The organism is Variovorax sp. VaC1 (assembly GCF_043658315.1).
Taxonomy (GTDB): Bacteria; Pseudomonadota; Gammaproteobacteria; order Burkholderiales; family Burkholderiaceae_C; genus Variovorax.
On record NZ_JBIGLT010000005.1, the window covers coordinates 547,404 to 602,060 of the forward strand.

General features: G+C 67.7%; 55 protein-coding genes (1 of these 55 cut by a window edge). 20 read left to right on the top strand and 35 right to left on the bottom strand.

What is annotated here, in order from left to right; genetic code table 11:
• On the bottom strand, nucleotides 1-576 hold the 5' portion of the coding sequence (locus ACGLHS_RS22615; protein WP_394483389.1) for a 2OG-Fe(II) oxygenase. The gene continues 135 nt to the left of window position 1, outside the view; 576 of the gene's 711 nt are visible here — the first part of the coding sequence; the start codon lies at nucleotides 574-576; its stop codon lies beyond the left edge, outside the window.
• A gap of 149 nt (nucleotides 577-725) precedes the next feature.
• Between ACGLHS_RS22615 and ACGLHS_RS22620 the strand changes: the two genes are divergently transcribed.
• From ACGLHS_RS22620 to ACGLHS_RS22630, 3 genes are read left to right on the top strand one after another with little or no spacing between them, the layout of a single operon-like run.
• On the top strand, nucleotides 726-1,073 hold the full coding sequence (locus ACGLHS_RS22620; RefSeq protein WP_394483391.1) for a hypothetical protein: 348 nt from the start codon (nucleotides 726-728) through the stop codon (nucleotides 1,071-1,073).
• Nucleotides 1,070-1,888 carry a zeta toxin family protein gene (locus ACGLHS_RS22625; protein WP_394483393.1) on the top strand — a complete coding sequence of 273 codons (819 nt, stop codon included), beginning with the start codon at nucleotides 1,070-1,072 and terminating at the stop codon, nucleotides 1,886-1,888. The genes ACGLHS_RS22620 and ACGLHS_RS22625 overlap by 4 nt, the downstream gene beginning before the upstream one ends.
• A complete protein-coding gene (locus tag ACGLHS_RS22630; RefSeq protein ID WP_394483395.1) occupies nucleotides 1,885-2,385 on the top strand; it encodes a GFA family protein in 501 nt (166 codons plus the stop codon). The genes ACGLHS_RS22625 and ACGLHS_RS22630 overlap by 4 nt, the downstream gene beginning before the upstream one ends.
• 59 nt (nucleotides 2,386-2,444) lie before the next feature.
• Here the strand turns inward: ACGLHS_RS22630 and ACGLHS_RS22635 are convergent, their stop codons facing one another.
• Nucleotides 2,445-3,347, bottom strand: a complete 903-nt coding sequence (locus tag ACGLHS_RS22635) for a LysR substrate-binding domain-containing protein (RefSeq protein WP_394483397.1) — start codon at nucleotides 3,345-3,347, stop codon at nucleotides 2,445-2,447.
• A 185-nt stretch (nucleotides 3,348-3,532) separates the two neighbouring features.
• Between ACGLHS_RS22635 and ACGLHS_RS22640 the strand changes: the two genes are divergently transcribed.
• The 4 genes from ACGLHS_RS22640 to ACGLHS_RS22655 all read left to right on the top strand — a co-directional run bounded on the left by ACGLHS_RS22640 (nucleotide 3,533) and on the right by ACGLHS_RS22655 (nucleotide 7,045).
• Nucleotides 3,533-4,732, top strand: a complete 1,200-nt coding sequence (locus tag ACGLHS_RS22640) for an acyl-CoA dehydrogenase (RefSeq protein WP_093241960.1) — start codon at nucleotides 3,533-3,535, stop codon at nucleotides 4,730-4,732.
• 8 nt (nucleotides 4,733-4,740) lie between these two features.
• A complete protein-coding gene (locus tag ACGLHS_RS22645) occupies nucleotides 4,741-5,979 on the top strand; it encodes a CaiB/BaiF CoA transferase family protein (protein ID WP_394483399.1) in 1,239 nt (412 codons plus the stop codon).
• 16 nt (nucleotides 5,980-5,995) lie between these two features.
• Nucleotides 5,996-6,424, top strand: a complete 429-nt coding sequence (locus ACGLHS_RS22650; protein ID WP_394483401.1) for a VOC family protein — start codon at nucleotides 5,996-5,998, stop codon at nucleotides 6,422-6,424.
• Nucleotides 6,425-6,628: 204 nt separating this feature from the next.
• The gene (locus ACGLHS_RS22655; protein ID WP_394483404.1) at nucleotides 6,629-7,045 is read left to right on the top strand and encodes an organic hydroperoxide resistance protein; all 417 of its coding nucleotides are present in this window, start codon (nucleotides 6,629-6,631) and stop codon (nucleotides 7,043-7,045) included.
• A 73-nt stretch (nucleotides 7,046-7,118) separates the two neighbouring features.
• Here ACGLHS_RS22655 and ACGLHS_RS22660 read toward each other — a convergent pair whose 3' ends face one another.
• Nucleotides 7,119-7,577 carry a CopD family protein gene (locus ACGLHS_RS22660; protein WP_394483406.1) on the bottom strand — a complete coding sequence of 153 codons (459 nt, stop codon included), beginning with the start codon at nucleotides 7,575-7,577 and terminating at the stop codon, nucleotides 7,119-7,121.
• 41 nt (nucleotides 7,578-7,618) lie between these two features.
• Nucleotides 7,619-8,587 carry a LysR family transcriptional regulator gene (locus tag ACGLHS_RS22665; protein WP_394483408.1) on the bottom strand — a complete coding sequence of 323 codons (969 nt, stop codon included), beginning with the start codon at nucleotides 8,585-8,587 and terminating at the stop codon, nucleotides 7,619-7,621.
• 115 nt (nucleotides 8,588-8,702) lie between these two features.
• Between ACGLHS_RS22665 and ACGLHS_RS22670 the strand changes: the two genes are divergently transcribed.
• From ACGLHS_RS22670 to ACGLHS_RS22690, 5 genes are all read left to right on the top strand, one after another.
• Nucleotides 8,703-10,043, top strand: coding sequence for a DUF3100 domain-containing protein (locus tag ACGLHS_RS22670; RefSeq protein ID WP_394483410.1), 1,341 nt, complete (start codon nucleotides 8,703-8,705; stop codon nucleotides 10,041-10,043).
• A gap of 25 nt (nucleotides 10,044-10,068) precedes the next feature.
• On the top strand, nucleotides 10,069-11,238 hold the full coding sequence (locus ACGLHS_RS22675; RefSeq protein WP_394483412.1) for a M20 aminoacylase family protein: 1,170 nt from the start codon (nucleotides 10,069-10,071) through the stop codon (nucleotides 11,236-11,238).
• Between the two features lie 4 nt (nucleotides 11,239-11,242).
• A complete protein-coding gene (locus tag ACGLHS_RS22680) occupies nucleotides 11,243-12,628 on the top strand; it encodes an L-serine ammonia-lyase (RefSeq protein WP_394483543.1) in 1,386 nt (461 codons plus the stop codon).
• 89 nt (nucleotides 12,629-12,717) lie between these two features.
• Nucleotides 12,718-13,548: an oxaloacetate decarboxylase gene (locus tag ACGLHS_RS22685; RefSeq protein ID WP_394483415.1), complete on the top strand. Its 831-nt coding sequence runs from the start codon at nucleotides 12,718-12,720 to the stop codon at nucleotides 13,546-13,548.
• A 23-nt stretch (nucleotides 13,549-13,571) separates the two neighbouring features.
• Nucleotides 13,572-14,171: a uracil-DNA glycosylase family protein gene (locus ACGLHS_RS22690; RefSeq protein WP_394483417.1), complete on the top strand. Its 600-nt coding sequence runs from the start codon at nucleotides 13,572-13,574 to the stop codon at nucleotides 14,169-14,171.
• Here the strand turns inward: ACGLHS_RS22690 and ACGLHS_RS22695 are convergent.
• From ACGLHS_RS22695 to ACGLHS_RS22720, 6 genes are all read right to left on the bottom strand, one after another.
• On the bottom strand, nucleotides 14,158-15,150 hold the full coding sequence (locus ACGLHS_RS22695; RefSeq protein WP_394483419.1) for a tripartite tricarboxylate transporter substrate binding protein: 993 nt from the start codon (nucleotides 15,148-15,150) through the stop codon (nucleotides 14,158-14,160). The two genes, ACGLHS_RS22690 and ACGLHS_RS22695, sit on opposite strands and share 14 nt — an antisense overlap.
• A 65-nt stretch (nucleotides 15,151-15,215) precedes the next feature.
• Nucleotides 15,216-15,572 carry a cupin domain-containing protein gene (locus tag ACGLHS_RS22700; RefSeq protein WP_394483421.1) on the bottom strand — a complete coding sequence of 119 codons (357 nt, stop codon included), beginning with the start codon at nucleotides 15,570-15,572 and terminating at the stop codon, nucleotides 15,216-15,218.
• 20 nt (nucleotides 15,573-15,592) lie between these two features.
• A complete protein-coding gene (locus ACGLHS_RS22705) occupies nucleotides 15,593-16,600 on the bottom strand; it encodes a zinc-binding alcohol dehydrogenase family protein (protein WP_394483423.1) in 1,008 nt (335 codons plus the stop codon).
• Nucleotides 16,597-17,505: a 3-keto-5-aminohexanoate cleavage protein gene (locus ACGLHS_RS22710; protein ID WP_394483425.1), complete on the bottom strand. Its 909-nt coding sequence runs from the start codon at nucleotides 17,503-17,505 to the stop codon at nucleotides 16,597-16,599. The genes ACGLHS_RS22705 and ACGLHS_RS22710 overlap by 4 nt, the downstream gene beginning before the upstream one ends.
• Nucleotides 17,502-18,266, bottom strand: a complete 765-nt coding sequence (locus ACGLHS_RS22715; protein WP_394483427.1) for an SDR family NAD(P)-dependent oxidoreductase — start codon at nucleotides 18,264-18,266, stop codon at nucleotides 17,502-17,504. The genes ACGLHS_RS22710 and ACGLHS_RS22715 overlap by 4 nt, the downstream gene beginning before the upstream one ends.
• A 136-nt stretch (nucleotides 18,267-18,402) precedes the next feature.
• The gene (locus tag ACGLHS_RS22720) at nucleotides 18,403-19,269 is read right to left on the bottom strand and encodes a dioxygenase (RefSeq protein WP_394483429.1); all 867 of its coding nucleotides are present in this window, start codon (nucleotides 19,267-19,269) and stop codon (nucleotides 18,403-18,405) included.
• A gap of 130 nt (nucleotides 19,270-19,399) precedes the next feature.
• Between ACGLHS_RS22720 and ACGLHS_RS22725 the strand changes: the two genes are divergently transcribed.
• Nucleotides 19,400-20,443, top strand: a complete 1,044-nt coding sequence (locus ACGLHS_RS22725) for a LacI family DNA-binding transcriptional regulator (RefSeq protein ID WP_394483431.1) — start codon at nucleotides 19,400-19,402, stop codon at nucleotides 20,441-20,443.
• On the opposite strand, the gene ACGLHS_RS22730 is transcribed toward ACGLHS_RS22725, so the two are convergent.
• From ACGLHS_RS22730 to ACGLHS_RS22740, 3 genes are read right to left on the bottom strand one after another with little or no spacing between them, the layout of a single operon-like run.
• On the bottom strand, nucleotides 20,444-20,818 hold the full coding sequence (locus tag ACGLHS_RS22730) for a hypothetical protein (protein WP_394483433.1): 375 nt from the start codon (nucleotides 20,816-20,818) through the stop codon (nucleotides 20,444-20,446).
• 16 nt (nucleotides 20,819-20,834) lie between these two features.
• Nucleotides 20,835-22,517: a hypothetical protein gene (locus tag ACGLHS_RS22735; protein ID WP_394483435.1), complete on the bottom strand. Its 1,683-nt coding sequence runs from the start codon at nucleotides 22,515-22,517 to the stop codon at nucleotides 20,835-20,837.
• A 56-nt stretch (nucleotides 22,518-22,573) separates the two neighbouring features.
• On the bottom strand, nucleotides 22,574-22,765 hold the full coding sequence (locus ACGLHS_RS22740; RefSeq protein WP_093241913.1) for a hypothetical protein: 192 nt from the start codon (nucleotides 22,763-22,765) through the stop codon (nucleotides 22,574-22,576).
• A 90-nt stretch (nucleotides 22,766-22,855) separates the two neighbouring features.
• Between ACGLHS_RS22740 and ACGLHS_RS22745 the strand changes: the two genes are divergently transcribed.
• Nucleotides 22,856-23,746, top strand: coding sequence for a LysR family transcriptional regulator (locus ACGLHS_RS22745; protein WP_394483438.1), 891 nt, complete (start codon nucleotides 22,856-22,858; stop codon nucleotides 23,744-23,746).
• 18 nt (nucleotides 23,747-23,764) lie between these two features.
• Here ACGLHS_RS22745 and ACGLHS_RS22750 read toward each other — a convergent pair whose 3' ends face one another.
• The 13 genes from ACGLHS_RS22750 to ACGLHS_RS22810 all read right to left on the bottom strand — a co-directional run bounded on the left by ACGLHS_RS22750 (nucleotide 23,765) and on the right by ACGLHS_RS22810 (nucleotide 37,144).
• A complete protein-coding gene (locus ACGLHS_RS22750; protein WP_394483439.1) occupies nucleotides 23,765-24,412 on the bottom strand; it encodes an ANTAR domain-containing response regulator in 648 nt (215 codons plus the stop codon).
• 372 nt (nucleotides 24,413-24,784) lie between these two features.
• Nucleotides 24,785-25,939: a transporter substrate-binding domain-containing protein gene (locus ACGLHS_RS22755; protein WP_093241906.1), complete on the bottom strand. Its 1,155-nt coding sequence runs from the start codon at nucleotides 25,937-25,939 to the stop codon at nucleotides 24,785-24,787.
• Between the two features lie 36 nt (nucleotides 25,940-25,975).
• Nucleotides 25,976-27,679 (bottom strand): nitric oxide reductase activation protein NorD, encoded by a 1,704-nt coding sequence (locus tag ACGLHS_RS22760; protein ID WP_394483441.1) that lies wholly within the window; start codon nucleotides 27,677-27,679, stop codon nucleotides 25,976-25,978.
• A complete protein-coding gene (locus ACGLHS_RS22765) occupies nucleotides 27,676-28,503 on the bottom strand; it encodes a CbbQ/NirQ/NorQ/GpvN family protein (RefSeq protein WP_394483443.1) in 828 nt (275 codons plus the stop codon). Before ACGLHS_RS22765 ends, ACGLHS_RS22760 begins: the two co-directional genes overlap by 4 nt.
• Nucleotides 28,500-29,510 (bottom strand): alpha/beta fold hydrolase, encoded by a 1,011-nt coding sequence (locus tag ACGLHS_RS22770; RefSeq protein WP_394483445.1) that lies wholly within the window; start codon nucleotides 29,508-29,510, stop codon nucleotides 28,500-28,502. Before ACGLHS_RS22770 ends, ACGLHS_RS22765 begins: the two co-directional genes overlap by 4 nt.
• 20 nt (nucleotides 29,511-29,530) lie before the next feature.
• Nucleotides 29,531-30,568, bottom strand: coding sequence for an aliphatic amidase (locus ACGLHS_RS22775; protein WP_093241896.1), 1,038 nt, complete (start codon nucleotides 30,566-30,568; stop codon nucleotides 29,531-29,533).
• A gap of 41 nt (nucleotides 30,569-30,609) precedes the next feature.
• Nucleotides 30,610-31,299: an urea ABC transporter ATP-binding subunit UrtE gene (gene urtE, locus ACGLHS_RS22780; RefSeq protein WP_394483447.1), complete on the bottom strand. Its 690-nt coding sequence runs from the start codon at nucleotides 31,297-31,299 to the stop codon at nucleotides 30,610-30,612.
• Between the two features lie 17 nt (nucleotides 31,300-31,316).
• The gene (gene urtD, locus ACGLHS_RS22785; RefSeq protein WP_394483545.1) at nucleotides 31,317-32,084 is read right to left on the bottom strand and encodes an urea ABC transporter ATP-binding protein UrtD; all 768 of its coding nucleotides are present in this window, start codon (nucleotides 32,082-32,084) and stop codon (nucleotides 31,317-31,319) included.
• A 29-nt stretch (nucleotides 32,085-32,113) separates the two neighbouring features.
• Nucleotides 32,114-33,181, bottom strand: a complete 1,068-nt coding sequence (gene urtC / locus ACGLHS_RS22790; protein ID WP_394483449.1) for an urea ABC transporter permease subunit UrtC — start codon at nucleotides 33,179-33,181, stop codon at nucleotides 32,114-32,116.
• A gap of 4 nt (nucleotides 33,182-33,185) precedes the next feature.
• Nucleotides 33,186-34,088, bottom strand: coding sequence for an urea ABC transporter permease subunit UrtB (urtB, locus tag ACGLHS_RS22795; protein ID WP_394483451.1), 903 nt, complete (start codon nucleotides 34,086-34,088; stop codon nucleotides 33,186-33,188).
• Nucleotides 34,089-34,101: 13 nt separating this feature from the next.
• A complete protein-coding gene (urtA, locus tag ACGLHS_RS22800) occupies nucleotides 34,102-35,295 on the bottom strand; it encodes an urea ABC transporter substrate-binding protein (RefSeq protein WP_394483453.1) in 1,194 nt (397 codons plus the stop codon).
• Nucleotides 35,296-35,711: 416 nt separating this feature from the next.
• Nucleotides 35,712-36,200, bottom strand: a complete 489-nt coding sequence (locus ACGLHS_RS22805) for a hypothetical protein (protein WP_394483456.1) — start codon at nucleotides 36,198-36,200, stop codon at nucleotides 35,712-35,714.
• Nucleotides 36,197-37,144 (bottom strand): LysR family transcriptional regulator, encoded by a 948-nt coding sequence (locus ACGLHS_RS22810; protein WP_394483458.1) that lies wholly within the window; start codon nucleotides 37,142-37,144, stop codon nucleotides 36,197-36,199. Before ACGLHS_RS22810 ends, ACGLHS_RS22805 begins: the two co-directional genes overlap by 4 nt.
• Nucleotides 37,145-37,239: 95 nt before the next feature.
• On the opposite strand from ACGLHS_RS22810, the gene ACGLHS_RS22815 reads away from it, so the two are divergent.
• Nucleotides 37,240-38,232, top strand: coding sequence for an NAD-dependent epimerase/dehydratase family protein (locus ACGLHS_RS22815; protein ID WP_394483460.1), 993 nt, complete (start codon nucleotides 37,240-37,242; stop codon nucleotides 38,230-38,232).
• Between the two features lie 4 nt (nucleotides 38,233-38,236).
• Here ACGLHS_RS22815 and ACGLHS_RS22820 read toward each other — a convergent pair whose 3' ends face one another.
• The 5 genes from ACGLHS_RS22820 to ACGLHS_RS22840 are packed head-to-tail and all read right to left on the bottom strand — an operon-like array spanning nucleotide 38,237 to nucleotide 42,068.
• Complete coding sequence (locus ACGLHS_RS22820) at nucleotides 38,237-39,166, bottom strand: glutaminase (RefSeq protein WP_394483462.1); 930 nt, start codon at nucleotides 39,164-39,166, stop codon at nucleotides 38,237-38,239.
• Nucleotides 39,167-39,174: 8 nt separating this feature from the next.
• Nucleotides 39,175-40,083 (bottom strand): DMT family transporter, encoded by a 909-nt coding sequence (locus tag ACGLHS_RS22825; RefSeq protein WP_394483464.1) that lies wholly within the window; start codon nucleotides 40,081-40,083, stop codon nucleotides 39,175-39,177.
• A gap of 28 nt (nucleotides 40,084-40,111) precedes the next feature.
• Nucleotides 40,112-40,591, bottom strand: a complete 480-nt coding sequence (locus ACGLHS_RS22830; RefSeq protein ID WP_394483466.1) for a BON domain-containing protein — start codon at nucleotides 40,589-40,591, stop codon at nucleotides 40,112-40,114.
• A gap of 14 nt (nucleotides 40,592-40,605) precedes the next feature.
• A complete protein-coding gene (locus ACGLHS_RS22835) occupies nucleotides 40,606-41,115 on the bottom strand; it encodes a flavin reductase family protein (RefSeq protein ID WP_394483468.1) in 510 nt (169 codons plus the stop codon).
• A gap of 41 nt (nucleotides 41,116-41,156) precedes the next feature.
• Entirely contained in the window at nucleotides 41,157-42,068 is a 912-nt protein-coding gene (locus ACGLHS_RS22840) for a LysR substrate-binding domain-containing protein (RefSeq protein WP_394483470.1), read from the bottom strand.
• Between the two features lie 108 nt (nucleotides 42,069-42,176).
• On the opposite strand from ACGLHS_RS22840, the gene ACGLHS_RS22845 reads away from it, so the two are divergent.
• Nucleotides 42,177-44,186 carry an alkyl/aryl-sulfatase gene (locus ACGLHS_RS22845; protein WP_394483472.1) on the top strand — a complete coding sequence of 670 codons (2,010 nt, stop codon included), beginning with the start codon at nucleotides 42,177-42,179 and terminating at the stop codon, nucleotides 44,184-44,186.
• 325 nt (nucleotides 44,187-44,511) lie between these two features.
• On the opposite strand, the gene ACGLHS_RS22850 is transcribed toward ACGLHS_RS22845, so the two are convergent.
• The 4 genes from ACGLHS_RS22850 to ACGLHS_RS22865 all read right to left on the bottom strand — a co-directional run bounded on the left by ACGLHS_RS22850 (nucleotide 44,512) and on the right by ACGLHS_RS22865 (nucleotide 48,545).
• Nucleotides 44,512-44,916, bottom strand: coding sequence for a hypothetical protein (locus ACGLHS_RS22850; RefSeq protein ID WP_394483474.1), 405 nt, complete (start codon nucleotides 44,914-44,916; stop codon nucleotides 44,512-44,514).
• A gap of 260 nt (nucleotides 44,917-45,176) precedes the next feature.
• Nucleotides 45,177-45,818, bottom strand: coding sequence for a HEAT repeat domain-containing protein (locus tag ACGLHS_RS22855; RefSeq protein ID WP_394483476.1), 642 nt, complete (start codon nucleotides 45,816-45,818; stop codon nucleotides 45,177-45,179).
• A gap of 758 nt (nucleotides 45,819-46,576) precedes the next feature.
• Nucleotides 46,577-46,846 (bottom strand): hypothetical protein, encoded by a 270-nt coding sequence (locus tag ACGLHS_RS22860; RefSeq protein WP_394483478.1) that lies wholly within the window; start codon nucleotides 46,844-46,846, stop codon nucleotides 46,577-46,579.
• 469 nt (nucleotides 46,847-47,315) lie between these two features.
• The gene (locus ACGLHS_RS22865; protein ID WP_093241859.1) at nucleotides 47,316-48,545 is read right to left on the bottom strand and encodes a nucleoside recognition domain-containing protein; all 1,230 of its coding nucleotides are present in this window, start codon (nucleotides 48,543-48,545) and stop codon (nucleotides 47,316-47,318) included.
• 76 nt (nucleotides 48,546-48,621) lie between these two features.
• On the opposite strand from ACGLHS_RS22865, the gene ACGLHS_RS22870 reads away from it, so the two are divergent.
• The 4 genes from ACGLHS_RS22870 to ACGLHS_RS22885 all read left to right on the top strand — a co-directional run bounded on the left by ACGLHS_RS22870 (nucleotide 48,622) and on the right by ACGLHS_RS22885 (nucleotide 54,584).
• On the top strand, nucleotides 48,622-50,208 hold the full coding sequence (locus ACGLHS_RS22870; RefSeq protein ID WP_394483481.1) for a phospholipase D family protein: 1,587 nt from the start codon (nucleotides 48,622-48,624) through the stop codon (nucleotides 50,206-50,208).
• Between the two features lie 146 nt (nucleotides 50,209-50,354).
• Nucleotides 50,355-51,938, top strand: coding sequence for a metallophosphoesterase (locus tag ACGLHS_RS22875; protein WP_394483483.1), 1,584 nt, complete (start codon nucleotides 50,355-50,357; stop codon nucleotides 51,936-51,938).
• Nucleotides 51,938-53,299: a cytochrome-c peroxidase gene (locus tag ACGLHS_RS22880; protein WP_394483547.1), complete on the top strand. Its 1,362-nt coding sequence runs from the start codon at nucleotides 51,938-51,940 to the stop codon at nucleotides 53,297-53,299. The genes ACGLHS_RS22875 and ACGLHS_RS22880 overlap by 1 nt, the downstream gene beginning before the upstream one ends.
• Before the next feature lie 124 nt (nucleotides 53,300-53,423).
• On the top strand, nucleotides 53,424-54,584 hold the full coding sequence (locus tag ACGLHS_RS22885) for an ABC transporter substrate-binding protein (RefSeq protein WP_394483485.1): 1,161 nt from the start codon (nucleotides 53,424-53,426) through the stop codon (nucleotides 54,582-54,584).
• The last annotated feature ends 73 nt before the right edge of the window (nucleotides 54,585-54,657 follow it).

The following is a 54,657-nucleotide window of genomic DNA, read 5'->3' on the forward strand; positions in this document are numbered from 1 at the left end:
CGCCTCGCCCTGCGCGAGCGACACCACTTCCGCGCGCGACTGCATGCGCGGGCGCTGCTCGGTCAGCACGAACTCGCCGCCCGTGAAGTCTTCGCGCGGATCGCTCAGCAGCACGGTGAGCTGCAGCGGAAACTGCAGGTCGCCGTACAGGTCCTGGTGCAGGCAGTTGTAGTCGCCCTCGTCGTAGCGCAGCAGCAGCGGGGTGGGGCGCAACTGGCCCGCCGCGTGGCAGCGCGCGAGGTAGGTGGCGTGGTCCGCCGGGTAGTCGGCGGGCTGGCCCATCGCCGCGGCCCATGCGTTGGCCAGTGGTGCAAGGCGCTCGTACAGCGCGCTGCGCCACGCGGCGAGCGATGCCGGCAGCGGGTTCGCGAAGTACTGGTACTCGCCCTGGCCGAAGCCGTGGCGTTGCATGACCACGCGGCTGCGAAAGCGCGCGGGCTGGTCGTACATCGCGGCGAGCGCGACGCATTCCTTCGGCGTGAACAGCGGGCCGGTGGTGGCGCAACCGCGCGTGGCAAGCGCGGTCTCGATCTCGGGCCAGTCGAGGGCCTCGATGTGGGAAGCGGGGGTTGTCATGGCCGAAGTGTCTTGCCTCCGGCCGCGCGCCGCTCGCCGTTTTCGGACAAGGGTTTCCGAAGGACGCAGGGGGCGCCGCTCTTTTCCGCCGGGCGAAACGGCCATGTCCACACGAGTCGCCAACAGCCGTTTTGAGCGATCATTCACGCATGACACGCGAAAAAACTACCGCACGCGACAGCGCGAAAGGGCAACTGGTCCAGGGCCGGTCGGTCGCGACGCTGGGGCGGGGTATGGAACTGGTCAAGGTCGGCAAGGCGCCTCGCCCGGTCGTTCGCCCCGAGGACAACACGACGGTGCTGCTGAAGAAGGCGGCCCGCGCGCTCAACAAGCCCGGCATCGACAGGGCGGACGTCTTTCGCGGGCCCAACGCGGCCAAGATATTCGCCTACTACGCCTACCCGCAAGACCCGACCCGGGTCGTTCGCGAGGCCGCCGATGGCACGAAGGTCATCGGCCGGCTGGTCGAAGGCAGGTTCCGCGCGAGCAAGGCGTGAGCCGCCGCCCTCCGAAGCTCGACAAGCTGCTGGAGCAGACGCGCGGCCCGCGTCCGGTGGCCTTCGTGCTGGCCGGCCACAACGGGTCGGGCAAGTCCACCCTCTGGTACTCGCGGCTGGCGGCGTCGCTGCAGATGCCGCTGATCAATGCGGACCGGATGATGATGTCCATCCTGCCCGACGCCGACCATCGCACCGGCCACATCCCCGCATGGGCCCAGCGCCTGCGCGATGACGACGAGAAATGGCAGGTCCTGTCGCAGGAAGGCGTGCGCGCCTTCAAGAGCCTCGTCATGGACCAGCGCATGCCGTTCGCATTCGAGACGGTCTTTTCCCACTGGAAGCCATTGCCCGGCGGCGGCCATGCGTCGAAGGCCGACGACATCCGCGCGATGCAGGCGGCGGGCTACTTCGTCGTCCTGCTGTTCGTGGGGCTCGTCTCGGTCGACATGTCCGTCTTTCGCGTGAGCACGCGCAAGCAGCAGGGCGGCCACGGCGTGGAGCACAAGAAGCTCATCGAGCGGTTTCCGCGCACGCAGGCCGCGGTCGGGCACGCGACGCAGATCGCGAACATGACGCTCATGTTCGACAACAGCCGCTCCGAAAAGAACGCGTTCGCGCTGGTGCGGGCGCAGGCGAAAAGGTCGGTTCTTTTCGACGCGCGAGACCCCCAGTTCGATGTGGACCCGGAACTGCGGGCCGTGTGCGACCCCTGGCTCGAAAAAGTCGCCGGCCCCTTCAAGCCACCACGCGCCTCGCGGCCGAAGAAGGCCACGCCGCCGCCGCAACAACCACAGGGTCAGAGCACCCCATGAGCACCTCGAATCCATCCCCCGATCAATCCAGCGACTGGCAACTCCCCTGGTCCGGCGGCTGCCGCTGCGGCCAGGTGCGCCTGCGCATCACCGCGCCGCCGCTGCTGTCGATGGCGTGCCACTGCACCGGCTGCCAGACCATGAGCGCGAGCGCCTTCTCGCTCTCGCTCGCCATTCCCGCGCAGGGCTTCGAGGTGGTGTCGGGCGAGCCCGTCATCGGCGGCCTGCACGGTGACTCGCACCATTTCTTCTGCCCGCATTGCAAGAGCTGGATGTTCACGCGCACCGAGGGCATGGACTACTTCGTCAATCTCCGGCCGTCGATGCTCGACCGGCACGCATGGGTCGAGCCCTTCGTCGAAACCTGGACCGACGAGAAGCTGCCCTGGGCCACGACGCCCGCAAAGCACAGCTTCGGCGCCTTGCCCGCGATGGATGCCTTTCCTGCGCTGATCGAGGCCTATGCCCGGGAAGGTGCCCGGCCCGCAAAGGGCTGAGGCGCATGGCGTCCTGAATCGTTCTCGGCCACCAGGCATTCAGAGGGCAGGGCAGCGCGTCAGCCCTGCCGCGCCTGCGCCAGCAGCCAGTCGCTGAAGAACTTCAGCAGCGGCCGCTGGTCGGCGCGCTCCGGTGTCACGAGGTAGTAGTTGCGCTCGCCCGAGAGCGGCCGTGGGCACGCCACCACCAGTTCGCCGCGCGCCAGTTCGTCGGCCACCAGCATCGTCGGCATCAGCGCCACGCCCAGGCCGTGCGAGGCGGCGGCGGCCAATATCGAGAACAGCTCATAGCGCGGCCCGCCGCGCGCATTGGGGGCATCTACCTGCTGCGCATCGAACCACTGACGCCAGCCGTCGGGCCGCGTGCTTTGCTGCAGCAGCGGCATCTTCGCGATGGCCGCGGGCGCCACGGCCTTGCCGCGCGGCAGCAGCGACGGGCTGCACACCGGCACCACGTCTTCATGCATCAGCAGCAACGCATGCGTGCCTGCCCAGTTCTCGACCTGCGCGGGCGTGCCGGCGTACAAGGCCGCATCGAATTCCGCATCGGCAAAGAGAAAGGGGCGCGTGCGCGTCTCGATGTGCACCACCACGTCGGGCTGCAGCGCGGCGAATCCCTTCAGGCGCGGCATCAGCCAGCGCGTGGCGAAGGTCGGCACGGCCGCCAGCGACAGCGAACCGCCTTCGCCCTGGTGCGCCATCGCGTCGAGCGTGTCGCGTTCCATGGCTTCGAGCCGCTTGGTGATCTGCCGTGCATAGGCCGCGCCGCTCGCGGTCAGCGCCACGCCGTGCCGCGTGCGGCGAAAGAGGGCGACGCCCAGGAAAGCTTCGAGCGTGCCGATCTGGCGCGACACCGCGCTCTGCGTAAGCGCCAGTTCCTGCGCGGCGCGGGTGTAGCTCTCGTGGCGCGCGGCGGCGTCGAAGCACACGAGGGTTTGCAGGGGTGGGATCTTGCGACGCATGTATGCCTCGGGTGTATGTATGGAGGAGCGGCCTTACCAATGAAAGAACGGCTCGAACATCTTGCAAGACATTCTACAAACGCATATCTGGGTGAGGATTCATCGTTTGCACCCGTCCCCTCGCGTGGCTAGGATCGAGGCCATCCCCCTCTTTTCTCTTTTTCCCCTCTTTCCGGAGACAGCACATGGCCGCCAAAGCGCAATTCCACTGGGACGATCCCCTTCTTCTCGACCAGCAACTGACCGACGAAGAACGCATGATCCGCGACGCGGCCAATGCCTATTGCCAGGAGCGCCTGGCGCCCCGCGTCATCGAGGGCTTCCGCACCGGTGAGACCGACCCCGCCATCTTTCGCGAAATGGGCGCGCTCGGCCTGCTCGGCCCGACGATCCCCGAGCAGTACGGCGGCCCCGGCCTCAACTATGTGGCCTACGGCCTGATCGCCCGCGAAGTCGAGCGCGTCGATTCGGGCTACCGCTCGATGGCCAGCGTGCAAAGCTCGCTGGTGATGGTGCCGATCTTCGAATTCGGCACCGAAGCGCAAAAGCAGAAGTACCTGCCCAAGCTCGCCACCGGCGAATGGATCGGCTGCTTCGGCCTGACCGAACCCGACCACGGCTCCGACCCCGGCAGCATGGTCACGCGTGCCAAGAAGGTGCCGGGCGGCTACTCGCTCAGCGGCGCCAAGATGTGGATCAGCAATTCGCCCATCGCCGACGTGTTCGTCGTGTGGGCCAAGGAAGTCAGCGAAAGCGGCACGGTCGGCCCGATCCGCGGCTTCGTGCTCGAGAAGGGCATGAAGGGCCTCTCGGCCCCCGCGATCCACGGCAAGGTCGGCCTGCGCGCCAGCATCACCGGCGAGATCGTGATGGACGGCGTGTTCTGCCCCGAAGAAAACGCCTTCCCCGAAGTGCAGGGCCTGAAGGGCCCGTTCACCTGCCTGAACAGCGCCCGCTACGGCATCTCGTGGGGCGCGCTGGGTGCCGCCGAAGACTGCTGGCACCGCGCCCGCCAGTACACGCTCGACCGCAAGCAGTTCGGCCGCCCGCTCGCCGCCAACCAGCTCATCCAGAAGAAGCTGGCCGACATGCAGACCGAGATCACGCTGGGCCTGCAAGGCAGCCTGCGCCTGGGCCGCATGAAGGACGAGGGCACGGCCTCGGTCGAGATCACCTCGATCATGAAGCGCAACAACTGCGGCAAGGCCCTGGACATCGCCCGCCTGGCGCGCGACATGATGGGCGGCAACGGCATCAGCGACGAGTTCGGCGTGGCACGCCACTTGGTGAACCTCGAAGTGGTCAACACCTACGAAGGCACGCACGACATCCACGCGCTCATCCTGGGCCGCGCCATCACCGGCATCGCCGCTTTCGCCAACTGAACGAGCGCATGAGCACCAAGCCCGCAGCCCTGGACGGCATCAAGGTCCTCGATCTGTCCCGCGTGCTCGCGGGCCCGTGGTGCACGCAGATCCTTGCGGACCTGGGCGCCGACGTCGTCAAGATCGAGCGCCCCGGCGTGGGCGACGACACCCGCACCTGGGGTCCGCCGTTCATCAAGGACGCGAACGGCAACGACACCGACCAGGCCAGCTACTTCACGTCCTGCAACCGCAACAAGCGCTCGGTCACCATCGACATGGCCACGCCCGACGGGCAGGCACTGCTCAAGCAGATGGCGGCTCAGGCCGACATCGTGGTCGAGAACTTCAAGACCGGTGGCCTCAAGCAATACGGCCTCGACCACGAGAGCCTGCGCGCGGCCAACCCGCGCCTCATCTACTGCAGCGTGACCGGCTTCGGCCACGACGGCCCGTATGCCGAGCGCGCGGGCTACGACCTGATGATCCAGGCCATGACCGGCATGATGAGCATCACCGGCCGCCCCGACGACGTGCCCGGCGGCGGCCCGCTGCGCGTGGGCGTGGCGCTCACCGACCTCTTTACCGGCGTCTACGCGAGCACCGCGATCCTTGCGGCGCTGCAGGTGCGCGACCGCACCGGCGAAGGCCAGCACATCGACATGGCGCTGCTCGACGTGGGCATGGCCATCCTCGCCAACCAGGCGAGCGCGTTCCTCAACACCGGCAAGGCGCCGCAGCGACAGGGCAACACGCACCCGAGCCTGGCGCCCTACCAGGACTTTCCGACGCAAGACGGATCGATGCTGCTGGCCATCGGCAACAACGGCCAGTTCGCGCGCTTCTGCGAAGCGGCCGGCCACGCAGAGTGGGCGGCCGACGCGCGCTTTGCCACCAACACCCTGCGCGTGAAGCACCGCGGCGTGCTCATTCCGATGATGGAAGAGCTCACCCGCACCCGCACCACTGCCGACTGGGTCACGCTGCTCGAAGACAAGGCCGTGCCCTGCGGCCCCATCAACGACATCGCGCAGGCCTTCGACGATGCGCAGGTCAAGTCGCGCGGCCTGGCGGTCACGCTGCCGCGCGATGCGGGCGACGGCATCGCCAGCATCACCGGCGTGGCGAGCCCGCTGCGCTTGACGGCCACGCCGCCGGTGCTGCGCCATGCACCACCGGCGCTGGGCCAGCACACGCAGGAAGTGCTGGCTGAAATGGGCATCGACGCCACGCGCTTCGAGGCCCTGCGTTCGGCCGGCGTCGTCTGAAGAAAAGGTCGATGGCATGACGAGCCCGATGCGCCCACCGTTCTCGGTGCTGCGCATCGACCATGTCGTGCTGCGCGTGAAAGACGTCGATCGATCGATCGCCTTCTACTGCGACGCGCTGGGCTGCACCGTCGAGAAACGCCGCGACGACCTGGGGCTCGTGCACCTGCGCGCGGGTGCCAGCCTGATCGACCTCGTCACGCCCGATGGCCCGCTGGGAAAGCAGGGCGGCGCGCTGGCAGGCGCGGAAGGCCGCAATGTCGACCACCTGTGCCTGCGCATCGAACCCTTCGACGAAGCCGCGATCCGCGCACGCATGGCGCAGCACGGCGTGCCGGTGCACGGCGAGGTGCAGAACAACTTCGGCGCCGAAGGCAACGGCCCGTCGATCTACCTCAGCGACCCGGACGGCAACAGCGTCGAACTCAAGGGCGCGGCGCACTGATTCGCCGCCGCCCGGCTTGCCGCGCATTGGGTTTTTGTACGCCAGTGTGTCTGGCCGCCCGCCGCACACATGCGCACGCAAAAGTGCACCCGGCCCGACACATCGCGGATACAGCCCACGGATTCAATCCATGCATCGCCATCCCGGCGACCCCGTGCAGCAGGCAAGCCCCCTGCTGGCGGGCCACCCCTGCAAGGAATCCCCATGAGCTCCACCGCAAAGATCCTCTACACCGGCAAGACCCACACCACGGGCGGACGCGACGGCGCATCGCGCAGCGACGACGGGCGCCTCGACATCCAGTTGTCGCCGCCCGGCACCTCGGGCACCGGCACCAACCCCGAACAACTGTTCGCGGCCGGCTGGTCGGCCTGCTTCATCGGCGCCATGGGCCTGGCGGCCGGCAAGCTGAAGATCAAGCTGCCCGCCGACCTCGCGGTCGATGCCGAAGTGGACCTGGCCAACACCGACGGTTCGTACTTCCTGCAGGCGCGCCTGCGCGTGAGCCTGCCCGGCATCGAGCGCGACACCGCACGCGCCATCATCGACACAGCGCACCAGACCTGCCCGTACTCCAAGCTCACGCGCGGCAACATCGAGGTTGATTTGCAGCTGGCGTGAACGTCGTCGTTATCGCCATTGCCACCCGGCGCGCACCAGTGCGCCGGGCGTCTGGAGAAGGGCGCGCGCCGGCTCAGCCCACGCGCCCGATGGTCGCCACCCCGAACACCACCACGCCCAGCACCAGGTTCATGCCCACCAGCTGGCGCACCGTATTGAGCAGCGAAGCCGCCTTGGGCCAGGCGCTTTCTTCGACCGCACGCCGCAGCGCCCTGAACACCGAGGCGCGGATGTAGACATAGATGGCGGCCATCACGATCGCGATGCTCATCATGGCTTCGATGCGCCAGTGCATCGCGCGGAAGCCGCCGCTCACCATGATCATTCCCACGCCGCTCAGGAACAGCAGCGTGACGGACGCGTCCACGCCGACGAAGAAGCGCCGCAGCGTCGCGGCCATCATGCGCAGGCGCAAGGGCGGCTCCAGCGTGGCGACGGTAGCGGGGCGCACCGCGAAGTGCATGGTCGCCATGCCGCCGACCCAGAAGGCGGCGCAGAGCAGATGGATGAAAAGCGGAATGACGTAGGACATGGGGGCCGATCAGAACACCGAAAGGCCCCGGTGCGCAACGCTCAGGCCGCCACGCCGCGGGCGCGCGGGGCCGCTCGCCTTTCTTTCCCGGTCGCCAGGTCGGCATAGCGCCGCATGTCGGTCACGATCAGCCGCAGCAGCGCTGCAGCCGCCGGCGACAGCATGCGGCCATGCCGCGAGACGATGTGCGAGCGCCCCTGCGACAGCAGCGGGTTCTTCATCGGCAGTTCGACCAGCGTGGTGTTGTCCGCGTTGGGCGTGAGCGAGATCCGCGTGCCCAGCGTGTAGCCCAGCCCGGCCGACACGAAATGGCCGAGCGCGCTGAACGACGTGGTGGTGAGCAGCGCGGGCAGCCGCACGCCTTCGCTGATCTCGGCGGCCTCGATGTGCTGCCGCACGCCGAAGTTGCGGTGCAGCGTCGCGCCCGGGTAAGGCAGCAGGTCGGCCAGCTTGAGCGGGCGGCCGAGCCGCGCGAGCGGGTGCGAGGCCTGCACCATCGTCTGGATGGGCTGCGCATGCGACTGGTGCGAGGTCAGCCGCTCGTCTTTCGGGGGCTGGAACAGCATGCCGATGTGGGCGCGCTCCTCGACGATGCGCCGCACGATCTCGTCGGTGCTGGCCACGTCCAGGTCGATGGTGATCTTCGGGTGCGTGGTCATGAAGTCGCGCAGGCTGTGGCGCATCAACCAGTCGACATAGCCTTCGCCCGCCACGATGTCGATGTGGCCGCGCTCGATCTTGCGGATGCTGTCCATTTGCGCCAGCAGGTGCTGCTTCTGGTTCTGCTGGCGCCGCACGTAGCCGGCCAGCATCTGGCCCGCGTCGGTGGGCACCACGCCGCGGCCGTGGCGCTCCAGCAGCGGCACGCCGCATTCCTTTTCAAGAATGCCGATGGCGCGGCTGACGGCGGAAGGGTCCATGTCGAGCACGTCGGCGGCGCCGCGCACCGAGCCGCTTTCGAGCACCTGGATGAAGTAGCGCACGCGGCGGGTGTCGAGTTTGTCGTCCATGGCGGGTGCTTCGAGTGTTGCATTCAATGCACCAAATATCCTCATTTGCTGTCATTGATGCAAGTGCTCGGCAGCCCGACACTCGCCGGCACCTCGCCAGAAGAAGCTCCCACACATGACCTCTGCCGCCTCCACGCTCGACACCATGGCCCCGGCGACCGCCTCGGGAAAACTCAGGCTCGCGCTCGTGACCCTCGCCATCGTGGCGGTGGCAGAACTCATCGGCCCGGTGCAATTCAGCGTCGGGCCGGGCAAGGTGGCGCTGCTGCCGATGCTGTGGGCATTGCTGATCGCGGCGGTCTGGGGCATCGCGCAGCGCCGCGTGCCGGGCGTGGTGCGCGTGGCGCCCGCGCAGCAGTCGTTTGCGGGCGGCCTGCTCAATGCGGGCCTGCTGCTGTTCGTCGTGAAGCTGGGCCTGACGGTGGGCGCGGCGCTGCCGCAGGTCAAGCAGGCGGGCTGGGCGCTGCTGTTCCAGGAGTTCGGCCATGCCCTCGGCACGCTGGCGCTGGGCCTGCCGCTGGCGCTGCTGCTGGGCATCAAGCGCGAGGCCGTGGGCGCCACCTTCTCGGTGGGCCGCGAGGGCAATCTCGTGATCATTGGCGAGAAGTACGGCATGGCCTCGCCCGAAGGCCGCGGCGTGCTGGCCGAGTACATCACCGGCACGGTGCTGGGCGCGCTGTTCATCGCGGTGCTGGCGGGCTTCATCGCCAGCCTGCACATCTTCGATCCGCGTTCGCTGGCCATGGGCGCGGGCGTGGGCTCGGGCAGCCTGATGGCCGCGGCGCTGGGCGCCATCGCCGCGCAGCAGCCGGCCGAGATGCTGCCGCAGCTCACCGCGATTGCCGCCGCATCGAACCTGCTGACCACGGTGGCGGGTTTCTACTTCACGCTGTTCCTGTCGCTGCCGCTGTGCTCGTGGCTCTACGGCAAGCTGGAGCCGGTGCTGGGCCGCTTCTCGAAGCGCGGTGCGCAGGACGCTGCCGGCACGGGCGCGGTGTCCCAGGTCAGCGTGGGGCACGGCAACGCGCTGCCGCTGCGTGACACGCTCATCGCCTGGGCGGTGGTGGGCGGCGGCGTGCTCATCGGCAACTCGCTGACCTACAAGGTGCCGATGCTGGTGTCGCTCGAAGGCATGGCCGCGGTGGTGGCGATCGCGCTGGTGGTCGAGGGCATCAAGCGCCTCGTGCCGCGCCTGCCGATGGTGCTGGTGCTGTCGGTGGTGGCAACGGTGGTCGGCATTCCGGGCCTGTTCCCGTTCTCCGACGCGCTGATCGCGCTGACCGCCAAGCTCAACTTCCTGGCCTTCACCACGCCGGTGCTGGCGCTGGCCGGCTTCTCCGTCGCGAAAGACCTGCCGGTGTTCCGCCAACTGGGCTGGCGCATCGTGGTGGTGTCGCTCACCGCCACGGCGGGCACCTTCCTCGGCGCGACCGTCATCGCCGAATTCTTCCATTGACCCCACGACCACGAGAGAGACCGCCATGTACCGCGAACCCGAAATTGCCGAAGACACCCGCGAGCGCATGCTCGGCTGGCGCCGCGACATCCACGCCAACCCCGAGACCGCCTTCGAGGAACACCGCACCGCCAACGTCGTCGCCAACGCGCTGATGCTGATGGGCCTGCCGGTGCATCGCGGCCTGGCCGGCACCGGCGTGGTGGCCACGCTGAAGAACGGCGAAGGCCCCAGCATCGCGCTGCGCGCCGACCTCGACGCACTCAACATGCAGGAGCTGGGCACGCAGCCGCACGCCTCCAAGTGCGCCGGCAAGATGCACGCCTGCGGCCATGACGGCCACACCGCCATGCTGCTGGGCGCGGCCGAACACCTGTCGCGCCACAAGCCGTTCAAGGGCACGGTGCAGTTCGTGTTCCAGCCGGCCGAAGAGAACGAAGGCGGCGGTCGCGTGATGGTGGACGAAGGCCTGTTCGACCAGTTCCCCGCCGATGCCGTGTACGGCATGCACAACTTCCCCAGCCTGCCGCGCGGCCAGTTCGCGATCCGCAAGGGCACGATGACGGCCTTTCTCGACACCTTCGAGATCGTCATCACCGGCAAGGGCAGCCACGGCGCCATGCCCGAGACCGGCATCGACTCGGTGGTGGTGTCGGCCCAGCTCGTCAATGCGTTGCAGACCATCGTGAGCCGCCGCACCGGCGCCACCGATTCGGCCGTGGTCAGCGTCACGCAGATCCATGGCGGCGACACCTGGAACGTGATTCCCGAAACCGTGGTGCTGCGCGGCACCGTGCGCACGCTCGACCCCGAAATCCAGGACAAGACCCAGGCCGCGATGCAGCAGATCTGCGACGGCGTGGCGCAGACCCACGGCGCGAAGGTGGCGCTCGACTACCGACGCGGCTACCCCGGCGTGGTCAACACCGCCACCGAGACCGATGCCGCCATTGCCGCCGCCGCCAGCCTGGTCGAGCGCGCACAGGTCAAGACCGACATTCCGCCGGCCATGGGCTCGGAAGACTTCGCCTTCATGCTGCAGAAGCGCCCCGGCGCCTACATCGGCATCGGCGCGGGCGAGGGCCCGAACGATCCGAACGTGCACAACCCGTACTACGACTTCAACGACGCCATCCTGCCGCTGGGCGCCGCCTACTGGGTGGCACTGGTCAAACAGCAGCTGCCGGCCGCATGATGCGCTGATGCTCTCAGCCTTCGACATCTTCAAGATCGGCATCGGGCCGTCCAGTTCGCACACCGTCGGGCCGATGCGCGCGGCGCTGATGTTCGCGCGGTCGCTCGAAACACGCGGCGTGCTCGCGCGGGTGGCGCGACTGCATGTGGACCTGTTCGGCTCGCTCGGCGCCACGGGCCACGGCCATGCCACCGACCAGGGCGTGATCCTCGGCCTCTTCGGCGACGCGCCCGACACGGTGCGGCCCGAGACCGTGCAGCCGCGCCTCGACGCGCTGCGCCGCACCGGCCAGCTGAGCCTGCTGGGCACCACGCCCATCGCCTTCGACCGCGTGCGCGACATCGCCTTTCGCGGCGAAGAGTCGCTGCCCGAGCACCCGAACGCCATGCGCTTCACCGCCTTCGCGGCCGATGGCGGCACGCTGGCCGAGGGCACGTATTTCTCGGTTGGCGGCGGCTTCGTCGTCGAAGGCGGGCAGGCCGTGGCCGCGACGGTGGCTGCGGCCGCCGCCGTGCCGCATCCCTTCTCGACCGGCGACGAACTCATGGCGCAATGCCGTGCCAGCGGCCTGTCGGTCGCGGCGCTGGTGATGCGCAACGAATGCGTGTGGCGGCCCGAGGCCGAAGTGCGCAGCGGCCTGCTGCGCATCTGGGGCGTGATGCAGCAGTGCGTGCAGCGCGGCTTCGGCATCGACAACCCGCTGGCCGCGCACGCGCTGCCCGGCCCGTTGCGCATGCGCCGCCGTGCCCCCGAGCTGAACCGCGAGCTGCTGGCGCAGGCCGGCGCGGCCGACCCGCTCGCGGTGATGGACTGGGTCAACGCCTTCGCGATGGCGGTGAACGAAGAGAACGCGGCCGGCGGCCGTGTCGTCACCGCGCCCACCAACGGCGCGGCCGGCGTGGTGCCCGCCGTGATGCATTACTACCAGCGCTTCGTGCCGCAGGCGAATGACGACGGCATCGTCGACTTCCTGCTCACGGCAGCGGCCATCGGCATGCTCTACAAGGCCAACGCATCGATCTCGGGTGCCGAGGTCGGCTGCCAGGGCGAAGTGGGCGTGGCCTGTTCGATGGCTGCCGGTGCCCTCGCTGCGGTGCTCGGCGCTACGCCGGCACAGGTCGAGAACGCCGCCGAGATCGGCATGGAACACAACCTGGGCCTGACCTGCGACCCGGTCGGCGGCATGGTGCAGATTCCGTGCGTCGAGCGCAACGCGATGGGGGCCGTGAAGGCCATCAACGCGGCACGCATGGCGCTGCGCGGCGACGGCAGCCACTATGTGTCGCTCGACGCCGTGATCCGCACCATGAAGCAGACCGGCGAGGACATGAAGTCGACCTACAAGGAGACCTCGCTCGGTGGCTTGGCGGTGAACGTGGTGGAGTGCTGAGGGGCATTGCCTGTGCCCGGCGCGGCTTTGTGCCGCTGCGTCAGAATGCGGGGCCCCCGTCGCCCATGACTCAGAAAGATGAGGCTCCCATGACCCGCTCCATCGCCCAGAAACGCGCCGACTTCCGCGCGCTCCACGCACAAGGCTGCTTCGTCATCCCGAACCCCTGGGACACCGGCAGCGCACGCTACCTCGAAGGCCTGGGCTTCAAGGCGCTGGCCACCACCAGCTCGGGCTTTGCATGGTCGCGCGGCCATGCCGACGGGGCGCTGTCGCGCGACCAGATCCTCGACCACCTGCGCGAACTCGTGGCCGCCACCGACCTGCCGGTGAACGCCGACTTCGAGAACGGCTTTGCCGCCGATGCGCAGGGCGTGGCCGAAAGCGTGCGGCTCGCGGTCGAGACCGGCGTGGCGGGCCTGTCGATCGAGGACTCGACGGGCAACGCCGCCGATCCGCTCTTTTCCATCGACGTCGCGGTCGAGCGCATGCGCGCCGCGCGCAAGGCCATCGACGCCAGCGGCGCCGACGTGCTGCTGGTCGGCCGTGCCGAAAACTTCTTCGCCGGCCGCCCCGATCTGGACGACGCCATTGCCCGGCTCAAGGCCTATTCAAATGCAGGCGCCGATTGCCTCTACGCACCCGGCATCAAGACCCGCGAGCAGATCGCCGCCGTGGTCGCGGCGGCCGGCGGCAAGCCGGTCAACCTGCTGGTCGGCGCGGCCAGCGAGCTCACGATGAAGGACATTGCCGAGCTGGGCGTGCGGCGCGTCAGCGTCGGCGGCGGGCTCGCGCGCGCGGCATGGGGCGGCTTCATGCGGGCCGCGCGCACGCTGTCGGAAGAAGGCCGCTTCGACGGCTTCGCGGATGCCGCGCCGGGCGTCGAACTCAACGCCTTCTTTCGTCCGTTCGCGCAGTAGCCGGCCGCACCGAAGAAACCCCGGTGGATCTTCTTCTCACCGAGATCCGCAACTGCCGCGCCTGCGCAGCGCATCTGCCGCTGGGCCCGCGGCCCATCGTGCAGGTCAGCCGCACCGCGCGGCTGCTGATCGTCGGGCAGGCCCCGAGCCTGACCGTGCACCAGACCGGCGTGCCATGGAACGACCGAAGCGGCGACCTGCTGCGCCGCTGGCTCGGCATCGACCGCGACCTGTTCTACGACGCGACGCAGATCGCCATCGTGCCGATGGGCTACTGCTACCCGGGCCGCGGCAAGAGCGGCGATTTGCCGCCGCGCAAGGAATGCGCGCAGCTCTGGCATGCGCGGTTGTTCGCCGAGCTCAAGAATGTCGAGCTGACTCTGCCCATCGGCCAGTACGCGCAGCACCACCTGCTGGGCAAGACCGCGCGCGGCAGCGTCACCGAAACGGTCGAGGCCTTCGCGGACTACGGGCCGCGCGTCGTGCCGCTGCCGCATCCTTCGCCGCGCAACACGGGCTGGTTCAAGCACCACCCGTGGTTCGAGCGCGATGTGCTGCCGGTGCTGCGCGAGCGGGTTCGCCAGGTGCTGGCCCCGGCCCCGGAGGGCGTCAGTCGACCCTGATGTTCGCGGCCTTGACCACCTGCCGCGCCTTGCCGGTCTCGTCGACGATGAACTTGTTGAACTGCGCCGAAGGCATGGTGAAGGGCTCGGCACCGAGTTTTTCCAGCCGCTCCTTCAGCTCGGGCGACACCATGATCTTCGCGACCTCGGCCTGCAGGCGGTCCACGATCGGCTGCGGCGTCTTGGCGGGTGCGAAGAGCCCGACCCAGAACAGGTACTCCGAGCCCGGCACGCCGGCCTCCACCGTCGTGGGTGCGTTGGGCAGCGCCGCCGAGCGCTTGCCCGTGCCGGCCGCCAGCGCCTGCAGCTTGCCGGTCTGGATCAGCGGCAGGGCCGACACCATCGGTGCGAAGAACCAGTCGACGCGCCCGGCCATCACCTCGGTCATGGCCTCGGGCGTGCCGCGAAAGGGCACGTGCTGCGCGTCGATGCCGGCCGCAAGGCGGAACACCTCGGCGTTCATGTGCGTGGCCGAGCCGTTGCCGGCGGAGCCGTAGTTGAAGTGGCCCGGCTTGGCCTTGACCTGCGCCACGAGGTCTTTCACGTTCGCGAAGTGCGCGGGCGCGGTGACCAGCACGTTGGGCAGGCTGGCCATCGGCGTCACGCCGGTGAAGTCCTTCAGCGTGTCGTACGACAGGCCCTTGTAGATCCACGGGTTCACGAGGTGGCCGGCCGAGTGCACCAGCAGCGTGTAGCCATCGGCCGGCGACTTGGCCGTGATCGCCGCGCCCAGCGTGCCGCCCGCGCCGGGCCGGTTGTCCACGATCACGCTGGTGCCCAGCACCGGGCTGAGCTTCTCGGCCACCAGCCGCGCGACGATGTCGGTGCCGCTGCCTGCGGTGAACGGCACGACCAGCTTGATCGGCTGCGTGCCCGGCCAGTTGCCCTGCGCGTGCGCGCCGCCGAGCGTGGATGCGGCGACGAACGCCGCGACCACGGCCAGCGTCTGCCGACGGGTCCAGGTGAAAGTCTTCTTCATGCGTCTTGTCTCCGTTGATTTGTTTCGTTGGGCGATGGATGACCGAAAGAGAAGAGGGGAGGCCGCTACGGCGGTGGCGCGTTCGGCATCACCAGCGCCACCAGCACCGGCCGGTTGCTGCGGTTTTCGAGCTGGCGCTTTTCGCCGGGCGCAAAGCGGCAGCTGTCGTAGGGGCCGAGCACTTCTTCTTCATGTGCGCCGTCGAGTTCGCCGACCACATGCAGCTGGCCTTCGAGCACGAGGTAGAGCTTTTCCATCGGCGAGCCGTCCAGCCCGGTGCGGCCGCCCGGAAGGATCTGGCTCATGCCCATCCACATCTGCGTGGAGGGGCCGGCCTCCTTGCCCTGCAGGCGCAGGCAGCGCATGTCGAAATGGTTGGGCGCCTCGTAGTGCGGTGCTTCGTTGAAACGGGTCACGTGCATGGCGGTTGTCCTTCGTGGGTTCAGGGCCGCAGCACGACGCGGTCGGTGCTGCCCGACAGCACCAGCCGGTAGGCGTCCATGGCTTCGTCGAGCGTGAAGTGGCGTGCGACCGGAAAGGGCTTGAGCGTGCCGCGCTCGAAGCCCTCGCGCATCGCGTCGAGCTGCGCGGTCGAGGCCACGCAATCCATCGCGAGCGAGTCGATGCCCACGAAGGTGTGCATGCCGCGGTAGAACGCGAAGATGTCGAAGGGCACCGCGCGGTCGTGCGTGGCAATGAATATCTGCGTCGCGCCCTTGGCCATCGCCTTGTTGGCGGCCTCGAAGTAGGCGCTGCCCACGGTGTTGTAGACGATGTGCGCGCCGCGCCCGTCGGTCAGCTCGCGCACCCGCGCGGCCACGTCGGAGTGGTGGCGCGCGTCGATCGTGTCCACCGGCCCGCTCGCAAAGCCCGCGTAAGGGCCCGCATGGCGCTGCACCGCGATCACGCGCGCGCCGGCCTGCGACGCAAGCTGCACGGCGGCCTGCCCGACCTTGCCGTTGGCGCCGAGCACCAGCACCGTCTGCCCGGCCTGCGGCATGCCGCTGCGGCGAAAGCCTTCATAAGCGGTGACGAAGGGCACGCCCACCGCGCCGGCCTCGTCCATCGAAATGCCGCGGGGCTTGGCGCGCAATGCAGCTTCGGGCAACACGAGGTAGCGCGCATGCGAGCCGTCGCGCGTGATGCCGTTGTCGCCGCCCGAGCCGTAGACCTCGCGGCCGATCCATTCGGTGGGCCCGCTCACGACGGTGCCCGCGAAGTCGCGGCCCGGCGTCCGGGGCCAGACCGCCTGCGGCATGAGGCCCAGCGTTGCCTTCACGTCGCTCGGGTTGACTGCCGCGGCGGCGATGCGCACCACGGCGTGGCCGGGGGGCGGTGTGGGTTCGGCCTGCGGGGCGGCTTCGAGCTTCAGCGCATCGAGGTTGGCGGCCTTCTCATGCACGCGCAGCGCGCGCGAGGTGTGAACGGGGTGCATGGCTGCGACGCTCATCGTTTCGCTCCTTGCACGGTGCGTGCGTCGGGCAAGCCCAGCATCGCGCGCGCCTCGCGCGGGTTGGCGATCTCGCCGCCCAGGCTTTGCAGGATGTCGCGCGCCTTCGCCACGAGTTGCGCGTTGCTCTGGGCCAGCACGCCCTTCTCGAGGTAGATGTTGTCTTCCATGCCCACGCGCACATGGCCACCCAGCAGCCAGGCCTGCGCGACGATGGGGAACTCCATGCGGCCGATGCCGAAGGCGCTCCAGAAGGCGCCGCGCGGCAGCATGTTGCGGGCGTACAGCAGCGTCTCGGGCGTGGGGGCAAAGCCGTACTTCACGCCGAGCACGAAGGTCCACATCGCGGGGCCGTCGAGCGTGCCGTCGGCGATGAGGTCGAGCGCGAGGTTGATGTCGCCCGAATCGAAGATCTCCAGCTCGGGCTTCACGCCCGCTTCGCGGATCACCTTCGCCATGCGGCGCACGTTCTTCGGCGTGTTCATCACCACGTCGGGGCCGGAGTTCATGGTGTTCAGGTCGAGCGAGCACACGTCGGGCCGGATGAGCGCGATGTGCTCCACGCGCTTCTCGGGCGGCAGCAGCGTGGTGCCGGGCGCGGCGATCTTCGGATCGTCCTCGCTCGGAATGAAGCGCCCGCCGGGGCCGGTCGTGAGGTTGATGATCAGCTCGCGGTTCTCGCGGCGGATGCGCTCGACCACCTCGCGGTACAGATCGATTTCCATCGATGGCTTGCCGGTCTCGGGGTGGCGCACATGGATGTGCACCTGCGCCGCGCCGGCTTCGGCGGCGGCCAGGCATTCGTCGGCGATCTGCACCGGCGTTATCGGCAGGTGCGGCGTCTGCTCGGGCTTCACGAGGTTGCCCGTGACGGCGCAGGTGATGAGGGTCTTGGCGGTGCTCACAGGTGGCGCCCTCCATCGACCACGATGCGCGTGCCGGTGACGAAGCGCATCGTCGTCGCGAGCGCCTCGACCGTGGCCGCCACGTCGTCGGGCTTGCCGATGCGGCCCAGCGGCGTGGTGCTCGCCATCTTGCTTGCGAACTCCGCGCCACGGCCCGGCACGAAGCCCGACTCGACCGCGCCCGGCGACACCGACACCACGCGCACCGCCGGCGCGAGCGCCTTGGCCAGCGCATCGCCGACCACGTCGAGCCCGGCCTTGGCCGCGACATACGCCAGGTTGCTGCCCACGCCCGTGAAGCCCGCGATCGACGAGATGTTGACCACCAGCCCGTCGCCGCTGGCCTTGAGCATCGGCGCGAAGGCGCGGATGGTCGCGAACACGCCGCGGAAGTTGGCGCGCACGATGTCGTCGATGAGTTCGTCGGTCAGCGCATCGAGATCGCCCGCCGCCACGGGCTGCGTGTGCCCCGCGCTGTTGACCAGGATGTCGCAGCGCCCGTGCACGGCCTTCACCTCGGCGGCGGCCGCGTTCAGGCTGGGCGTGTCGACGATGTCGGCGCGGATCGCGCCGTGGCGCTGCCCGTGGGCGTGGGGCAGGGCGGCCGCGCGTGCGGCCGCATCGTCGCCCTTGCGGTGCAGCAGCACGCAGGTGGCGCCGAGCGCGGCCAGGCGCGCGGCCGTGGCGTAGCCGATGGCGCCAAGGCCACCGGTGATGACGGCAACCTTGCCGTCGAGTCGGGAGACAGGATCGAAGCTCATGGGTTTGAGAAGAGTGGGTTGATTGGGGTGATGCCTTTTCGCGGAACACCGCGGAACCGGCTTTGCCGGGCCGCTGGTGTTGCCCCCTCGAAGGGGGTTGGCGAAGCGACACGAAGTGCGCGAAGCCTGGGGGTGGTCAAGGTATGGGTGGGCGGGGGAACTTCATCTCGCCCGGTTCGAGCTGGAAGTCGTACTGCAGCGTGGCGGTCTTGCCATCGGGCGCGAGGGCGAAGCGGCCGATCAGGCGCTGCGTCACGCCGAAGGTCGGGTCGCTTTCCAGGTTCTCGTCGTCATCGGCGAACACCTGCGTGATCAGCACCTTGTGCCCCGGTTTGCTCACCATGAAGTGCAGGTGCGCGGGCCGGTTGGGGTGGCGCCGTTGCGCGCGCAGCAGCACGCCGCAGGGGCCGTCGGTCGGCACCGGGTAGCCGGCGGGCCGCACGCTGAAGAAGTGAAAGCGCCCCTGCGCATCGGTGGTGAAACGGCCGCGCAGGTTCATGTCGTCCTGCGACGGGTCCTGGTTTTCGTACAGGCCCACGGGCGAGGCCTGCCACACGTCGACCGTGGCATCGGCCATTGGCTGGCCCTCGCCGTCGCGCACCGTGCCCGTCACTTCCAGCGGAATGCCCGGCGTGCCCGAGCGCGCGATGTTGTCGCCCGCCGCGCAGGCCGGCGAGTTCGCGCGCCAGAAGGGGCCCAGCAGCGCGGCCGGCGATTCGCCTTGCGGGTCCTGGTTGTTCTGCAGCGCCACCACGGTGGACACGCCGAGGATGTCGGCCGCCAGCACCACCTCGTTCTTGGTCTCGCCGGTGGCGTGGCCGATGGCGACGATGAATTCGAGCGCCTGCTCGAACTCTTCCTCGGTCAGCTTCACCTCCTGCACGAAGGCATGCAGGTGGCGCGTGAGCGCTTCCATCACGGTGCGCAGCCGAGGGTCGGGGGTGCGCTTCATGGCGTCGAGCGTGAAGCCCAGCACCGAGTCGGGGGAGGTGGCGATGTTCATGGGGTGGTTTATGCAATCGTTTGCACGATATTAGTCCAAATCTCCAAAAAGTAAAATGGAGGGGTTCGGTACCCATGAATGAGGTAGAGCCACCGTCAGGCACAAGCCTCGGCGACAATCGTTTGCACCAATGAAGCCCAATCCGCCTTCCGCCACCGCCTCTCCCGTCACCATCCGCGACGTCGCCAACGCCGCCGGCGTGCATGTGTCGACCGTCTCGCGAGCGCTCAGCCCCGAGAAGCGGTCACTGATCAGCGAGGAAGTGCTGCGCGTGGTCGAAGAGGCGGCGCAGCGCCTGGGCTACCGGCCCAACCGCGCGGCCTCGGCCCTGCGCACCGGGCGCACCCACACCATCGGCGTGCTGGTGCCCGACATCACGAACGCGGTGTTCCCGCCGATCCTGCAAGGCATCGAGGCCAGCGCGGCGGCGCGCGGCTACTTCGTCTTCGTGACCAACGTGGTCGACCATGCGCTGGCGCGCCCGGTGCTCGAACGCATGCTGGCGCAGCGCGTCGACGGCGTGATCCTCGCCACCGCCACGCGCGACGATCCGCTGGTCGACTTCGTCACCAAGGCCGGCATGACGGCCGTGCTGGTCAACCGCGCCGACGAAACCGGCCGCCTGCCGGCCGTGGTGAGCGACGACCGGCTCGCGATGAAGCTCGCGGTCGATCACCTCGTGGGGCTGGGGCACAAGCGCATCGCGCACCTGGCGGGGCCGCAGAACATTCCGACCGGCGTGGGCCGACGCCTGGGCGTGGAGCAGGCGCTGCGCGACCACCGCATGAAGCCGTTCCGCGTGGTCGAGTGCGCGAGCTACAGCCGCGAGGCCGGCGCCGTTGCCATGCAGCAGATGCTCGAAGCGGGGCCGGCGCCGCAGGCGGTGGTGTGCTGCAACGACCTCGTGGCACTCGGTGCCTACGACGCCTTGCGCACGGCAGGCCTGCGCGTGCCGACGGACATCTCGGTGACGGGCCACAACGACATGCCGCTGGTCGACATGGTCGATCCGCCGCTCACCACCATCCGGCTGCCGCATCGCGAGCTGGGCTGGCGCGCGGCCGAGATGCTGTTCGAGGAGATCGATGGGCGCTCGATGTCCGCATCGACCGTGGTGCTGCGGCCGGAGCTGGTGGTGCGCAAGTCGACGGGCGCGCCGGCCGCGGCGCGCTGACTAGTACAACCAGGCCGCGATGTCGTCGCTCAGGCCCGCGAGAAGAAGCGCCAAGGCGACCAGCGCGATCATCATCTTCGTGCGCAGCGGCATCCCTTCCTTGGGCGCGAACGCATCGGCACCGCCGCTGAAATGCACGCCGCAGTGCGGGCAGCGCAGCGCATGGCCGTAGACCGGCTCCTTGCAGCGGATGCAGGGCACCTCGTCGGGGCCCGGGTCTGCCGTGGGCGAGCCGGCATCACGCCGCGCCCGTGCGGCGGCGCGCTGCTGTTGTTGCTGTAGCCGGGCACGGCGTTCGCGGTGGGCCGCGAGGTCGATGGGCGCGTGGGCGTTGGCGTTGTTGTTGTCGTGCTCGTTGTGGTTGTTGTCGGCCATGCTGCTGAACCCCGGTCTAGCGCGCGCGCGGCGCGGTCTTCTTGCGTGCCGCCGGCCGCCGCGGCGGCTTGGCCTCCAGCACCAGTTCGGCCGGCAGCGTGTCGTTCCACGATTCGGTGAAGTAGGCGCGATCGCTCGGCACCAGCTCGGGCAGCGCTTCGCGCAGCAGCCCCAACGACTGCTCGGCGGCCTTCAGCTCGCCCGCATGCGCCGCATACCAGGCGTGCTCGAACAACAGGCTGCAATGCTGAAGGCCCGGGTAGCGGCGGCGCCCCGCCTGGTGGTCGGCCAGCCGCGCCTGCGCCACGTCGACCCAGCGCGTGGGCCAGTGCGCGTCGTCGAAGGCATCGGCCAGCGGGCCGGCGAGCTTCGAGACCGCGGGCGGGTCCAGCGGCTTCTGCGCGCGGAACTGCGCGAGCGTGGGCTGCGATTCGGGCCGGCAGTGGCCGCGCGCGATGCGCATCAGGTAGATGGCGTTCCAGGCCGAGCGGCCCTGGCCGTCGGTGTGACCGCACAGCCATTCGCTGAAGGCGATCCACTGCACGGCGCGGCGCGTGGTGTCGGCGTTGCCGTCGTGCGAGAGCGCGGGCAGGTCGCTCAACCCCACGCGGTCGAACAGCCACGCCGCCATGCCCATGTTGGCGGCCACGTGCTGCGCCGCATCGAAGGAGTGCGATTCGAAGGCGGCCGCCAGTGCTTCGCCGAACCGGCGCAGCGACTCTTCGGCGAGCGTGGCCGCGGCGGGCTTGTCGTCGGCCGAGATGCCAAGCGCGCGCGAGCGGCACACCAGCGCCCACAGGTTGCACCACTCGAAGCGCACGTCGGGGTGATGCCGCAGCACCAGCCCGCGCGCCGCGTCGTCGGCCATGCCGCCCAGCAGCGATTGCGCCAGCGGCAGGTCGCGCGCCGTGTAGGCGCACCAGGCCGAGACGATGCATTCCATCGCGCCCAGGTAGTCGTTGCCCGCCACGTGGTGGGCCAGGCGCTGCTTCTTCAGCGCCTGCAGGCGGCGGCGTGCCTGCTCGTTGTCGCCGAGGCGGCGCCACAGCATCGCCTCGTTGAGCGTGACCAGCGCGCGCTGGAAATCGGTGGCAGCCAGCGTGCCGGCCAGGCGGATCGATTCGAGTGCGCTCGCCGGTTGGTTGCTCGCGTTGCCGCTGCCCGCCACCGGCGCCATGAGCCGGCCCTGCCGCGCCGCCTGCTGCGAGGCGACCAGCTGCTTCCAGAAGGCGGCGTCCTGCAGGTGCACCGCGTCGGGCGGTGGCGTGCCGGGTGCCGCTGCACGGGCCTTGCGGGCGCGCAGGCCGAGGAAGGACGCGACCTCGGCTGCCGTCGCCGCGCGGCCGCCGACCAGCATGCGCACGCGCTTCGCCTCGGCGGCCGGCAGCCAGAAGGGGCCCTGGCTGCGCCGCTCGGCGTTCAGGAAGCGCGGCTCGCGCTGCGTGTCTTCGCCCCAGCCGACTTCGATGTCCCAGGCCTTGAAGTCGCGGAACGCGCGGCTCACGACCATGCGCAGCGTGCTTGCGTCGGAGACCTCGCCGCGCAGGTCGGCCAGCCGCACGAGGCCGCCTTCGGCGTCGTGCGCGTGCTGCATGCGCACCAGCAGCCAGAGCGACTGGAAGGCCGCGCGCCGGCCATTGACCGACTGCGGCGAGGTGAGTTCGATGGAAAGAGGGGCGGGGGCTGCGAGTGTGGGCACGCCCCGAATTGAACCTCAAAACCGGCGCGTTCCCTGAAGAAATGCGCCGGATTTTGTCAGCGGTGGCGGTCCAGCAGCCCCTGCACTTCGCTGCGCCCGATGCCCAGGTCGCGCAGCTCGCGTTCGCTCATGCCGGCCAGGTGCCCGGAGTCCGCCCGGTGGCGGCTGCGCTCCGCCACGCGACGGCGCCAGCGGCGCAGGGCGTGCATCAGGCGTTGAGGGAAGGGCGAGTGCGTCGGCGCGGTCACGATGGGCTCCTGGTTGGGGAGCGCTCATCTTCCGGCGCTGCATGCTATTGTGGAAGTTGAGATTCCTGAACCTTTCAATCAGCATTCCTGATGCGACAACTCAACCTCGACCAGCTGCGCACGCTCATCGCCATTGCCGACCTGGGCACCTTCTCGGCGGCAGCCAATGCACTGCACCTCGCCCAGCCCACGGTGAGCCTGCACATCAGCGAACTCGAATCACGCCTGGGCGCGCCGCTGGTGGTGCGCGGCAACCGGCGCGTCACGCCCACCGCGGCCGGCGCGGCGCTGGTGGAGCGTGGGCGCAAGCTGCTGCGCGACACCGACGAGGCAGTCGATGCGGTCAAGCGCCAGGCCGAAGGCCGCACCGGCCGCGTGCGGCTGGGCACGTCGACCGGCGTGGTGGTCGACCTGCTGCCGCAGGTGCTCGAAGCGCTGGGCGCGGCGCATGCGGGCATCGATGTCGAGGTCAGCATCCTTGGCTCCAACGATGCGATGGCGCGGCTGGCGGCCGGCACGCTCGACATCGGGCTGGTCGCGATGCCGCAGCCGCCGCAGCGCGACCTGGTCGTCACGCCGTGGCGCGACCAGCCCATGATGGCCTTCGTGCCGCCGCGCTGGAAGGCGCCCAAGCGCGCCACGCCGGCATGGCTGGCGGCGCAGCCGCTGATCTTCAACGACGCGACCACGCACATGTACCGGCTGTCGATGGAATGGTTTGCCGCGGCCGGCTTTGCGCCGCGCGCACGCATCGAGCTGAACTACGACGCCGCGATCCAGAGCCTGGTGGCCGCCGGCTATGGCGCCGCGCTGCTGCCGCTGCAGCAGACCGCCGACGCGGCGCCGAATGCGCGCATGCAGGTGCTGCCGATCTCGCCGAAGCTCACGCGCCGCCTGGGCATTGCGCACCGCCAGCGCGCCACGCTCGACGGTGCCACGCAAAGCGTGCTGAAGGTGCTGACGACTTTCCGCCAGCTCTGACCCCAGGGTTCGCAGTCTTCAGCCCGGGCCGGGCTTGCGCACGCCCAGCGAAAGAATCTCGCTGGCGTTGACGATGGCGGCGGCAATCTCTTCCATGGTGGTGCGCTTGCTCATGGCCTGTTCGCGAATCAGGTCGTAGGCCTGGCCTTCGGACACGTTGTGCGTCTTCATCAGCACGGCCTTGGCCTCGGCGAGTTGCCGCACGCCGAGCAGCTTGGCCTCGACCTTGCGCAGGCGCCGTGCAAGCGAGCGGCTTTCCTTGTGCGCCTCGCGTGCCACCACCAGCGCCGAGAGCAGCCCGAACGAGCGCACCGGCGAAGGCAGTACCGCCTTGGCGCCGATCTCTAGCACGGCCTCGACGATGGTCGGGTTTTCGTAGGTGACGACCGCGATGATGGCGGGCGCATCTTCGTTCTGCGTCCACTCGAAGTGCAGGTTGATGAAGTCGGGCTGCACCGCCATGAACGCGACGTCGATGCCTTCAGGCAGGAACTGCACCGGCGGCCAGAAGGCCTGCACCTGGCAGCCGATGCGCTGCAGTTGCTGCGTGAGCTGCCGGCCGTCCGCGTCGTCGGGGTGGATCACCGCGATCTTCAGCAGCCGCAGCTCTTTCAGCTGCGGTGGCGTGACCCGCAGGGTGTGTCTTTTGGGCGCTGTGCCGTCCACGCTCAGGCCTCCTGCCGGGTTGCGCTGCTTGGGTTCTTGTTCGGGGCTTGCTTCGGGGCGCGTGCACAGGACACCGGGTACTCCCCTCCGCGAATGTCCCCCGGCCTGCGGCCTCCTCCTTTATTTCGCTGCGGGGAGCACCCGATGCCCTGCGCACAAGAAGCGCTCTCGTCGTGCCGGCCGATCAACCACTGCTCCGAATAACGATCGCGCTGGCGGGGTGCCTTGCGCAGCGAAATAAAGGAGGAGGCCGCAGGCCGGGGGACATTCGCGGAGCAAGGTACCCCGTCGGCGTGGTCGCGCCCTGAACAGCGGCGCTTCCAACGCGTCCCGAGCCGAACAACGCGACGAACGGAAGAACAAGGTTTCATCCTAGGCTTCCAGCGTGTCGAGCTTGGCCGTCCAGTCGCCCAGCGAATGCGTGACGAGGTAAGGGTCGGGGTACACCGCGCGCGTCGCCTGCCGCACGATGGTGAACTGCCCGTGCGCATCGACCCGGCCCACGCGTGGGTACAGGCAGGTGTGGTGGTTGGACGGGTCGATCTTCACGCGCCCCTGCGGCGCATCGAACTCGCTGCCAAGGATGTGCGGCAATATCTCCGCGATGCCATCGCTGCCCGCCTGGCGGTAGGCATTGGCGAAGATGTGCATCTGGAAGTACGACGCCTCCCAGCACAGGTTGGGCACGCAGCCGTCGCCGAAGCGCTCGCGCAGCCGCGCCAGGCAACGCCGGTTGGCGGCCGAGTCGATCGACTGGAAATACGGCGCCGCCGTGAAGTGCCCCGTGGCCACCCCATGGCCCATCTGCGAGATCTCGGCCTCGGAGGTCGTGAGGCTCGCGATCGGCATCGCCCTCGGGTCGAAGCCCGCTTCGGCGTATGCGCGGTAAAGGCTCGCGGTCGAATCGCCCACCACGGTCGAGAAGATGAAGTCGGGCCGCTTGTCGCGGATGTCGTCCATGATCGCGCGGTAGTCTTTTTCGGTGGCGTCCAGCGCCACGTAGCGCTCGCCCAGCTTCTCGCTGCCGGGGCGCTGCATCACCAGCTCGCCCATGATGCGGTTCGACTCGTAGGGGTAGATGTAGTCGGAGCCGATCAGGTACACGCGCGCGCCGAAGTTCGTGGTCATGAACTCGGCCAACTGCACGCTGTTCTGGTTGGGCGCGGCGCCGGTGTAGATCACGTTGCCCGAGTACTCGAAGCCTTCATAGAGCGTGGGGTAGAACAGCAGCTTGTTCCACTTCTCGATCACCGGAATCACGGCCTTGCGGCTGCTCGACATGTAGCAGCCGAAGATCACGTTGACCCGGTCTTGCACGATCAGCTTTTCGGCCAGCTGGGCGTAGCGCGCGGGGTTCGACTGCGGGTCGTGGCGCACGGCCACGATCTCGCGGCCGTCGACGCCGCCTGCCTCGTTGATCTCCTCGATGGCGAGCAGCGCACCTTGCAGCTGCGACAGCCCGATGGTCGAGGTGACGCCGGTTTCCGAGTAAAGGATGCCGACGCGAATAGGGTCCTTGTCAGCCACTGGGGTGTCTCCTGGATGTGTGAGCCATCATTCTCCTCAGTTTGCGGCGGCCAGTCGTGCGCTCATGCGCGCCAGGCGAACCGGCAGGCTGCGTGCATCGTCGGCGATGCAATAGTTGCGCCAGCCGAAGATGCGGCGCACATACGCATCGGCCGCGCCATCGACCGCGATGCAGGCGGTGCGCACACCGGCCTCGCGCGCCTCGGCCACGGCCATGCGGGCGTCTTCGATCAGGTACTGTGGGTCGTGCACGTCGATGTCGGAAGGCGCGCCATCGGTCACCAGCAAGATCGCGCGCTGCCCGGCCGGCTCCGCGCGCAGGTGTGCGGCGGCATGGCGCAGCGCGGCGCCCATGCGCGTGGAATAGCGCCCGCGCACCGCGCCGATCATGGCGCGCGACGGGGCTTCGAGTGGCTTGCCGAATTCGAGCAGACGGTAGTAATAAACCTCGTCGCGCGTGTTGGATGAAAACCCGTGGATCGCCAGCCGGTCGGCGCCTTGTCGCGCATTCGAATTCGATGAAGCGGCGAGCAGCAGCGCGGCCTGCTTCTCGATGTCGAGCAGCGAGCGCGTTTGTCCTCCTTGCCCCGCGTCGTTCACCGATTCCGACAGGTCGAGCAGCACCAGCACGCTGGTCGCACGCGGTGCCTTGCCGGGGCGCATGAACAGGCGCGGATCGGGCCGCAGCCGCAGGCGGCGGTCGACCAGCACTTCGATGGCGGCGTTCAGGTCGACGTCGTCGCCCTCCCACTGGCGGCGCAGGCGATGGGTGCGGTCGAGGTGGCGCGCGCGCGGCAGGGCGAGCGGGGTCAGGCGTTCGTTGCTGGCCGCAGGCTGCTCGCGCATGGGCGACAGGCCCTGCCATGCCGGCAGCTTCTCGATCACCGTGCACCAGTCGGGCCGCAGGCGCTCCTGCTTGCGGTCCCATTCGGGGTAGCTGTAGCGGCCCAGTTCGAGTTCAGCGCCGCCTTCGGGTGGCGGGCCGCCGTCGTCGCTGCTTGCATCGGAAGGCGGTGGCGGCCGCGCGCCCGACTGCTGCAGCGCGATGGCGTCGTCCGGCGGCGTTTCGGCCTCGCCGAAATCCCACAGGTAGCTGTTGTCGTCGCGCCAGGGCGCAGGCACCGCGTAGTGCTGCGGGTCGAAGCGCACGCGCATCTGGCCGAGGTCATTGGCCAGGATCGATGCGATGGCGCGGAAGGCGTCGTAGTCTTCCAGTCCCGCGGTGGCCGCGGTCTCGTCGAACAGGCGGTGCGCCTTGTTGACCCAGTGGTTGTCGTCCTGCCATGCGGGCAGCATCAGCAGGCGGTCCATGCGCGCGATGAGCGCGGCAAAGCCCAGGTCGGAGGCATTGGGCACCGGCGCGAGCGCTTCGACGAACCAGCCACGCACGCCGGGGAAATCGCGGCACAGCAGATGCTCGACGCGCGCATCTTCGATGGCCGACACCACCGCGATGCCCATGGGCTTGAGCGCGCGCGCCGGCCGCGCGGGCACCGAGTGCCGCAGGTGCGCGACCGCGTGCGCGACCATCGCAGGGCGCAGACGGGCATCGCCGCCTTCGGGCAACAGCAGCCGCTTCGGTGCGAGCACGGCCCGCGCGGGTGGTGGTGCAGCGTCCGGCGAAGCAACAGGCGCACGGGCCGGCAACTTCGTCAGCGGCAGCACTTCCACATCGACACCGGCCAGCCCGCGCGCGAGCAGGCCCAGCGCCTCGAAGGTGAGCGCGTGCCCGTCGCTCATCCGAACTGCGCGGCCACGAAGCCCTGCAGCGCGCTCGCCATGTCGGGGTCGTCGGTGAGCGCGCGGGTCATCGTCATGTCGCAGCTGTCGCGCGGCGACACGCCGTCGCGGATCAGCACGCCCGCATAGATCAGCATGCGCGTCGACACGCCTTCGTCGAGCCCGCGATGCTTCAGCTCGCGCGAGCAGCGCGCAATGGCCACCAGCTTTGCGGCCAGGTCGAGCCCGACCCCCGCCTCGTGCGCGACGATCTCCGCTTCGAGCGTGCTGTCGGGGTAGTCGAATTCCAACGCCGCGAAGCGCTGCCGCGTCGACGGCTTCATGTCTTTCGCGCTGCTCTGGTAGCCGGGGTTGTACGACACCACGAGCTGGAAGTCGGGGTGCGCGTGCACCAGCTCGCCCTTCTTGTCGAGCGGCAGGATACGGCGCGCATCCGTCAGCGGGTGGATCACCACCGTGGTGTCCTGCCGCGCCTCCACCACCTCGTCGAGGTAGCAGATGCCGCCGTGGCGCACCGCCAGCGTCAGCGGGCCGTCGTGCCAGGCCGTGCCGTTCGCATCGAGCAGGTAGCGCCCGACGAGGTCCGACGCCGTCATGTCCTCGTTGCACGCCAGCGTGACCAGCGGCCGCCCGAGCGACCACGCCATGTGCTCCACGAAGCGGGTCTTGCCGCAGCCGGTCGGCCCCTTGAGGATCAACGGCATGCGGTGGCGGTAGGCCTGCTCGTAGAGCATCACTTCATTGCCGGCGGGCCGGTAGAAGGGCTCGGTCTCGATGCGGTAGCTGGCGAGCGGATCGGCTGCGCGGGGGAGGGCGGCGTTCATGGCGTGGCGAGCAGTTCCTTGAGGGCGGCATCGACGAAGCGGGTGTCGACGGGGCTGCTGCCGCCGCCTGCGAAGTGGCCCCACACGCCGGGGATCGGGCGGCACTCGGCGTTCGGCATGTGCGACACCTCCCATTCGTTGTCGGCCACCGGAAAGTAAAGATCGCGCTCGGCAGGCATCACGATCGCGCGCGCCTTGATGGCGCCCAGTGCCTTTTTGAAGTCGCCCTTGAACACCGGGTTGTCGCTGATGTCCCCGTTCTGCCACGACCACAGCATCGCGAGCAGGTTGTTGGCGTCCTTCTTCAGGAAGAAGCCCTCCCAGTAGCCGACCAGGAAGTCTTCGAGCGAGCTGAAGCCCAGCTCGCGCCACAGTTCCTGCATGTAGAAGGGCTGCGACAAACCCCAGCCCGCGTACACGCGGCCCACCGCGCGCAGCCCCTTGCTCGGCGGCGTGGCGTACCAGCCGCCGTTCCACGCCGCATCGGCCGTGAGCGCCGCCTTCACGCCTTCGAGAAACACGATGTTGTGCGGCGCCGTCCTCGCCGAGCCGCAGAAGGGTGCGATGCGCCGGACCATGTCCGGGTACAGGCAGCCCCACTGGTTGGTCTGCTGCGCGCCCATCGACCAGCCCACCACCAGCGCGATGCGCTCGATGCCGAATTTCTCCGTCACCAGCCGGTGCTGCAGCGTCACGTTGTCGTAGAGCGTGACGTTCGGAAAACGCGCCAGGTTGTAGGGCTCGGGCGTGTTGCTGGGCGAAGACGAGAGGCCATTGCCCAGCATGTTCGGCACGATGATGAAGTACTTCGCCGGGTCGAGCGCCATGCCCGGGCCGATGAGCCATTCGTTGTCGTAGTGCTGGCCCGAGTACCAGGTCGGGTAGACGATCACGTTGCTCTTGTCGGCGTTGAGCGTGCCGTAGGTCTTGTAGGCGAGCTTTGCGTTGCGCAAGGTCGCGCCCCGCTGCAGCATGACGTCGCCGAGGTCGAAGATCTCGTAGTCCATGGGTTTGCGGGTCCCTCGGCTCAGCGATGCTTCGCGGGTTCGTTCGGAATGCCCTCGATCGGGCACTCGGGCGTGCCGACCGTGCTGCGCGTGAACGACTCCACCATCTCGCGCGTGCCCTCGGGGTCGTTGATCCACTGCGTGTAGAAGTTGTAGGGGCAGGCCGCCACGCCCTTGTCGCCGTCGCCCGAGTTGATGGTGCCGGTGTAGCCGCGGTGCACCAGCTTGAACAGGTGGTTCTGCGATTGACCGTTCTTGCGCGCATCGCGGATCAGGCTCATCGAGAGTTCGGCGTAGTTGATGCCCATCTCTTCCTCGCCGCATTCGCCGAGCGTGCGGCCGTCGAAGCCGATCAGTGCCGAGTGGCCGAAGTACGAGTACACGCCGTCGAAGCCCGCCGCGTTGGCCACCGCCACGTAGGTGTTGTTCATGAAGGCCATGGCCTTCGACACCAGGATCTGCTGCTCCTTGGCCGGGTACATGTAGCCCTGGCAGCGGATGATGAGTTCGGCGCCGCGCATCGCGCAGTCGCGCCAGATCTCGGGGTAGTTGCCGTCGTCGCAGATGATGAGGCTCATCTTCATGCCCTTGGGGCCTTCGCTCACGTAGGTGCAGTCGCCGGGGTACCAGCCCTCGATGGGCACCCACGGCATGATCTTGCGGTACTTCTGGACGATCTCGCCCTTGTTGTTCATGAGGATCAGCGTGTTGTAGGGCGCCTTGTTCGGGTGCTCCTCGTGGCGCTCGCCGGTCAGCGAGAACACGCCCCACACGTTGGCGCGGCGGCAGGCGTCCGCGAAGATCGCGGTCTCTTCGCCAGGCACGGCGGCGGCGGTGTCGTACATCTCTTTCGCGTCGTACATGATCCCGTGCGTCGAATACTCGGGAAAGATCACCAGGTCCATGCCCGGCAGGCCCTTCTTCATGCCGACCAGCATCTCGCCGATCTTGCGGGCGTTGTCCAGCACCTCGGCCTTGGTGTGCAGGCGGGGCATCTTGTAGTTGACGACCGCGACGCCAACGCAATCGTTGCTGCTCGAAATATCACCATGTCTCATGACGCTGCTCCTGATGGGGGTTGAAGAAAAATGAAAAGGGGCTACACGGTCAGGAAGGACCTGACCTTGTCCTGGTCGAGCGTCGCGCGCGCTTCGTCGTGCACGAGGCGCCCGCGGTCGATGACGAGAAAGCGGTCGGCCAGGTCGAGCGCGAAGCTCAGCACCTGCTCCGACACCACGATGGCGAAGCCGCGCTCGGCGCGCAGCACGTTCAGCGTCTGCGCGATCTCCTTGATGATCGAAGGCTGGATGCCCTCGGTCGGCTCGTCGAGGATCAGCACCTTCGGCTCGGAGATCAGCGCGCGCGCAATCGCCAGCATCTGCTGCTGTCCGCCCGAGAGGTTGCCGGCGCGGCGCTGCTTCATGTCCTTGAGCACCGGGAAGAACTTGTAGAGGTAGTCGGGCACCGTGCGGTGGCCCGAATTCGCGGCACCCGACAGGATGTTCTGCTCCACCGTGAGAAACGGAAACACCATGCGCCCCTGCGGCACGAAGGCCAGGCCCTGCGCCACGCGCTGGTAGCTCGGCAGCTTCGTGATGTCGGCATCGCCCAGGCGGATGCTGCCGCCGCGCGCGGGCAACAGGCCGATGAGCGACTTCAGCAGCGTGGTCTTGCCCATGCCGTTGCGGCCCATGATGGCGACCGCCTCGTCGGGCGCGACGCGCAGCGACACATCGCGGATGACGTGCGACTCGCCATACGCCACGTTGAGTTCGGAGACTTCGAGCATCTGATTCACTCCTTCGCTCAATGGCCGAGGTACACGTCGATCACGCGCGGATCGGCCTGCACCTGCGCCGCCGTGCCTTCGCTCAGCACGCGCCCCTGGTGCAACACCGTCACGCGGTGCGCGATGCGCTTGACGAAGTCCATGTCGTGCTCGATCACCACCACCGACTTGCCCGCCGAAATGCGCCGCAGCAGGTCGCCGGTCTGCTCGCGCTCGCGCGGGCTCATGCCGGCCACGGGCTCGTCGAGCAACAGCAGCTCGGGCTCCTGCATCAGCAACATGCCGATCTCCAGCCACTGCTTCTGTCCGTGGCTGAGTTGTCCGGCGCGATGGCCGAGCCGCTCGGCCAGAAAGACCTGCTCTGCCATCGCGTCGATGCGCTCGCGCAGCGCGGGCGTGCGGCGAAACGTCAGCGACTGCAGCAGGCCGTGCATGCGCGGCAGCGAGATCTCGAAGTTCTCCAGCACCGTGAGGTCTTCGTAGACCGAGGGCGTCTGGAACTTGCGGCCCACGCCGGCGCGCACGATCTCGTACTCGTTCAGGCGCCCCAGGTCCTGGCCGTTGAACAGCACGCGGCCCGCGCTCGGCTTGGTCTTGCCGCAGATCATGTCCAGCAGCGTGGTCTTGCCCGCGCCGTTCGGCCCGATGATCACGCGCAGCTCGTTGCGAGCGACCGAAAGGCTCAGGCCGTCCACGGCCTTGAAGCCGTCGAAGGACACGGTGAGGTCTTCGACGCGCAGGATCTGTTCGCTCGAATGCGAGAAGCCGGTGGCCGCCTGCGGCATGCCGCTGTTGGGCATGGTCATCGCCGTGTTCATGGCGCTGCCTCCGCGCCATCGCGTCGCGAACGGCGCAGCAGCTTGTCGCCCAGGCCCGCGAGCCCGTTCGGCATGGCCCACACCACGAGGATGAACACCGCGCCCAGAAAGTACAGCCAGCCTTCGGGAAAGGTCTCCGACAGGTACGACTTGAGAAAACCGATGAGCAGCGCGCCGATCACCGCGCCCGGAATCGACAGTCGCCCGCCGACCGCCGCGTAGATCACCATCTCGACCGAGGCCACCACGCCGATCACGCCCGGTGCGATCAGCCCCACCTGCAGGCTGTAGAACGCGCCGCCGATGGACGACAAGACTGCCGCCACCGCGAACACGAAGGCCTTCATGTGTGCCGTGTTGTAGCCGCTGAAGCGCACGCGGTCTTCGCGGTCGCGGATGGCGATCAGGATCTTGCCGAAGCGGCTGCGCACGATCACGAGCGACACCGCCATCACCAGCGCGACGGCCAGCACCTCGATGAAGTACATGACGCGCTTGGCATCGTCGCCCGCGATGTCCCAGCCCAGCAGCGTGCGGAAATCGGTGATGCCGTTGGCACCGCCGGTGTCGCCCTGCTGGCCGACCACCACCACGGTGAGCGTGAGCGCCAGCGACAGTGTGACGATGGCAAAGTACACGCCGCTCACGCGCCGCTTGAAGATCGCGTACGAGAACACATACGCCAGCACCGCCGGAATCGCGAGGATGCCCACCACGGTCCAGCCCAGCGAGTGGAAGGGCACCCACCACGAAGGCAGCTGGTCGACGCTGCTCCACACCATGAAATCGGGCAGCTCGGGCGCCGAGGCCTCGAGCTTGAGGAACATCGCCATCATGTAGCCGCCCAGGCCGAAGAACATGCCCTGGCCCAGGCTCAGCACGCCGCCGTAGCCCCAGGTGAGCACCACGCCGATCGCGACGAATGCGAAGGCCAGGTACTTGCTCACGAGGTTCAGGCGAAACGGATCGAGCGTGGCCGGCAGCACCACGGCCAGCAGCAACAGCACGGCCGCCATGCCGGCAAGGTCGCTCCTGCGTTGGGGAGAAAGCTTCTTCATGCCCATGCCGTCAGCTCCTCGAGCGCGTCGCGAACAGCCCGTTGGGCCGGAAGTACAGCACCGCGATCACCAGCAGCAGGATCGTGGCCTTGGCCATCGAGCCGCTCATCAGGTATTCGAGCCAGGTCTGCGACTGCGCGATGGCAAAGCCCGAGAGGGCCGTGCCGATCAGGCTCTGCACGCCGCCGAACACCACCACGATGAACGAGTCGACGATGTAGAGCTGGCCCGTGCCGGGGTTGGTCGAGCCGATCATCGTGAACACCGCGCCTGCGATGCCCGCAAGCCCGGAGCCCAGCGCGAAGGTCATCGCATCGACGCGGTGCGTGTCGATGCCCACCGCGCCGGCAATGGCGCGGTTCTGCGTCACCGCGCGCACCTTCAGGCCCCACGGGGTTCGATAGAGCAACAGGTACACGCCGATGGCGACGATGGCCGTCAGCCCCACGATGAAGATGCGCGTGAGCGGCAGCTGGATGCCCGGCGTGGGCTCCCATGCTCCCGCGAGCCACGAGGCCAGCGGCACGCTCACTTCCTGCGCGCCGAAGATCGAGCGGTAGGCCTGCTGCAGCATGAGGCTCAGGCCCCAGGTGGCGAGCAGAGTGTCCAGCGGCCGGTCGTAGAAGAAGCGGATGAAGCCGCGCTCCAGCACATAGCCGAATGCGAAGGTCACGCCGAACGCGAATGGAATCGCGGCGAACAGGTACAGGTCCATCCAGCCCGGCGCGAAGTGCTCGAAGAAGCGCGCCGCCAGGTAGGTCATGTAGGCACCCAGCGCCATCAGCTCGCCGTGCGCCATGTTGATGACGCCCATCAGGCCGAAGACGATGGCCAGCCCGATGGCCATCAGCAGCAGGATGGTGAACAGGCTCACGCCGTTGAAGACCTGCATCACCGCGATGTCGAAATTCATGTCGGCGCCCGGCTCAGACCTTGGGGAAGGGGTTGGGCTCGACGAGCTGCGGCGATTCCCACACGATGTCGAACTGGCCGTCGGGCCGCGCGCGGCCCACGCGCACCTTCTTCCACACGTGGTGGTTGGTGGCGTGCACGCGCACCGTGCCTTCGGGTGCCTCGATCTCCACGCCGGCCGCGGCGGCCGTGACCTTGTCGACATCGAACGACTTGGCCTTCTCGACCGCCAGCTTCCACAGGTACACGCAGTTGTAGGCCACCTCCATCGGGTCCCCGATCACGCGGTCCTGCCCGTACTTGGCCTTGAAGGCCTTCACGAACTTCTCGTTGGCCGGCGACTTGATGCTCTGGAAGTAGCCCATGCAGGCGTAGTAGCCGGCGGCGTTGTCCTTGCCGATGCCTTCGATCTCGTTCTCGGACACCACGGTGGACAGCAGCACCTGCTTGGCACCGTCGAGACCCGCCGCGCGCAGCTGCTTGTAAAGCGCCACGTTGGAGCCGCCCACCACCGTGCTGTAGATGCAGTCGGGCTTGGCCGCCTTGATCTTGTTGATGATCGACGAGAACTCGGTGTGGCCCAGCGGCGCGTATTCCTCGCCCACCACCTTGCCGCCGGCCTTGGCGATGGCCGGCTTGGCGATCTTGTTGCAGGTGCGCGGATAGATGTAGTCGGAGCCCACCAGGAAGAAGCTCTTGCCCTTCTCGCGCGCCATCCACTCGACCGCCGCGATCACCGACTGCGTGGCCTCCTGCGAGGGATAGAACACGCGCTTGTCCTGCTCCTGGCCTTCGTAGTAGGTCGGGTAGAACAGCAGGCCCTTGGCCTGCGCGAGCACCGGCAGCAGCGCCTTGCGCGAGGCCGAGGTGTAGCAGCCGATGATGGCCGCGACCTTGTCGCGCTCCAGCAGCTTGCGCGCCTTCTCGGCGAACACCGGGTTCTCGCTGGCGCCGTCTTCGACCACGGCCTCGATCTTCTTGCCCATCACGCCACCGGCGGCGTTGATCTCTTCGATGGCGAGCTTTTCGGCATCGACCAGCGAGGCCTCGGCGATGGCGATGGTGCCCGAGAGCGAATGCAGCAGGCCGAGTTTCACGGTGTTGCCTTCTTGCGCGGCGGCCAGCCGGGCGACGCTGCCCGCGGCGCCCAGCACGATCATCGAGCCGCCGGTCTTCACGATCTGGCGGCGGTTGAAGGGGTTCGTCATGTCAAATTCCTTTGCTTTGTGTTTGTGCGAGTCATCAGGAACATCCGACCTTCGAAGCCGTGCATTGGGTGTCTCCTCCCGCCGCGCGGCTGCTGCAAACGAACGCTGCGTTGCCAGTGCTTTTCTTCGGGCAAAGCGCCGCCCCCGGATGACGCGCATCCGTTTTGAAAAGGCTTCGTTGCGACCGAAAAAACAAAAAAGCCCGAACCGGTGTTGAAACCGATTCGGGCTTTATTGCCCGACGCCTCGCTGGCAGCACTGGCAGCGGGTGTCGTATGACTGGTAACGATTGCTCGTTGGGGCGGATTCTTCTCAACTCACCCCGGCGTGAACATACGCTTTTTCGCTAATTGGCGAAAGCGCGGAGCGTGTGTTATTCGCGCGCAAAGTCTCCGGTGGATGCGATCAACGAGCGATCAGCGAGGACGGGCGAAGTCCGCTTCGATCCAGGCCGTGGCGCTGGATGCCGTGAGCCTGAAGGCAGGCGAGACATTGACGCTGGCCAGCTCCGAGTCGTCGTCATCGTCGTGCGCGCTGAGCGTGGCCGAGGGGTTGTCCTCGTCGGGCACGATGGACAGCGACACGCGGATGCGCCGATCGTCGCGCGCGGTGACGGTCACGCTCTTGTTGAGCGAGGCGTGCAGTTGCTGCTCGTGGCGGCGGATGACTTCGGCGGCGGTCTTCACCAGCGTCGAGAAGGCGGGGCCGTCGAGCGGCTTGGGGTTCTTCTTGTCGCGGCCCATGGTCCAGGGACCGACGAGCGCGGGCTCGGGGTCGCCCAGGCGGGTCATCTCCACGGCCCAGCCGTCGTCTTCTTCGTTCTTGATGACGCGGGCGGTCCAGAGTTCGTCGCGCCAGAGGCGGGGTTCCTGGAGGGGGAGGTTGTTGTCTGCTGAGTCTGTCATTCGGGTGCTGTGGTTCGTGCGCGGGCTATTTTCCCCTGTGGCTTGCCCGGCTCGGCCGCGCCCACGTACTGTTGCAATCCTTCGACCAGCGTATCGAAGGCCACGCGGCAGCGCGGGCTGTTGCGCAGGTCTTCATGCATCGTGATCCAGGTCTCCAGCTTCATCGAGAAGGTGCGCGGCATGAGGCGCACCAGCGTGTCGCTGCGCCGGGCCAGCCCGACCTGGCAGATGCCGATGCCCGCGCCGACGCGGAGCAGCGCCAGTTGCGCGAGGTCGCTGTCGGTGCGCAGCGAAAAGGTGTCGCGGCCGAAGCCCTTGAAGGCCTTGCCCGCATTGCGCACGAAGGCCGAAGGCTGGTCGTAGCCGATCACCGCATGGCCCGACAGCTCTTCGAGCTTGCGCGGTGTGCCGTGGCGCGCGAGGTAGTCGCGGTGCGCATGGAGGCCGAGTTCGATCTGCCCGATGCGGCGCGCCACCAGCTGCTCCTGCCTGGGGCGCACCATGCGCACGGCGATATCGGCCTCGCGCCGCAACAGGTCCTGCACGCGGTTGGTTGCCACCAGCTCGACCTTCAGCGCCGGATGCGCCTCGCGCAGCCGCGCGACGATGGGCGGCAGCACCTCGACGCTGATCACTTCGCTGGCCGACACGCGCACCACGCCGCGCACGCCTTCGCCCTGGCTGGTGGCCGCGCGCGCCAGTGACGCGGCGGTGCTTTCCATGGCCTCGGCGTGGGTGCGCAGCGCCAGCGCGACGTCGGTGGGCAGCAGCCCGACCTGCGAGCGCGTGAAGAGCACCACGCCCAGCGCTTCTTCGAGCGCGGCCACGTGGCGTCCGGCCGTGGGCTGCGTGATGCCCAGCGCGCGCGCCGCGCCCGAAAGAGAACCCTCGCGCAGCACGCTGAGGAAGGAGCGGTACAGCTCCCAGCCGATGTCTGGAGTCATACACAAATGTATAGCTGCTGGCTCATGTTCGGCAATTCCAATCCAACCCGCCCGGTTCCAGAATTCACCCATCGACAACTGTTCTGGAGCATTTCATGGCACGCAATGACACGGTTCTGGTTCTGGGCGCCACGGGTGGCATCGGCGGCGAAGTGGCTCGCCAGCTGTGCGATGCGGGCTGGCAGGTGCGGGCGCTCAAGCGCGGCGCGGCTGAAGGCAAACGGGACGGCATCACATGGTTCGCCGGCGATGCGATGGATGCGCAGGTCGTGCAGCAGGCCGCCAAGGGCTGCTCGGTCATCGTGCATGCGGTCAATCCGCCCGGCTACAGAGGCTGGGCGCAACTGGTGCTGCCGATGCTCGACAACACCATTGCGGCAGCCAGGGCCGAAGGCGCGACCATCGTGCTGCCGGGCACGGTCTACAACTTCGGCCCCGATGCCTTGCCGTTGCTGAAGGAAGATTCGCCGCAGCGCCCGGTGACGCGCAAGGGCGCGATCCGGGTCGAGATGGAAAAGCGCCTCGAAGACGCCAGCCGCGAAGGCGCGGTCCGCGTGCTGATCGTGCGTGCCGGCGATTTCTTCGGCCCGAAGCCGGGCAACAACTGGTTCTCGCAGGGGCTGTTGAAGGTGGGGCAACCGGTCAAGGCCGTGAGCTACCCGGGCCGGCCCGACACGGGCCACCAGTGGTCGTACCTGCCGGACGTCGCACGCACCATGGTCGAACTGCTGGCGCGCCGCGACAGGCTGGAGCCCTTCGCGCGCTTCCACATGGCCGGCCATTGGGATGCCGATAGCACGCGCATGAGCGGTGCGATCCGCAAGGTGGTGGCGCGCCGCACGGGCGCACAGGCGCCGCGCGTGTCGGCCTTTCCGTGGTGGTTGGTGACGCTGGCCTCGCCCTTCGTCACCACCTTCCGCGAAATGCGCGAGATGCGCTACCTGTGGAACACGCCGGTGCAGATGGACAACGCGAAGCTGGTGGCCTTCCTCGGGCGCGAGCCGCACACGCCGCTCGAAGAAGCGGTGGAAGCCGCGCTCGACGGCATGGGCAGCCTTGGCACCACGCCCGTAGCCGTGGCGGCTTGAACGCTCAGAACACCGACAGGCCCGTGCGTGCGACAAACAGTTCGAGCGCCTTCATGCCCAGCAGCGAATTGCCGGTCGTATCGAGGGCCGGCGACCACACGCACAGTGTGAGCTTGTCAGGCACCACGGCCACGATGCCGCCGCCCACGCCGCTCTTGCAGGGCAGGCCGATCGAGAAGGCCACGTCGCCGGCCGCGTCGTAGGTGCCGCAGGTCAGCATCAGCGAATTGATGCGCCGCGTCTGCCGCTCGCCGGTGATCTCGGGCTCGCCGTCGATGGGGTGTGCACCATCGCGGCACAGGAAGGCCGCGGCGCGCGCGAGCTGGCGGCAGCTCATGCGCAGCGCGCATTGGTGGAAGTAGACGTCGAGCACCGTGGCGACGTCGTTGTCGAGCTTGCCGAAGCTCTTCATGAAGTTGGCCAGCGCGAAGTTGCGAAAGCCGGTGTCGGCCTCCGAACGGGCCACTTCGTCGTCGAAATCGATGGGCTCGCCGCACAGGCTGCGCATCAGCGCGAGGATGTCGGCCTTGGCGCTGCCGCCGGTGGCCAGCGCCTGGCTCACGAGCCGGTCGGCCACCGCGATGGCACCGGCATTGATGAAGGGGTTGCGCGGCTTGCCCTGTTCGTTTTCGAGCTGCACCAGCGAGTTGAACGGATTGCCCGAGGGCTCGCGCCCGATGCGCTCCCACAGCGCGTCGCCCACGTGCTGCATCGCGAGCGTGAGCGTGAAGAGCTTCGACACGCTCTGGATTGAGAAGGGCGTTTCGAAGTCGCCCGCGCCGGCTTCCTCGCCGTTGCAGGTGCGCAGCGCAATGCCGAACTGCCGCGCATCGACGCGCGCCAGCGCCGGGATGTAGCTGGCCACGGTGCCGCCCTGGCCGAGTTGCGGGCGCAGGGTGGCGACGATCTCGTCGAGGATGGGCTGGAATTTCATGGCGGGGGTCATGCGGCGCGTTGGGTATTGGGGCGTCGGTTGACCAGCACGATGCCCAGCGCCACGCCGATCAGCGCCACGATCAGTTGCGCCGTGAGCGGCTCCTTGAGCAGCACCACGCCGAACACCAGCGCGAACAGCGGCGTGAGAAAGGTGAACGACGACATCTGCGTGGCCGGGTAGTGCCGCAGCAGCCACATCCAGGTGAGGTAGCTTGCGAAGGCGCCGATCACCGTCTGCAGGCCGATGGAGGTCCAGGCCCAGGCCGAGTACGCAAAACCCCAGTGCTCGCCGAGCACCAGCGACAGCACGGGGCACACCGCCGCCGTGACCGCGACTTGATAGAAGAGCGTTTTTTCCGCGCTGGCCATGGCCAGCTTCGTGGTGCGCAAGGTCAGCGTGGTCAGGCCCCAGAGCATGCCGGCCGCCAGGCCCATCGCATCGCCGACCAGTTGCGACGAACTCATATGGCCGAAGCCTTCGCTGAAGGCCAGCACCACGCCCGCGAAGGCGATGAACAGGCCCAGCCATTGAAAGCCGCGCAGGCGCTCGGCCGGCACCCAGCGCGGCAGCAGCAACGACACCCAGAAGGGCGCGGTGTACAGGAACACCGTGAGCCGCGAGGCGCTGGTGTTCTGCAGCCCCAGGTAGATGCCGGCGAACTCGCCCGAGAACAGCAGCCCCGCGAGCAGGCCGGGCCACAGCGTGCCGTCGCGCTCGAACAGCGGCACGCGGCGCCACACGCACCACAGCCACAGCAACACTGTCGCGCCGACCATGCGGATCGAGGCCTGCCACAGCGGTGGCACCTCGGCCACTGTTGTCTTGATGAGGATCTGCTGGAGGCCCCAGAACGCGCAACAGGCGATGAGCAGGCCGATGGCGAGGGAGTCGAGGTGTGTCTTGCGCTGAATCATTCGTCTGGTTGTTGTTGTCGTCGCGGGCCTATCTGTCGGCCAGTGGGTACGGCGGCTTGCCGCGGGTGCCGACCATGAGGTCAGGCACCACGGCCTCGACGTCGGGCAGCGCACGCGCGGCGTGTTCGAGCTTCTTGGCCAGTGCGGCGTTGGACACGCAGCCCTGCAGGTAGACCCAGCGGCGTTGCACCATCACCCACACGCTGCTGCCGCGCACGCCCGGCACGGCCTGCAGCGCGGCGCGCACCTTGGGCGCGAGCGGCTTGTCGTAGCGGTAGGCGTTGCTGTCGGTGCACTTGCCGGCGAGCCAGCAACTGGTGCCGCGCTCCAGCCGCGAGTGGATCTGGATGCGCCGCTCTTCGGCGGTATAGAAAGGCCCCTCGGGCATCGGGCATGCGGGCAGGCCCGATGACACGGGAAAGAACGGGTCGTCGAACCAGTTCTGCTTGAGCGGCCCCGCCGCTTCTTGCGCCATGACGGTCTGCGCGGCAAGCAGCAGGACGGACATGAGCGCAGCGTGCCTCACAAGGGATGTTCCGTGTAGAAGCGCCCGCCGTGGAACAGCAGCGGCGAGGCACCGGCGTCGCGCGTGCAGCGCTCGACCTCGCCGACGAAGATCACGTGGTCGCCTTCGTCGTAGCGGCTGCGGTTGAAGCACTCGAAGCTGGCCGCGGCGCCCACCAGCACCGGTGCGCCGCCCAGCCCCTCGGTGAACTCGACATCGGCCCAGCGGTCGATGTCCTTGGTGGCGAAGCGCGTGGCCAGCGCCTTCTGGTTGGCGGCCAGGATGTTGACGGTGTAGTGCGAGCCCGCGCTCAGCGCGGCCATCGAGGCGGCCGCGCGGGCCAGGCTCCACAGCACCAGCGGCGGCGCGAGCGACACCGAATTGAAGGAGTTGGCCGTCAGGCCGACCAGCGTGCCATTGGCCGCGCGCGCGGTGACGATGGTCACGCCCGTGGCGAACATGCCGAGCGCTTCGCGAAACTCGTCGGGCGAAAAAGTGGGCGGCTGGGCCCGGCGGGGAGTGGTCACGGAAAGGGCAGGGCGGTGGAAGGCAAGAGGGTCATTTTGGCTCAGCGACCGGCGGGCTGCTGGGCCGGGTCCATCAACTCTGTCACGAGGCGGGTATAGACGGTGGCGGCGGCCGAGGGCGTGCGGCCCGCCAGCGTCACCAGGCTGTAGTGCGTCTGCATGCGCGTGAGGCCCGCAATCGGCAGGGGCACGAGCGATTCGGTCTCGGGGTTCAGGGCCGGCGCGTTGGGCGCAAGGATCACCGCGTTGGCGTTCAGTGCCAGATGCTGCAGGGTGCCGGGGTCGTCGCAGACCACGTTGAAGACACCGCGGTCGGTGCGCTTGATCTGCCGGTCGAAATGCGTCGCCACCTCGGCCGGCAGGTTGGGGCCGGCCACGGGGTAGTCCATGGCTCTTTCGAGCGTCACCTGCTTGAGCCTGCGCAGCGGGTGCTTCGGCTGCACGAAGAACGACACCGGCACGTTGGGCAGGCGCACCAGCTTCAGGCCGGGCGGCTTCTTCAGGTCGCGCGTGTCGGCGATGAACAGATCGAGCTGGCGCCGGTGCAGGCGCTCGCACAGCGTGGTGGTGTCGGCCACTTCCATGCGCATCAGCAGCTGGGGGTGGCGCTGGGTCATGAGCGACAGGGCCACGCGGCCCAGCATGCCGGCGGCGAATGGGCCGAGCCCCACGTTGAGGCTGCCGATGGCCAGGCCCTGGAGCTGCAGCACGTCGCGCTCGATCTGCTGCGCATCGGCCAGCAGTTCGCGGGCACGGGCCAGCACCAGTTCGCCGGCCTGCGTGAAGCGCACCGTGCCGTAGGCGCGATCGATCAGCCGCGCCTGCAAGCCTTCTTCGAGGTTGTCGATGCTGCGCGAAAGCGCGGGCTGCGACAGGTGCACCGCCTGCGCCGCGCGCCCGAAGCTGCCCTGCTCGGCAAGGGCCAGGAGGTGCTGGAGCTGACGCAGCTGCATTTTGCGTTCTGGTTAAAAAGGAACGTCATATTTTGCATTTGCCAATGGTTCCTGTGCTTCGGAGAATGAATCTTCTCCGCCCAACAGCCAACCCAGACAGGCCCATCGATGACCCGTGACCGTTCGACCCGCGCGCCGGCAGGCGCTCCTTCTCTTGGCGCCCTGGCGCTTGCCGTGGCCTGTGCACTGGGCGCCGCATCCGCCGCCGCGCAGCAGATCGCGCCCAAGCCGCCCGAGCCCGCGACGCTGAAGGCCAACGCCGACATGGCGAAGACGCTGCCCTTTGCCAACCGGCAGGACTTCGAGGATGCGACGCGCGGCTTCATCGGCACCGTGCCCGATGCGCTGGTGCCCGGCACCGGCCCGCGCCCCGTGTGGACGATGAAGCCCTACGACTTCCTGAAGGCGAACGAGCCGGCCGACACCGTCAACCCGAGCCTGTGGCGCCAGGCCCAGCTCAATGCCATCCATGGCCTGTTCAAGGTGACCGACCGCGTCTACCAGGTGCGCGGCTTCGACCTGGCGAACATGACCATCGTCGAAGGCGACACCTCGCTCATCGTCATCGACCCGCTGCTCACCGCCGAGACCGCGCGCGCCGCACTCGAGCTTTACTACCAGCACCGGCCGAAGAAGCCGGTCGGCACGGTGATCTATTCGCACGGCCATGCCGACCACTTCGGCGGTGTGAAGGGCGTGACCACCGAGGCCGACGTGGCGGCAGGCAAGGTGCAGGTGATCGCGCCCGTGGCTTTCATGGAAACGGCGGTGGCCGAGAACATCCTCGCGGGCAACGCGATGAACCGGCGCTCGCAGTACCAGTTCGGCACGCTGCTGCCGCCGGGCGTGCGCGGGCAGGTCGACACCGGGCTGGGCAAGGCGCTTGCGCGCGGCAGCGTGACGCTGATCGCGCCCACCTCGACCATCGACAAGACCACCGAGCGCCGCACCATCGACGGCGTGGAGATCGTGTTCCAGCTGGTGCCGGGCTCCGAGGCGCCGGCGGAAATGCTCATGTACCTGCCGCAGTTCCGCGTGCTCAACATGGCGGAGGACGTGACGCACAACATGCACAACCTCTACACGATCCGCGGCGCCGAGGTGCGCGACGGCAACCTGTGGGCCAAGTACATCGACGAGGCGCGCGTGGCCTTCGGCGACAAGACCGATGTGCTGATCGCCCAGCACCACTGGCCCACCACGGGGCAGGCGCGCATCGTCGACCTGCTGAAGAAGCAGCGCGACATGTACAAGTTCATCAACGACCAGTCGCTGCGCCTGCTCAACGAGGGCTACACCCCGGCCGACATCGCCGAGACGCTGCGCATGCCCGCGAGCCTGGAGCAGGAGTGGTCGGCGCGCGGCTACTACGGCACGCTGCGGCACAACGCCAAGGCGGTCTACCAGAAGTACCTGGGCTGGTACGACGCCAACCCCGCCAACCTGAACCCGCTGCCGCCGGTCGCGCAGGCGAAGAAGACGGTGGAGTACATGGGCGGCGCCGACGCGGTCGTCGCGCGGGCCCGAGAAGATTTCAAGAAGGGCGAGTACCGCTGGGTGGCGAGCGCGATGAGCCAGGTGGTCTATGCCGACCCGGCCAATCGCGCGGCGCGCGAACTGGGTGCCGATGCGCTCGAACAGATGGGTTACCAGTCGGAGGCCGGTACCTGGCGCAGCGCCTACCTGGTGGGCGCGATGGAGCTGCGCAACGGCGTGCCGAAGATTCCGGGGGGCAGCAGCTCGAATGGCGACACGCTCAAGGCGGTGAGCAACGAGCTGTTCTTCGACTTCCTCGGCGTGCGGTTGAACGCGGCCAAGGCGGAGGGCAAGACGATGGTGATCAACTGGAACTTCACCGACTCGAACCAGAAGTTCGTGCTGACGCTGGAGAACTCGGCACTCACGCACCTGAAAGACCAGCAGGCCGCCAGCGCCGACGCCACCATCACGCTGAGCCGGGCCACGCTCGATGCGATCACGCTCAAGCAGACGACTTTTCCGGAGGCGCTGCAGTCGGGGCAGGTGAAGATCGACGGCAACCGCGCCAAGCTGGGCGAGCTGTTCGGCATGCTGGACAACTTCGACCTGATGTTTCCTGTGGTCGAGCCTCGGAAGTAAGCAGGCTTGAGGGTTTGAGCGCTCTTGTTCGGGGCGCGTGCACAGGACACCGGGTACTCCCCTCCGCGAATGTCCCCCGCTTCGCTCCTCCTTTATTTCGCTGCGGGGAGCACCCGATGCCCTGTGCACGATGAGCGCGGCTGTGGCGTTGGCGGTTCGACCGCTACGGCGGATTCGCGAGCGACGGGCGCTAGGCAAGCGAAACGCCGAAGGTTGGTGTAGGCATGACTAGTGCCCGCTTCAGGCCGCAAGGCAGACATCCGTGACGTCCAGCCCTTTTCGGATTTCTGCGAACTGCGCTACTGCGCCTCCACACCGCCAAGCATCAGCTGCCCAGCAGCAGCTTGTACGCAGGCACGTCTTTTTCAAACACCTCGTCGAGCAGTTCCAGCCCTTCGAAAAAGCGGTGATCCTGGTCCGCTAGTTCGGCATGCGACGCCTTGTGCACCTCAAAAAGAATCTCGCTGCACGACAGGAGCCTTGAAGCGCGGACGGAAACGACCTTGGTCTTTGGCTGCCACTCGTTGGTATTGCCGACCACCCAGTACGTGAACTGCACGTCGAGCGCACGAACCGGGAGCACCAGCCACAGACTCTCCCGTTCGACAGGCATTCCGACGTCTTCTCCATAGGCCGACAACGCTTCTTCCCATTCGGCGATGGATTCAGGAGTATCCCTGCTGAACGACCAAGCCAGGTCGGGAAGGATCGTGTGCGGCATCTGTTTCAAAAGAGCTCCTCCCAAGTCGCTTGCGCGCATGCACATTGGAAAAATGGACGCGGGCCCAAAAGCGATTGCCCTCAAACACGCACATCTTGCAGTTGTTCATCTCGCCTGTACGTCCGCCATTGCTGGTCCATTCTTCTGATTTCTGTGACAACTGCAGGTCGGTGTCAAAAGTCTGCTGTTGGCCGTCGGATGTTTTTGGCTCAAGGCCTTCTTGGATGTTCAGGGCAAAGAGCGCTGCGGCAGCGTCCGGGCGCTAGTGCTTACGCCACTGCCGAGTCATCCTTTGGAATTTCAGCTGAAACGAATTTTCCGAGCTCGGCTTCAATCGAGACCCTCAATCCAGGAACGCGCTGCAGAAAGTTGTGCAGCGCCAACGGTGTTAAAGAAACCAGCGGCGGGACTAGGAATGAAAACTCTTGCAGCAGGCTTGAAGCATCCACCCGATAGAGAAACGCAAGCACCTCCTGTTGCGCTCTAGGGTCCATGTTTTCAGCCTGAAGCTTCTTCTTGTTCTTTCGAACATATTTCTCAACCGACGCTAAGGCGCGCTCGTCAGCTGATACGCCTATGGCCCACAGCGCATAGACCCTGCCACGGCCACTCAGTGGATCTTCGAGGATCTGTACAAAGTAAGGCGTTTCTGTTGCACCGGCTATTTGCGCAATCGTCAGGACTGCACTGTCCCTCACATCTTGCTTTGGGTACCTGGATAGAGCTTTTAACGCTGGCAGACTTTTCTGAGTACCGCAGTCGCGCAACGCAAGCACTGCCCAGAAAACGTCATGTTTCGACTTGTCGGTACTGATTGTCGAAAGGAAAAACTCCTCAGACCACGAGAAAGCTTTGTTTTTCTTAAAGTGTTGGCTGATGGTCTCCTTGTTTGATAAGTCAAGCAAAAACATGCAATCTGCCCCCTCTGCTAGGAATAAGTAAGCCGTTGAATTTATATGCGGTGCGTTGTGAATCTCTGTTCCGAACTCTTCCCGCGACTTTGAGCGTGTGAACGCTCCTGGACACAAGACGCCGTTCTATACGAGACGACCGGTGTCCAAGAGGTATCCGACGAAGTCGTCGTGAAGACCCTCGCCAAGTCGGTGTCCGTGCTCATCAACCACATAGAGACGCCCCTTTTCCGCAAGGGATGTTCCGCCATCCGGCGCCGTCAGGAACGAAACACACAGGCCACGTAAGCACTCCGAAAAGACCTTCGATACCGTTTCTTCGCTCACTCCACCGGCAACAAGCGCATTACGAATCTCGTGATATGGCTGTTCGGCTTCTACCCACTTAAGGTTTGCCTCCCGATCGGTAAGAGCCTTGGAGGCAATTGTTGTCCAGGACTCCATTGCCGTGGCCAAGTCCTCGAATAGGTCCGTTTTTTTTCGTCATGAAACTCCTTGTTGGGCGGCGCGACGAACGTCCGCTGTTGGCCGAAATCGCAAGTCCGGCCCTGAGCAGCAACAGTCCGTTTCCGCTGCAAAGCAGCCGCTCGCATTGTCTGCCGACGATCAGCATGGAACACACAGCTGCCACTGAGGCCTCCCTCAGAAGCAACCTCAACCGAACCGCATCCCCTCCATCACAAAGGCTTCAGCCGTCGTACCCCAAAGAACTCGTTCACCAGAGCGGGCCGCGAAGCATGCGGCCCGCAGACCAGCCGCTAACCGCCGGTCTCAGGCGCTGCGCGTCGCGCCTTCTCGCTCACCTGAAACAACTCCCTCGCCTTGCGAGCCAGTTCAGCCGCAAGCCAAAGCAGGTTGTCCAGTTGACGAGGCCCTTCACCGCTGCACCAGTCGATGTCTTCCCCGTGGCAGACCCACAGGAGGGCTTCGAGTTGGGAGAGGGTGTTTTCGAGAAGATCCGTCGGGTCTTGGGCGTTGTCTTCGGAAGCTGCCGGCGTGCGGGGCCGGGCTATAGTCTTGTTAGCCATTTTTGTGCGTTCCTTTAGAGGTGTGTGCACGAACTTGGTTAGACGGCCGGGGTGCTGAAACCACCCCGGCCGTCGCCTTTTGATACCTCGCATTTGCATCGCTGCTTTCGCACCGACAACCTGCCGCGAGGCAAGCAGCCTTCAAACATTCAATGCTTTGTGTGTGTCGCGCCTTCCGAGTCCCCTTGGTGGGGTTTCGAGTGACAGGGGCAATCACTTTAGAGAAGAGCGCAGCGCGGTGGCGATTTCGTGCGGCACGAAGTCTCGACGAGCGCCAACAAATGCAGCTTCCGCAATGCGCCGCGCGCTGGCTTCGTCAGTGCCGTGTCGTGCCAGTTCACTGACTGCGCTGAACGCTCACGTCGATGGTGTGCTCCCCGCAGCGAAATAAAGGAGGAGCGAAGCGGGGGACATTCGCGGAGGGGAGCACACCGTCGGCGTGAGCGCGCACTGAACGACGGCGAACGCCTTACCCAAAGAACCAGTAGCAAACAGCAATGGCCGCCACAACCCCGGCCAATTCAGCCAACAGCGCACAAGCCACCGCATGCCGCGCGCGCTGGATGCCGACCGCGCCGAAGTACACGGCCAGCACGTAGAAGGTGGTCTCGGTGCTGCCCTGGATGGTCGCGGCCACCAGCGCGGGGAAGCTGTCGACGCCCTGGCTCTTCATGGTCTCGATCAGCATGGCGCGCGCCGCGCTGCCCGAGAAGGGCTTGACCAGCGCGGTCGGCATGGCGTCGACAAAGCGCGCGTCGAAGCCGCCTGCCTGCACCAGCCAGCGCAGGCCATCGAGCGCGAAGTCGAGCGCGCCCGAAGCGCGCAGCACACCGACCGCGCACAGCATCGCGACCAGGTAGGGCAGCAGGTTCTTCGCGATGTCGAAGCCTTCCTTCGCGCCCTCGACAAAACACTCGTAGACCTTGATGCGCCGGATCGCGCCGGCGAGCAGGAAGATGATGATCACGCCGAACAGCGTGAGGTTGCCCAGCAGCGACGACAGCGACGCAATGGCCGCCGCCGACAGCGTGCCCAGCAGCGCCATGAAGCCGCCGAGCAGCAGCGCGCCGGGAACCAGGTAGGCCAGCACCACCGGGTCCCACAGCCGCAGGCGCTGCACGAACGCCACCGACAGCAGCCCGACCAGCGTCGATGCACTCGTGGCCAGCAGGATGGGCAGGAACACCAGCGTCGGGTCGTGCGCGCCCTGCTGCGCGCGGTACATGAAGATGGTGACGGGCAGCAGCGTGAGCGACGAAGCGTTCAGCACCAGAAACAGAATCTGCGCGTTGGTGGCGGTGACCGGATCGGGGTTCAGCCGCTGCAGTTCGCGCATGGCCTTCAGGCCGATGGGCGTGGCCGCGTTGTCGAGCCCGAGCGCGTTGGCCGCGAAGTTCATGGTGATGAGGCCAAGCGCCGGATGGCCTGCCGGCACGCCCGGCATGAGGCGCCGGAACAGGGGGCCGAGCAGCCGCGCCAGCCAGCCGACCAGCCCGGCCGCCTCGGCGATGCGCAGGAACCCCAGCCACAGCGTCAACGTGCCGAACAGCAGCACCATCACCTCGACCGCCAGCCGCGCCATCGTGAACAGGCTTTCGACCAGCGCGGCGAACACGGCCGGGTCGCCGCCGACCAGCCATCGCCCCAGCGCCGCGATCGCCGCCACCCCGAAGAACCCCAGCCACAAGCCGTTGAGCACGTTTCTTTTCCCTTTTTTGTGCGGCCGATCATAGGGTGCTAATACGGCCGGGCCGGCGCGAGCTACAGTGCGGCCCATGGCCGTTTCCGCCGCTTCCATCGTCCGCAGACTCGCCGCACTGGCACTGTGCACAGCCGCTTTCTGGCTGGCCGGATGCGCGAGCCTGCCGCCGCCGCAGCCGCGCCCGGCGGTCACGGCCATCACCGACGTGGCGAACACCGAGCTGGGCCAGCTGGCCCTCAAGGGCACGCCGGGCGGCTCCACGGCGCTGTCGGGTTTTCGGCTGCTGCCCGAGGCGGCCTTTGCCTTCGACGCCCGCATCTCGCTGGCGCGGCACGCCGAGAAGTCGCTCGACGTGCAGTACTACCTGATCCAGAAGGACGACGTCGGCCTGCTGTTCCTGAAGGAACTGCGCGAAGCCGCCGCGCGCGGCGTGCGGGTGCGCCTGCTGGTGGACGACCTCTACACGGCCGGCGAGGACGAGGTGTTCAGCACGCTCTCGGCCTTTCCCAACATCGAGGTGCGGCTGTTCAACCCGCTGCCTTCGCGCGCCAACTCGCTGTCGGCGCGGCTGCTGTTCTCGCTGACCGACTTCGGCCGCATCAACCACCGCATGCACAACAAGCTGCTGGTGGCCGACAACAGTTTCGCGGTCTCGGGTGGGCGCAACATCGCCAACGAGTACTTCATGCGCAGTACGGCGGCGAACTTCATCGACATGGACGTGCTCTCCAGCGGGCCGGTCGTGCGCCAGATGTCCGAAGGCTTCGACCGCTACTGGAACAGCGAGCACGTGCGCCCCATCGAGACCATCGCACCGCTGCGCATGCCGGTGGAAGAGGCGCAAAAGCGCTTCGACGCCATTGCGCGCACCGCCGTGCCCGACGTGCCCATGCACCAGCGCGACGTGCTGAACAAGCCGCCGGTGGGGCAGGAGCTTATCGCGGGCAACGTCGAGCGCTACTGGGCCCCGGCCACGCTGTTCGTGGACGACCCCGAGAAGATCACGCGCAAGGCCGAGGAGGCCTACGAGGGCAGCGTGACCGAAGGCGCGTTGAGCGTCATCAACTCGGCCAAGCGCGAGGTCAAGATCGGCTCGCCGTATTTCATTCCGGGCGCGCGCGGCATGGCGATGATGAAGAAGGCCATCGCACAGGGCGGGCGCATCACCGTGGTGACCAACTCGCTCGGCGCCACCGACGAGCCGCTGGCCTACGCGGGCTACGAACGCTACCGCGCCGACATGCTGAAGATCGGCGTCACCATCTACGAGATCGCGCCCACGCTCACCGGGCGCTCGGGGCGCTTCGGCGACTTCGGCAAGTCGATCAGCCGCCTGCACGCCAAGCTCGCGATCATCGATGACGACCGCTTCTTCGTCGGCTCGATGAACCTCGATCACCGCTCGGCCGCCGTCAACACCGAGATGGGCGTGGTCATCGACAGCCCCGAGCTGGTGAAGGACTACGACAAGCTCATGAGCGGCGACCGCGTCAACCTCGGCTACCGGCTGCGCCTGGCGCCCGATGGCCGGCGGGTGCAGTGGCTGGAGTACGACGATGCCGGCGGCGACATCGTGCATGAGGACGAGCCGGGCGAGTTTCTCTGGCTGCGCTTCAAGAACTGGCTGCTGCTGCCCATCGTGGGCGAAGAGCTGCTGTAGCCGCGGGCAGGCAGCAGGCAAGCACGCACGCATCGCGCGAGGGCGGTGCAAGGCCCACGCGTCACGCTGCCGGGCCTGTAATCAGGCTTGCACATTGCCCCTCTAGATTTCGGCGTCCCACGTACAACAACCAGAGGGATTCCGATATGCACGCCGTGTTCACCCTGCCGCGGGTACTGCCCGATTCGCGGCGCCTGCGCTCGTTCGCCGCACTCACAGGACTGGCGGCTGCCGTGCTCCTGCAGGGTTGCAACGGCGGTGGCAGCAGCAACAACCTGTCGATCCTTCCGCCGCCGCCCGCTGCCGTCACGCCGCCGGCGCCGCCTCCCGCGCCACCGGCGCCCGAACCGGATGCCGCCAGCGCCGACGCCAACCTGCAGGCCACCTGGGTCGAGATCGGCGGCAACAACGCCGTCATTGCGCGTGCGATCACCAGCTACAACGCGCCGGCGGCCGCCACGACGGCCAATGCCAATGCCGCGTGCCCGCAGATGACGGTGGACGGCAACACGACCCGCATGACCCTGCGCATCGGTGCCGGCACGATGGCGCTGCGCACCACGGCCAGCGACCCGGTCGACTCGAAGCCTTCCGCGTTCCCGGTGTCGACCTGCGAGGCGACGCTGCCGGCCGACGCGAAGCAGGCCGCCATCGGCAGCCGCACGTTGCCCTTGCCCAAGGCCGAACCGCAGCGCGTGCTGGTGCTGGCCGATACCGGTTGCCGCATCAAGAAGGCCGGCAGCGCCTTCCAGCCCTGCAACGACACCACCGCGTGGCCGTTCGCATCCATCGCCGCCACGGGTGCGGGCTTCAACCCCGACCTCGTGCTGCACATCGGCGACTACCACTACCGCGAGAACGCCTGCCCGAACGACATCGCTGGCTGCAAGGACAGCCCGTGGGGCTACGGCTGGGACACCTGGCAGGCCGACTTCTTCGCGCCCGCCGCGCCGCTGCTGGCGAAGGCACCGTGGATCGTGGTGCGCGGCAATCACGAGGAATGCGCGCGCGCCGGCCAGGGCTGGGCCCGCTTCCTCGAGACGCGTCCCTACGCCGACAAGAGCTCGTGCAACGACCCGGCCAACGACAGCACCGGCAACTATGCCGACCCGTATGCCGTTGCGCTCGGCACCGGCTCGCAGATCATCGTGTTCGACTCGGCCAAGGCGGGCGCTTCGGCGCTGAAGACCGACGACCCGCAGTTCATCGCCTACCAGAAGCAGTTCCAGGCCGTGACGGCGATGGCCGCCAAGCCCGGCATGACCACCACGATGTTCACCAACCACCACCCGATCCTGGCGTTCGCGCCGATCGCGGGCCAGAAGCCGGCGCCGGGCAATCTCGCGCTGCAGTCCGTGATGAGCAGCCTCAACCCCAAGGCCTATTACCCGGCCGGCGTGCAGGTGGCCCTGCACGGCCATGTGCATGACTTCCAGGCGCTGAACTTCTCGTCCGACCACCCGGCCACCATCGTGACCGGCAACGGCGGCGACAACCTCGACGTGGCGCTGGCCGACCCGCTGCCCAGCGACGCCACGCCCGCGCCGGGCGTGACCATCGACCGCATCACGCACCACAACAGCTTCGGTTTCATGCTGATGGAGCGCAAGCCCACGCCCGGCGTGGGCTGGACCTTCAAGGCCTATACCGTGGCGGGCAAGCTGCTGGCCACCTGCGCGCAGACCGGCCGCACCGTGGCCTGCGACAAGACCGGCTTTCTCACGCCGTGATGGGTGGCCCGGCGCGCCAGCGAAGCCTGATCGGGGGCGGTCTGGCGTTGCTGGCCGCCTGCGCCGGGTGGGTGGGTGGCGCCATCGCCGCATCCGACGGCAGCAACGTGCAGATCAACCCCGGCGGGCCGCCGAGCGTGGTGATCGAGCGCATTGGCGCCACGCCGAAGATTGCCGCGCGCATCGATTCGACCGAGGCCGTCTTCAAGCCCGACCCGGCGCTGGCCGCGCTGGGCAAGCGGATCTTCTTCGATGCCCGCCTGTCGCAGCCGCAGGGCACGTCGTGCGCCAGCTGCCACGATCCGCTGCGCGCCTTCACCTCGACCCTGAACGCACCGTCGCTGGCGGGGCCGCGCACGCCGCAGGGCAGCCGCCCCGGCCACTTCAGCGCGCGCACCGCGCCGTCGCTGCTGTACGTGCGCTACGTGCCCAGGCGGCACTTCAACCAGGACGACGACGCACCTTTCGCGTCGCCCTTCGGCGGCCTGTTCGCGGACGGCCGCGCTGACACACTGGCCGAGCAGGCGCGCGGCCCGCTGTTCGATCCCGACGAGATGAACAACACGTCGCCGCAGAGCCTGCTGCGCAAGCTGCGTGGCACCGACCTGGCGCCCGCGATGTCGCTGGCGTTCGGGCCGCAGGTGCTGCGCGACCCGGAGCGCGCGGTCAAGGGCATCGGGCTGGCGCTGCAGGCGTTTCTGCAGAGCGACGAGATGGCGCCGTTCAGCTCGCGCTTTGACGACTACCTGCGCAAGCGCACGCCGCTGAGCCCGCAGGAGATGCGCGGCCTGGCGCTGTTCAAGAACCCGGACAAGGGCAACTGCATGTCGTGCCACACGCTGTCCGACACGGCGAGCCGGCCCGAGCGTTCGCTTTTTACCGACTTCGGCTACGACGCGATCGCGGTGCCGCGCAACCTGTCGCTGCCCGCCAACCGCAACCCGCGCCGCTTCGACAACGGCCTGTGCCGCACGGCCGCGCAGCTGCGCTGGCCCGAGCCCGAGCAGTGGTGCGGCTACTTCCGCACGCCGGGGTTGCGCAACGTGGCGGTGCGCCAGAGCTTCATGCACAACGGCGTGTTCACCACGCTGCGCGACGCCGTGGCCTTCTATGCCACGCGCTCGACCGACCCGGGCAAGTGGTACCGCGGCAAGAGCACCTTCGACGACGTGCCGGCCGCCTACCGCGCGAACATCAACGTCAATTCCACGCCGATGAACCGGCGCCCCGGCCGCACGCCCGCGCTGAGCGACGAGGAGATCGACGAGATCAGCGCCTTCCTGCGCACCCTGACCGACGCACCCTATGTGGCCGCGATGCCGCCGATGGAAACGGCGGCGTCGAAGCCGGCCGGCAAGTAGCCGCGCATGCAGCCGGCCCGGCCGGACAGTGGGGGCTGCGGGTTGTCATCGTCGATGCCACAATGCGCGTTACATTTCTAGCTCAAATGTGAACTTTTGTCACCGTCTTCTGGAGACTTCGATCATGACCGTTCCCGTGCCGCGCGAATCGATTGCGCCGCTTTCCACCAGCCGTCGCCGTGCGCTGACCGGGCTGGCCGCAACCGCTGCTGCCGCGGGTCTGGGATTTCCGGCGCTGGCGCAGAACCGGCCGGTTCGCGTCGGGGCCACCTTCGACAACAGCAGCGTCGAGAAGGCCAACGGCCAGGGGCTGTACCAAGGCTCGAGCGCGTTCTTCGCCGCGCTGAACAAGGCGGGCGGCATCAACGGCACCAAGGTCGAGCTGGTGATGGCCGACGACACCTTCAAGCCCGAAGTGGCCAAGGCCAACGCGCTGGCCTTCGAGAAAGACAGCTCGGTACTCGCGCTGGTGCATCCGCTCGGCACGCGCCAGACGGCCGAGGTGATGGACGCCGTGCCCGGCATGGCCGTGGTGGGCCCGATCACCGGCACCATCTCGCTGCGCAAGAAGACGTCACCCAACACCTTCTGGGTGCGCGCCAACTACGACCAGGAAGTCGAGAAGCTCGTGAGCACGGCGGCCGTGCTGGGCCAGAGCCGCATCGGCCTCGTGCACTCGAACGATCCGCTGGGGCAGTCGGTGCTGGCGGCGTTCAAGAACGCACTCGCCAAGGCCAAGCTGGAGCCGGCCGTGATCGCGACCACGCCCAACACCACCAGCATGGAAGTGGGCCCGGCCGCAGAGGCCATCGCCAAGGCCAAGCCGCAGGTGGTGGTGGTCGGCCTGGCGGGCACGGCGCCGGTGTTCTTGAAGGCGCTGCGTGGCGCGGGCAACAGCAGCTCGGCGTATGGCCTGTCGATCACGGCGAGCGCGCTCTCGGCCATGGGTGACTTGGCACGCGGCCTGGGCTTCGTGATCGTGGTGCCGTCGCCGTACTCGACCAAGTACGAGATCGTGCGCCGCTACCAGGCCGACATGGTGGCCAGCGGCGTCAAGGAGTTCTCGCTCACCAGCCTCGAGGGCTACATGAACGCCGCGGTGCTCGCCGAAGGCATGCGCCGCGCGGGCGGCTCGCTCACTCGCGCGTCGGTGATGTCGGGGCTGGCCAGCATCGAGAACTTCGACCTGGGCGGCGTGAAGATCAACTACGGCCGCAGCAACCGCGAAGGCGGGCAGTTCGTGGACGTGGCGGTGATCGGCAGCCGTGGGCAGATGCTGAGCTGATTGCGTCGGTGCGGCCGTTGCTGGCCGCATTGCGCTGCTGTTCAGGGCGGCGCTCACGCCGACGGCGTGAGCG

Excerpts from the sequence above, each read along its gene's own strand:
- ACGLHS_RS22620 (WP_394483391.1), top strand. The coding sequence starts at position 726 with ATGACACGCGAAAAAACTACCGCACGCGACAGCGCGAAAGGGCAACTG.
- ACGLHS_RS22630 (WP_394483395.1), top strand. The coding sequence starts at position 1,885 with ATGAGCACCTCGAATCCATCCCCCGATCAATCCAGCGACTGGCAACTC.
- ACGLHS_RS22635 (WP_394483397.1), bottom strand. The coding sequence starts at position 3,347 with ATGCGTCGCAAGATCCCACCCCTGCAAACCCTCGTGTGCTTCGACGCC.
- ACGLHS_RS22640 (WP_093241960.1), top strand. The coding sequence starts at position 3,533 with ATGGCCGCCAAAGCGCAATTCCACTGGGACGATCCCCTTCTTCTCGAC.
- ACGLHS_RS22645 (WP_394483399.1), top strand. The coding sequence starts at position 4,741 with ATGAGCACCAAGCCCGCAGCCCTGGACGGCATCAAGGTCCTCGATCTG.
- ACGLHS_RS22650 (WP_394483401.1), top strand. The coding sequence starts at position 5,996 with ATGACGAGCCCGATGCGCCCACCGTTCTCGGTGCTGCGCATCGACCAT.
- ACGLHS_RS22655 (WP_394483404.1), top strand. The coding sequence starts at position 6,629 with ATGAGCTCCACCGCAAAGATCCTCTACACCGGCAAGACCCACACCACG.
- ACGLHS_RS22660 (WP_394483406.1), bottom strand. The coding sequence starts at position 7,577 with ATGTCCTACGTCATTCCGCTTTTCATCCATCTGCTCTGCGCCGCCTTC.
- ACGLHS_RS22665 (WP_394483408.1), bottom strand. The coding sequence starts at position 8,587 with ATGGACGACAAACTCGACACCCGCCGCGTGCGCTACTTCATCCAGGTG.
- ACGLHS_RS22670 (WP_394483410.1), top strand. The coding sequence starts at position 8,703 with ATGACCTCTGCCGCCTCCACGCTCGACACCATGGCCCCGGCGACCGCC.
- ACGLHS_RS22675 (WP_394483412.1), top strand. The coding sequence starts at position 10,069 with ATGTACCGCGAACCCGAAATTGCCGAAGACACCCGCGAGCGCATGCTC.
- ACGLHS_RS22685 (WP_394483415.1), top strand. The coding sequence starts at position 12,718 with ATGACCCGCTCCATCGCCCAGAAACGCGCCGACTTCCGCGCGCTCCAC.
- ACGLHS_RS22695 (WP_394483419.1), bottom strand. The coding sequence starts at position 15,150 with ATGAAGAAGACTTTCACCTGGACCCGTCGGCAGACGCTGGCCGTGGTC.
- ACGLHS_RS22700 (WP_394483421.1), bottom strand. The coding sequence starts at position 15,572 with ATGCACGTGACCCGTTTCAACGAAGCACCGCACTACGAGGCGCCCAAC.
- ACGLHS_RS22705 (WP_394483423.1), bottom strand. The coding sequence starts at position 16,600 with ATGAGCGTCGCAGCCATGCACCCCGTTCACACCTCGCGCGCGCTGCGC.
- ACGLHS_RS22715 (WP_394483427.1), bottom strand. The coding sequence starts at position 18,266 with ATGAGCTTCGATCCTGTCTCCCGACTCGACGGCAAGGTTGCCGTCATC.
- ACGLHS_RS22720 (WP_394483429.1), bottom strand. The coding sequence starts at position 19,269 with ATGAACATCGCCACCTCCCCCGACTCGGTGCTGGGCTTCACGCTCGAC.
- ACGLHS_RS22725 (WP_394483431.1), top strand. The coding sequence starts at position 19,400 with ATGAAGCCCAATCCGCCTTCCGCCACCGCCTCTCCCGTCACCATCCGC.
- ACGLHS_RS22730 (WP_394483433.1), bottom strand. The coding sequence starts at position 20,818 with ATGGCCGACAACAACCACAACGAGCACGACAACAACAACGCCAACGCC.
- ACGLHS_RS22745 (WP_394483438.1), top strand. The coding sequence starts at position 22,856 with ATGCGACAACTCAACCTCGACCAGCTGCGCACGCTCATCGCCATTGCC.
- ACGLHS_RS22760 (WP_394483441.1), bottom strand. The coding sequence starts at position 27,679 with ATGAGCGACGGGCACGCGCTCACCTTCGAGGCGCTGGGCCTGCTCGCG.
- ACGLHS_RS22765 (WP_394483443.1), bottom strand. The coding sequence starts at position 28,503 with ATGAACGCCGCCCTCCCCCGCGCAGCCGATCCGCTCGCCAGCTACCGC.
- ACGLHS_RS22770 (WP_394483445.1), bottom strand. The coding sequence starts at position 29,510 with ATGGACTACGAGATCTTCGACCTCGGCGACGTCATGCTGCAGCGGGGC.
- ACGLHS_RS22775 (WP_093241896.1), bottom strand. The coding sequence starts at position 30,568 with ATGAGACATGGTGATATTTCGAGCAGCAACGATTGCGTTGGCGTCGCG.
- urtE (WP_394483447.1), bottom strand. The coding sequence starts at position 31,299 with ATGCTCGAAGTCTCCGAACTCAACGTGGCGTATGGCGAGTCGCACGTC.
- urtD (WP_394483545.1), bottom strand. The coding sequence starts at position 32,084 with ATGCCGCAGGCGGCCACCGGCTTCTCGCATTCGAGCGAACAGATCCTG.
- urtC (WP_394483449.1), bottom strand. The coding sequence starts at position 33,181 with ATGGGCATGAAGAAGCTTTCTCCCCAACGCAGGAGCGACCTTGCCGGC.
- urtB (WP_394483451.1), bottom strand. The coding sequence starts at position 34,088 with ATGAATTTCGACATCGCGGTGATGCAGGTCTTCAACGGCGTGAGCCTG.
- urtA (WP_394483453.1), bottom strand. The coding sequence starts at position 35,295 with ATGACGAACCCCTTCAACCGCCGCCAGATCGTGAAGACCGGCGGCTCG.
- ACGLHS_RS22805 (WP_394483456.1), bottom strand. The coding sequence starts at position 36,200 with ATGACAGACTCAGCAGACAACAACCTCCCCCTCCAGGAACCCCGCCTC.
- ACGLHS_RS22810 (WP_394483458.1), bottom strand. The coding sequence starts at position 37,144 with ATGACTCCAGACATCGGCTGGGAGCTGTACCGCTCCTTCCTCAGCGTG.
- ACGLHS_RS22815 (WP_394483460.1), top strand. The coding sequence starts at position 37,240 with ATGGCACGCAATGACACGGTTCTGGTTCTGGGCGCCACGGGTGGCATC.
- ACGLHS_RS22820 (WP_394483462.1), bottom strand. The coding sequence starts at position 39,166 with ATGAAATTCCAGCCCATCCTCGACGAGATCGTCGCCACCCTGCGCCCG.
- ACGLHS_RS22825 (WP_394483464.1), bottom strand. The coding sequence starts at position 40,083 with ATGATTCAGCGCAAGACACACCTCGACTCCCTCGCCATCGGCCTGCTC.
- ACGLHS_RS22830 (WP_394483466.1), bottom strand. The coding sequence starts at position 40,591 with ATGTCCGTCCTGCTGCTTGCCGCGCAGACCGTCATGGCGCAAGAAGCG.
- ACGLHS_RS22840 (WP_394483470.1), bottom strand. The coding sequence starts at position 42,068 with ATGCAGCTGCGTCAGCTCCAGCACCTCCTGGCCCTTGCCGAGCAGGGC.
- ACGLHS_RS22845 (WP_394483472.1), top strand. The coding sequence starts at position 42,177 with ATGACCCGTGACCGTTCGACCCGCGCGCCGGCAGGCGCTCCTTCTCTT.
- ACGLHS_RS22855 (WP_394483476.1), bottom strand. The coding sequence starts at position 45,818 with ATGTTTTTGCTTGACTTATCAAACAAGGAGACCATCAGCCAACACTTT.
- ACGLHS_RS22860 (WP_394483478.1), bottom strand. The coding sequence starts at position 46,846 with ATGGCTAACAAGACTATAGCCCGGCCCCGCACGCCGGCAGCTTCCGAA.
- ACGLHS_RS22870 (WP_394483481.1), top strand. The coding sequence starts at position 48,622 with ATGGCCGTTTCCGCCGCTTCCATCGTCCGCAGACTCGCCGCACTGGCA.
- ACGLHS_RS22875 (WP_394483483.1), top strand. The coding sequence starts at position 50,355 with ATGCACGCCGTGTTCACCCTGCCGCGGGTACTGCCCGATTCGCGGCGC.
- ACGLHS_RS22880 (WP_394483547.1), top strand. The coding sequence starts at position 51,938 with ATGGGTGGCCCGGCGCGCCAGCGAAGCCTGATCGGGGGCGGTCTGGCG.
- ACGLHS_RS22885 (WP_394483485.1), top strand. The coding sequence starts at position 53,424 with ATGACCGTTCCCGTGCCGCGCGAATCGATTGCGCCGCTTTCCACCAGC.